At 50.0% G+C, this 57,671-nt stretch carries 44 protein-coding genes, 1 tRNA gene and 3 rRNA genes (1 of these 48 running past the window's edge); 20 read left to right on the top strand and 28 right to left on the bottom strand.

Features of this window, described 5'->3' with window-relative positions; translation table 11 throughout:
- The 4 genes from ilvD to ilvC form a co-directional block, all read right to left on the bottom strand.
- Positions 1 to 1,501: the 5' portion of a dihydroxy-acid dehydratase gene (gene ilvD / locus IE064_RS14595; RefSeq protein ID WP_189618431.1), read on the bottom strand. 356 nt of this gene lie to the left of the window's left edge; 1,501 of the gene's 1,857 nt are visible here — the first part of the coding sequence; the start codon lies at positions 1,499 to 1,501; its stop codon lies off the left edge, out of view.
- A 47-nt stretch (positions 1,502 to 1,548) separates the two neighbouring features.
- Positions 1,549 to 1,806: an acetolactate synthase 2 small subunit gene (ilvM, locus tag IE064_RS14590; RefSeq protein ID WP_133037475.1), complete on the bottom strand. Its 258-nt coding sequence runs from the start codon at positions 1,804 to 1,806 to the stop codon at positions 1,549 to 1,551.
- Complete coding sequence (gene ilvG, locus IE064_RS14585; protein WP_189618429.1) at positions 1,803 to 3,476, bottom strand: acetolactate synthase 2 catalytic subunit; 1,674 nt, start codon at positions 3,474 to 3,476, stop codon at positions 1,803 to 1,805. The genes ilvM and ilvG overlap by 4 nt, the downstream gene beginning before the upstream one ends.
- Before the next feature lie 396 nt (positions 3,477 to 3,872).
- Positions 3,873 to 5,354: a ketol-acid reductoisomerase gene (ilvC, locus tag IE064_RS14580; RefSeq protein ID WP_189618427.1), complete on the bottom strand. Its 1,482-nt coding sequence runs from the start codon at positions 5,352 to 5,354 to the stop codon at positions 3,873 to 3,875.
- A 165-nt stretch (positions 5,355 to 5,519) separates the two neighbouring features.
- Between ilvC and ilvY the strand changes: the two genes are divergently transcribed.
- Positions 5,520 to 6,392, top strand: coding sequence for an HTH-type transcriptional activator IlvY (gene ilvY, locus IE064_RS14575; RefSeq protein WP_189618425.1), 873 nt, complete (start codon positions 5,520 to 5,522; stop codon positions 6,390 to 6,392).
- On the opposite strand, the gene paeA is transcribed toward ilvY, so the two are convergent.
- Both paeA and IE064_RS14565 read right to left on the bottom strand, forming a co-directional pair.
- Positions 6,389 to 7,723 (bottom strand): polyamine export protein PaeA, encoded by a 1,335-nt coding sequence (gene paeA / locus IE064_RS14570; RefSeq protein ID WP_189618424.1) that lies wholly within the window; start codon positions 7,721 to 7,723, stop codon positions 6,389 to 6,391. The two genes, ilvY and paeA, sit on opposite strands and share 4 nt — an antisense overlap.
- Positions 7,724 to 8,021: 298 nt before the next feature.
- On the bottom strand, positions 8,022 to 8,261 hold the full coding sequence (locus IE064_RS14565; protein WP_133037480.1) for a hypothetical protein: 240 nt from the start codon (positions 8,259 to 8,261) through the stop codon (positions 8,022 to 8,024).
- 228 nt (positions 8,262 to 8,489) lie between these two features.
- Between IE064_RS14565 and IE064_RS14560 the strand changes: the two genes are divergently transcribed.
- On the top strand, positions 8,490 to 10,010 hold the full coding sequence (locus tag IE064_RS14560; protein ID WP_189618422.1) for a YifB family Mg chelatase-like AAA ATPase: 1,521 nt from the start codon (positions 8,490 to 8,492) through the stop codon (positions 10,008 to 10,010).
- Positions 10,011 to 10,030: 20 nt separating this feature from the next.
- Here the strand turns inward: IE064_RS14560 and udp are convergent, their stop codons facing one another.
- Positions 10,031 to 10,789: a uridine phosphorylase gene (udp, locus tag IE064_RS14555; protein ID WP_189618421.1), complete on the bottom strand. Its 759-nt coding sequence runs from the start codon at positions 10,787 to 10,789 to the stop codon at positions 10,031 to 10,033.
- A 251-nt stretch (positions 10,790 to 11,040) separates the two neighbouring features.
- Between udp and IE064_RS14550 the strand changes: the two genes are divergently transcribed.
- Positions 11,041 to 11,265 (top strand): HP1242/YdcH family protein, encoded by a 225-nt coding sequence (locus IE064_RS14550; protein WP_133037483.1) that lies wholly within the window; start codon positions 11,041 to 11,043, stop codon positions 11,263 to 11,265.
- Positions 11,266 to 11,324: 59 nt separating this feature from the next.
- On the opposite strand, the gene IE064_RS14545 is transcribed toward IE064_RS14550, so the two are convergent.
- Positions 11,325 to 12,500 carry a type III PLP-dependent enzyme gene (locus tag IE064_RS14545; protein WP_133037484.1) on the bottom strand — a complete coding sequence of 392 codons (1,176 nt, stop codon included), beginning with the start codon at positions 12,498 to 12,500 and terminating at the stop codon, positions 11,325 to 11,327.
- 358 nt (positions 12,501 to 12,858) lie between these two features.
- Here IE064_RS14545 and ygiD point away from each other — a divergent pair, with 358 nt between their 5' ends.
- Positions 12,859 to 13,653 carry a 4,5-DOPA-extradiol-dioxygenase gene (gene ygiD, locus IE064_RS14540; protein ID WP_189618419.1) on the top strand — a complete coding sequence of 265 codons (795 nt, stop codon included), beginning with the start codon at positions 12,859 to 12,861 and terminating at the stop codon, positions 13,651 to 13,653.
- Here the strand turns inward: ygiD and IE064_RS14535 are convergent, their stop codons facing one another.
- A complete protein-coding gene (locus tag IE064_RS14535) occupies positions 13,654 to 14,157 on the bottom strand; it encodes a hypothetical protein (protein WP_229800068.1) in 504 nt (167 codons plus the stop codon).
- Between the two features lie 135 nt (positions 14,158 to 14,292).
- On the opposite strand from IE064_RS14535, the gene IE064_RS14530 reads away from it, so the two are divergent.
- Positions 14,293 to 15,138: a mechanosensitive ion channel family protein gene (locus IE064_RS14530; RefSeq protein WP_133037487.1), complete on the top strand. Its 846-nt coding sequence runs from the start codon at positions 14,293 to 14,295 to the stop codon at positions 15,136 to 15,138.
- Between the two features lie 165 nt (positions 15,139 to 15,303).
- Positions 15,304 to 15,552, top strand: coding sequence for a hypothetical protein (locus tag IE064_RS14525; RefSeq protein WP_133037488.1), 249 nt, complete (start codon positions 15,304 to 15,306; stop codon positions 15,550 to 15,552).
- Positions 15,553 to 15,605: 53 nt separating this feature from the next.
- On the opposite strand, the gene IE064_RS14520 is transcribed toward IE064_RS14525, so the two are convergent.
- Positions 15,606 to 16,061: a GNAT family N-acetyltransferase gene (locus IE064_RS14520; RefSeq protein WP_189618466.1), complete on the bottom strand. Its 456-nt coding sequence runs from the start codon at positions 16,059 to 16,061 to the stop codon at positions 15,606 to 15,608.
- Between the two features lie 656 nt (positions 16,062 to 16,717).
- Between IE064_RS14520 and IE064_RS18245 the strand changes: the two genes are divergently transcribed.
- Positions 16,718 to 16,840, top strand: coding sequence for a hypothetical protein (locus tag IE064_RS18245; RefSeq protein ID WP_268244776.1), 123 nt, complete (start codon positions 16,718 to 16,720; stop codon positions 16,838 to 16,840).
- A 99-nt stretch (positions 16,841 to 16,939) separates the two neighbouring features.
- On the opposite strand, the gene IE064_RS14515 is transcribed toward IE064_RS18245, so the two are convergent.
- A complete protein-coding gene (locus tag IE064_RS14515) occupies positions 16,940 to 18,187 on the bottom strand; it encodes an SO_0444 family Cu/Zn efflux transporter (protein ID WP_133037489.1) in 1,248 nt (415 codons plus the stop codon).
- Positions 18,181 to 18,663, bottom strand: a complete 483-nt coding sequence (gene zntR, locus IE064_RS14510) for a Zn(2+)-responsive transcriptional regulator (protein ID WP_189618417.1) — start codon at positions 18,661 to 18,663, stop codon at positions 18,181 to 18,183. The genes IE064_RS14515 and zntR overlap by 7 nt, the downstream gene beginning before the upstream one ends.
- Positions 18,664 to 18,966: 303 nt before the next feature.
- Here zntR and purH point away from each other — a divergent pair, with 303 nt between their 5' ends.
- Both purH and purD read left to right on the top strand, forming a co-directional pair.
- Entirely contained in the window at positions 18,967 to 20,556 is a 1,590-nt protein-coding gene (purH, locus tag IE064_RS14505; protein ID WP_189618415.1) for a bifunctional phosphoribosylaminoimidazolecarboxamide formyltransferase/IMP cyclohydrolase, read from the top strand.
- 51 nt (positions 20,557 to 20,607) lie between these two features.
- Positions 20,608 to 21,906: a phosphoribosylamine--glycine ligase gene (gene purD, locus IE064_RS14500; RefSeq protein WP_189618413.1), complete on the top strand. Its 1,299-nt coding sequence runs from the start codon at positions 20,608 to 20,610 to the stop codon at positions 21,904 to 21,906.
- Between the two features lie 63 nt (positions 21,907 to 21,969).
- On the opposite strand, the gene IE064_RS14495 is transcribed toward purD, so the two are convergent.
- Together IE064_RS14495 and hemE are read right to left on the bottom strand one after the other, a co-directional pair.
- On the bottom strand, positions 21,970 to 24,633 hold the full coding sequence (locus tag IE064_RS14495) for a putative bifunctional diguanylate cyclase/phosphodiesterase (protein ID WP_229800067.1): 2,664 nt from the start codon (positions 24,631 to 24,633) through the stop codon (positions 21,970 to 21,972).
- A 136-nt stretch (positions 24,634 to 24,769) separates the two neighbouring features.
- Positions 24,770 to 25,834, bottom strand: a complete 1,065-nt coding sequence (gene hemE / locus IE064_RS14490; RefSeq protein WP_189618412.1) for a uroporphyrinogen decarboxylase — start codon at positions 25,832 to 25,834, stop codon at positions 24,770 to 24,772.
- A gap of 467 nt (positions 25,835 to 26,301) precedes the next feature.
- Between hemE and rsd the strand changes: the two genes are divergently transcribed.
- A complete protein-coding gene (gene rsd, locus IE064_RS14485; protein WP_133037494.1) occupies positions 26,302 to 26,784 on the top strand; it encodes a sigma D regulator in 483 nt (160 codons plus the stop codon).
- Between the two features lie 60 nt (positions 26,785 to 26,844).
- Here rsd and acnB read toward each other — a convergent pair whose 3' ends face one another.
- Positions 26,845 to 29,442 carry a bifunctional aconitate hydratase 2/2-methylisocitrate dehydratase gene (gene acnB, locus IE064_RS14480; RefSeq protein ID WP_189618409.1) on the bottom strand — a complete coding sequence of 866 codons (2,598 nt, stop codon included), beginning with the start codon at positions 29,440 to 29,442 and terminating at the stop codon, positions 26,845 to 26,847.
- A 341-nt stretch (positions 29,443 to 29,783) separates the two neighbouring features.
- Between acnB and hxpB the strand changes: the two genes are divergently transcribed.
- On the top strand, positions 29,784 to 30,473 hold the full coding sequence (hxpB, locus tag IE064_RS14475) for a hexitol phosphatase HxpB (protein ID WP_189618407.1): 690 nt from the start codon (positions 29,784 to 29,786) through the stop codon (positions 30,471 to 30,473).
- 84 nt (positions 30,474 to 30,557) lie between these two features.
- Here the strand turns inward: hxpB and IE064_RS14470 are convergent, their stop codons facing one another.
- The 9 genes from IE064_RS14470 to ampD all read right to left on the bottom strand — a co-directional run bounded on the left by IE064_RS14470 (position 30,558) and on the right by ampD (position 48,457).
- Complete coding sequence (locus tag IE064_RS14470) at positions 30,558 to 32,621, bottom strand: M13 family metallopeptidase (protein ID WP_189618405.1); 2,064 nt, start codon at positions 32,619 to 32,621, stop codon at positions 30,558 to 30,560.
- Positions 32,622 to 32,731: 110 nt separating this feature from the next.
- Entirely contained in the window at positions 32,732 to 34,951 is a 2,220-nt protein-coding gene (locus IE064_RS14465) for a patatin-like phospholipase family protein (RefSeq protein ID WP_189618462.1), read from the bottom strand.
- A gap of 79 nt (positions 34,952 to 35,030) precedes the next feature.
- The gene (locus IE064_RS14460) at positions 35,031 to 39,467 is read right to left on the bottom strand and encodes an EAL domain-containing protein (RefSeq protein WP_189618404.1); all 4,437 of its coding nucleotides are present in this window, start codon (positions 39,465 to 39,467) and stop codon (positions 35,031 to 35,033) included.
- Positions 39,468 to 39,637: 170 nt separating this feature from the next.
- Positions 39,638 to 41,068 carry a dihydrolipoyl dehydrogenase gene (lpdA, locus tag IE064_RS14455; protein ID WP_189618402.1) on the bottom strand — a complete coding sequence of 477 codons (1,431 nt, stop codon included), beginning with the start codon at positions 41,066 to 41,068 and terminating at the stop codon, positions 39,638 to 39,640.
- A gap of 154 nt (positions 41,069 to 41,222) precedes the next feature.
- Entirely contained in the window at positions 41,223 to 43,205 is a 1,983-nt protein-coding gene (gene aceF / locus IE064_RS14450; protein WP_189618400.1) for a pyruvate dehydrogenase complex dihydrolipoyllysine-residue acetyltransferase, read from the bottom strand.
- A 12-nt stretch (positions 43,206 to 43,217) separates the two neighbouring features.
- On the bottom strand, positions 43,218 to 45,884 hold the full coding sequence (gene aceE, locus IE064_RS14445) for a pyruvate dehydrogenase (acetyl-transferring), homodimeric type (RefSeq protein WP_133037502.1): 2,667 nt from the start codon (positions 45,882 to 45,884) through the stop codon (positions 43,218 to 43,220).
- Between the two features lie 71 nt (positions 45,885 to 45,955).
- Positions 45,956 to 46,708: a pyruvate dehydrogenase complex transcriptional repressor PdhR gene (gene pdhR, locus IE064_RS14440; RefSeq protein ID WP_133037503.1), complete on the bottom strand. Its 753-nt coding sequence runs from the start codon at positions 46,706 to 46,708 to the stop codon at positions 45,956 to 45,958.
- 242 nt (positions 46,709 to 46,950) lie between these two features.
- Positions 46,951 to 47,802, bottom strand: coding sequence for a beta-lactamase regulator AmpE (gene ampE / locus IE064_RS14435; protein WP_189618398.1), 852 nt, complete (start codon positions 47,800 to 47,802; stop codon positions 46,951 to 46,953).
- Positions 47,803 to 47,914: 112 nt separating this feature from the next.
- Positions 47,915 to 48,457 (bottom strand): 1,6-anhydro-N-acetylmuramyl-L-alanine amidase AmpD, encoded by a 543-nt coding sequence (gene ampD, locus IE064_RS14430; protein WP_133037505.1) that lies wholly within the window; start codon positions 48,455 to 48,457, stop codon positions 47,915 to 47,917.
- 190 nt (positions 48,458 to 48,647) lie between these two features.
- Here ampD and nadC point away from each other — a divergent pair, with 190 nt between their 5' ends.
- The 9 genes from nadC to mutT all read left to right on the top strand — a co-directional run bounded on the left by nadC (position 48,648) and on the right by mutT (position 56,897).
- Positions 48,648 to 49,517 (top strand): carboxylating nicotinate-nucleotide diphosphorylase, encoded by an 870-nt coding sequence (nadC, locus tag IE064_RS14425; protein WP_189618397.1) that lies wholly within the window; start codon positions 48,648 to 48,650, stop codon positions 49,515 to 49,517.
- An 867-nt stretch (positions 49,518 to 50,384) separates the two neighbouring features.
- Positions 50,385 to 50,804 carry a prepilin-type N-terminal cleavage/methylation domain-containing protein gene (locus IE064_RS14420; RefSeq protein WP_283166160.1) on the top strand — a complete coding sequence of 140 codons (420 nt, stop codon included), beginning with the start codon at positions 50,385 to 50,387 and terminating at the stop codon, positions 50,802 to 50,804.
- Positions 50,805 to 50,810: 6 nt separating this feature from the next.
- Positions 50,811 to 52,517: a type IV-A pilus assembly ATPase PilB gene (gene pilB, locus IE064_RS14415; RefSeq protein ID WP_189618396.1), complete on the top strand. Its 1,707-nt coding sequence runs from the start codon at positions 50,811 to 50,813 to the stop codon at positions 52,515 to 52,517.
- Positions 52,518 to 52,577: 60 nt separating this feature from the next.
- On the top strand, positions 52,578 to 53,846 hold the full coding sequence (locus IE064_RS14410) for a type II secretion system F family protein (protein WP_189618395.1): 1,269 nt from the start codon (positions 52,578 to 52,580) through the stop codon (positions 53,844 to 53,846).
- A 106-nt stretch (positions 53,847 to 53,952) separates the two neighbouring features.
- Positions 53,953 to 54,867 (top strand): prepilin peptidase, encoded by a 915-nt coding sequence (locus tag IE064_RS14405; protein ID WP_189618393.1) that lies wholly within the window; start codon positions 53,953 to 53,955, stop codon positions 54,865 to 54,867.
- A complete protein-coding gene (gene coaE / locus IE064_RS14400) occupies positions 54,868 to 55,476 on the top strand; it encodes a dephospho-CoA kinase (protein WP_189618390.1) in 609 nt (202 codons plus the stop codon). It begins immediately after the preceding gene.
- A 4-nt stretch (positions 55,477 to 55,480) separates the two neighbouring features.
- On the top strand, positions 55,481 to 56,215 hold the full coding sequence (gene zapD, locus IE064_RS14395; protein WP_189618388.1) for a cell division protein ZapD: 735 nt from the start codon (positions 55,481 to 55,483) through the stop codon (positions 56,213 to 56,215).
- Between the two features lie 51 nt (positions 56,216 to 56,266).
- Positions 56,267 to 56,488, top strand: a complete 222-nt coding sequence (gene yacG / locus IE064_RS14390; protein ID WP_189618386.1) for a DNA gyrase inhibitor YacG — start codon at positions 56,267 to 56,269, stop codon at positions 56,486 to 56,488.
- Positions 56,489 to 56,495: 7 nt separating this feature from the next.
- Entirely contained in the window at positions 56,496 to 56,897 is a 402-nt protein-coding gene (gene mutT / locus IE064_RS14385; protein ID WP_189618385.1) for an 8-oxo-dGTP diphosphatase MutT, read from the top strand.
- Between the two features lie 111 nt (positions 56,898 to 57,008).
- On the opposite strand, the gene rrf (IE064_RS14380) is transcribed toward mutT, so the two are convergent.
- The 4 genes from rrf (IE064_RS14380) to IE064_RS14365 all read right to left on the bottom strand — a co-directional run.
- A 5S ribosomal RNA gene (gene rrf / locus IE064_RS14380) occupies positions 57,009 to 57,124 on the bottom strand.
- Between the two features lie 31 nt (positions 57,125 to 57,155).
- Positions 57,156 to 57,231: transfer RNA gene (locus IE064_RS14375), tRNA-Thr, on the bottom strand.
- 89 nt (positions 57,232 to 57,320) lie between these two features.
- Positions 57,321 to 57,436: ribosomal RNA gene (gene rrf, locus IE064_RS14370) — 5S ribosomal RNA — on the bottom strand.
- A 125-nt stretch (positions 57,437 to 57,561) separates the two neighbouring features.
- A 23S ribosomal RNA gene (locus IE064_RS14365) occupies positions 57,562 to 57,671 on the bottom strand; the annotation flags it as partial.

Genomic DNA, 57,671 nt, shown 5'->3' with positions numbered 1-57,671 from the left:
GATAGCTAGTGGGGTACAGCATCTCCTGCATGCCGGGGCCACCTTTGGGGCCTTCGTAACGGATCACTACCACATCACCGGCAACCACCGCGCCGCCAAGAATACCATCCACAGCGGCTTCCTGACTTTCAAATACGCGCGCTTTGCCGCTAAACGTCAGATTAGATGCATCTACCCCCGCGGTTTTTACAATACAGCCATTTTGCGCAAGATTACCAAACAGTACCGCTAGTCCGCCTTCCTGACTAAAGGCATGCTCACGATCACGAATACAACCGGATTGCCGGTTAGTATCCAGCTCCGGCCAGCGACAATCCTGACTAAAAGCGATAGTGGTTGGGATACCGGCCGGACCGGCGCGATAGAATTCCTTAACCTGTTCGCTGGCAGTGACCATGACGTCATACTGTGCCAACACTGATGCCAGTTTACCGTCTTCAGCAGCCACATGGTGTACGTCAGTATGTAACAGCCCAGCCCGAGCCAGCTCGCCAAGTATCCCCATTACCCCACCTGCACGGTGCACATCTTCCATATGATACAGGGGTGTGGAAGGGGCAACTTTGCATAAGTGCGGCACTTTGCGACTCAGGCGATCAATATCTGCCACGGTAAAGTCCACCCCAGCTTCCTGCGCCGCTGCCAACAAGTGCAGCACAGTATTAGAAGAGCCGCCCATGGCGATATCTAGAGTCATGGCGTTTTCAAAAGCGTTAAAGGACGCGATGTTGCGCGGCAGCACACTGTCGTCGTTGTCGTAGTAATAACGTTTTGCCAACGCCATCACCCGCCGCCCCGCTTCCAGAAACAGTTCGCGGCGATCAGCATGGGTTGCCACCAGTGAGCCATTGCCAGGCAGTGACAGTCCTAAGGCTTCAGTCAGACAGTTCATCGAGTTAGCCGTAAACATGCCGGAGCAGGAGCCACAAGTCGGGCAAGCACTGCGTTCTATCTGTTCACTGTCGGCGTCCGATACGCGTTTATCTGCGGCCGCGACCATGGCATCGACTAAATCCAGCTTGATGATTTTGTCTGACAATTTGGTTTTGCCGGCCTCCATTGGCCCACCAGAAACAAACACGACCGGAATGTTCAAGCGTAGCGCCGCCATCAGCATCCCGGGAGTGATTTTGTCGCAGTTGGAGATGCACACCAAGGCATCGGCGCAGTGGGCATTCACCATATATTCCACACTGTCGGCAATCAGTTCACGAGACGGCAAGGAATACAACATGCCACCATGCCCCATGGCAATACCATCATCGACCGCAATGGTATTGAATTCTTTAGCGATCCCGCCAGCAGCTTCCACTGCGGAAGCCACCAGCGCCCCCATATCTTTCAGATGCACATGGCCCGGCACAAACTGGGTAAAGGAGTTAGCAATCGCAATAATTGGCTTGCCGAAATCCCCCTCTTTCACGCCGGTAGCGCGCCACAATGCGCGGGCTCCAGCCATATTACGGCCTTCAGTACTGGTGGCGGATCTTAGTTTTGGCATTGCTCAATTCCTTTCTTAAATTCTGCAAAGATTGCGATTGTTCTATATTAGCCGTTGATAGTGCGCGCTATTGGTTGGTAACCTTGCACCACACAAGTCGTAACATCTATCAGCTTATCGAGCTGACGGCTGAGTAATTCGATGGCTTTGTCGCTGTCTACAGCCATATCCAGCAGCAGACGTTGGTCCTCTTGCTGCGACATCCGCATATCACACACACGGAAACCGCGATGCCGCGTTACCCGCAGCACCCGCTCTAACACTTCTGGACGCTGCTCCAGGGTCAATACCAGATGATGGATCATTGCTGTATCTCCACTTCGTCAATCATGTCACTATTGGAGGCACCCGGCGGTACCAGCGGCCAAACATTAAATCGGTCATCTATCTGCACATGCAGCAGAAATGGCCCAGGACTGGTGAGCATGTCGCTCAGAGCATCGGCAACCTCTGATGCTTTACTGATACTGCGCCCCGGAATGTTGAAAGCGGCAGCTAAGGTAAGAAAATCGGGATTATCGGACAGGTCAGTTTCGCTGTAACGCTCTTCAAAAAACAGCTGTTGCCATTGTTTCACCATCCCCAACTTTTGATTATCCAGCAACAGAATTTTCAATGGCAGCCGGCGGCGTTTAATGGTGGTCAGTTCTTGCACATTCATCATAAAAGAACCATCACCGCTGACAGCTACCACGGTCGCCCCCGGCCGTGCTACCTGTGCGCCCACCGCCGCCGGCACGCCGAACCCCATAGTGCCAAAGCCAGCACTGGACAGATGATCTTCCGGGCGACGAAACCACATATGCTGCGCCACCCACATCTGATGTTGTCCAACGTCACAACTAACGACACTGTCTTCCGGCAAGCTATCCGCCAACGCTTTTAACAGCGCTGGCGCATAAATCTGCGTACCAGGCCGGTCATACCGCCAGGCATATTGTTGTTTCAGCTGTGCAACATGCTGCTGCCACGGGCCAATATCCTGCGACAGCGACAATGCTGGCAATACCATACGTAAGTCATCATTGATGGCAACTTCAGGTTGGCGTAATTTCCCTTGCTCTGCTGCATCAATATCCAGATGGATCACCTTGGCGTGAGGGGCAAAGGTATCGAGCTTGCCGGTCACCCGGTCATCAAAACGGGCGCCAGCCACCAGCAGTAAGTCGGCTTGCTGCACAGCATGATTGGCCGCCTGATTACCGTGCATTCCTAACATGCCAAGGTAGCCGGGAGCATTATGTGTCACCGCACCTAGCCCTTTTAACGTGGCGACTGAAGGGATACCCGTTCGTTGAATTAATTCCCGCAGTTGTTCTACCGCTCCGGCCATACCGACACCACCGCCGACGTACAACATCGGCCGTTCAGCCTGCGCCAGCAGGGTATTCGCCGCTGCAATTGCAGCAAGATCCAGCGAAGGTTCATCCGGCACCGCTTGCAACGGAGTTTTATACTCCAATTGAGCTAACTGAATATCTTTCGGAATATCCACCAACACCGGCCCCGGACGACCAGCAGCGGCAATTTCGAAGGCTTGATACAAAGTTGCCACCAGTTCGTCAGAAGATGTCACCATAAAACTATGTTTGGTACAGGACAGACTCATACCCAGCACATCCATCTCCTGAAACGCATCAGTACCGATAACCGGGGTTGCCACTTGTCCGGTAATGGCCACCAGCGGAATAGAATCCATCATGGCATCGGCTAAAGCGGTGATGAGGTTAGTGGCGCCAGGACCAGATGTCGCAAAACAAACGCCGGTTTTACCACTGGAACGGGCATAGCCGACAGCGGCAAAACCGGCACCTTGCTCATGGCGACACAGCAAGTGCTCTACCTGACTACCATATAGCGCGTCGTATATTGGCATAATGGCCCCCCCTGGGTAGCCAAATACCGTGGTGACGCCATGGGCAGCCAGCACCTTAATAACCGCCTGACTACCGCTGATTGTTTGCCCTTGTTCCATCGCTGTTGTTACCTGCTGTTGCTTGAACACGCCCTAAAACGAAAAAACCCCCGGTCCTTACGGAGCGGGGGTTCGACTGCGACCAGTTGGTCTAACTTCGCGCCGAGCGCCACCCCCGCTGTGATCCAATAATAATCACTACGGTAATAATCACGAGGAGGAGCTTAGCGCTGACGTTAATCATCTTTGGTAACAGTTTCCTGTTGCTATTAAATTCGGTCGTTCGTCGCGGTTAACATTTATTTGACAGGCGGCGAACAGTTATTAAGCAATACCACAAAGACTTTGTGAAACACAACAAATAATTTTGAGATTGTCGATTTATTGTGGTTGCCAACGCTACTCCAACTGTCAATGAAAAAGGGTTTCCGTAAACGGAACCCTTTGACCTACGCGTTAAGATTCTAAATTAACCCGTTTCATTTCAGTCATATAGCCACGCAACTCTTCACCAACATACTCCACATCGGTATTGCGGATGGCGGAGTTCACTTCAATTAGGCGCATATTGTCAACAGCATTGTCATCCGCTTTCAAACCGCCACCAACCCACTGCGGATCGAGACTGTTTACGTAACGACGCAGTAATGGCAATGCAGCATGGTTGAACAGGTAGCAACCATATTCAGCGGTATCGGAGATGACCACATTCATCTCGTACAAACGCTTACGTGCAATCGTGTTAGCAATCAATGGCGTTTCATGCAGCGACTCATAGTAGGCAGATTCTTCGATGATGCCAGCGGACACCATGGTATCGAAGGCCAACTCAACCCCTGCTTTAATCATTGCGATCAGGAAGATCCCCTTGTCAAAGTAGGTTTGCTCTTCAATGAATTCGTCACATTCTGGTGCCTGCTCAAAGCCTGTTGAATTGGTTTCTTCACGCCATTTCAGCAAGTTAGCATCGCCATTGGCCCAATCTTCCATCATCACCCGCGAAAATTCACCGCTGATAATGTCATCCATATGTTTCTGGAACAGCGGAGTGAGCATAGTTTTCAGTTCTTCGGAGATCTCATAAGCTTTGATCTTCGCCGGATTTGACAGACGGTCCATCATATTGGTGATACCACCGTGCTTCAGTGCTTCGGTGATCACTTCATAACCTTTCTGGATCAGTTTGGCGGCGTATCCTGGTTCAATGCCATCATCGAGCATTTTCTCATAACCCAGAATAGCTCCAGTCTGCAACATACCACAAAGAATGGTCTGTTCGCCCATCAGGTCAGATTTCACTTCGGCGATGAAAGAAGACTGCAACACTCCGGCACGGTCACCGCCGGTAGCGCTCGCATAGGCCTTCGCAATTTCCAAACCATCGCCATTAGGATCATTTTCAGGATGCACGGCAATCAGGGTGGGAACCCCAAAACCCCGTTTGTACTCTTCGCGGACTTCAGTGCCAGGACACTTAGGCGCCACCATGATGACAGTAATATCTGGACGAACTTTCATGCCTTCTTCCACGATGTTGAAACCGTGAGAATAAGACAACACCGCCCCTTGCTTCATCAACGGCATAATGGCATTCACCACTTTGCTATGTTGTTTATCTGGGGTCAGGTTCAGCACCATATCCGCATCAGGAATAAGTTCTTCAAAGGTACCGACCTTGAACCCATTTTCACTGGCACGCTTGAATGACGCACGTTTTTCAGCAATGGCTTCTGGACGCAGGGCGTAGGCGATCTTCAGGCCTGAATCACGCATGTTGAGCCCTTGGTTGAGCCCCTGTGCGCCACAACCAAGAATGACGATATTCCAGTCCTTAATATATTCACAGCCGTTAACAAATTCACTGCGATCCATAAAACGACACTGACCCAATTGTGCCAACTGCTCACGCAGACTCAGTGTATTGAAATAATTTGCCATCTTGGTCACCTGTATTCACGAATATCCCGACACGTTGCATCCCCCAAGGAAGCAACAATGTTGTTCACTATAGCGCAGGATAATGATTGCTTGAAATGATATATTTGGCATACTACGTTGCATATTTTGCAATATTATGCATAAAAAAACATCAGAGGTTGAGCCTTGGATATTCGGGTTTTAAAAGTCTACCTTGATTTGTGTGACACCTTACATTTTGGTCGCACCGCCGCCAATACACACATCAGCCCATCCGCCCTCAGCCGTATGTTACAGCGGCTAGAACAAGACGTTGGCACTAGATTATTTGAGCGGGATAATCGCAGCGTCAACCTGACACACGCAGGCAAAGCGTTTCGTCGTTTCGCCGAAGAAACACTGGGGCAGTGGCAAACGCTGAAGCGAGAGCTAGACACTGAACAGCATCTGCTGCGAGGAACCCTGCATCTCTATTGTTCGGTCACCGCCGCCTATAGCCACCTGCCAGCATTATTGGATCGTTTCCGACGAGTACAACCGCTGGTGGATATTAGCCTGACCACAGGTGATGCGGCGGATGCCATGAAAAAAGTGCAGAGCCAGCAAACCGATATTGCCATTGCGGCACTGCAAGATGATTTCACCGACAAATTACACTTTGCGCCCATCGGCAAAGTAACACTCGCGGTCATTGCCCCGGCCGTCCACTGTCAGGTTCATGCGTTGGTTAACCAGACACCTATTCCTTGGGACAAGCTGCCTTATATTGTGCCGGACCATGGCCCCGGCCGCTTGCGGATGGAACGTTGGTTTAACGCCATGAATATTCGCGCCAATATCTATGCTCAGGTACGCGGACACGAGGCGATAGTGCCGATGGTGGCATTGGGATGTGGTGTCAGTATTACGCCCAATGTGGTGGTCAATAACAGCCCGATGATGGACCGTATTCAAGTATTGCAGTCACCACAGCCCATTTCTCCATTCGAACTGGGCTGTTGCTGTTTGCACAAACGTATGGAAGACCCATTGATTAATGCGTTTCTGTCCGTTATTTAGTGGGGCAGTTCGAGCTTATCTCTTGGTGGTTGTTCCGCTTCTATTGGGACTAACCGAGTGACTAGAAGTTGATCCACTTTGTAGGAATCAATATCGACCACTTCAAATTTGTAACCGGCAAAATTGACGGAATCGGTGCGTTTGGGGATCTTGCGCAGCATATACATCATGAATCCCGCTACGGTTTCGTAGTTCTGGCTCTGAGGAAATTCCTCAATTTCAAACGCGCGCATAATATCGGTAATCGGTGTAACGCCATCCACCAACCAGGAGTTAGCATCGCGGGCCACGATCTGCTCTTCACTTTCGTGCAGCGACCAAGCGCCCATCACCGCACTTTGCAGATCGTTTGTCGTTACCATCCCCACCACTAAGGCATACTCATTCATCACCACGGCAAAATCGGCCCGCTGCTGCCGGAAATACTCCATGGCCTCAGACAAGCTCAAGGTGTCTGGCACAATCACACATGTACGCACCAACGAGGCATCCAGCAAGTCGATTTTCCTGCCGCTGATCACCCGAACCAGCAACTCTTTGGCATCAACATAACCCTTAATATTATCGAGCTGCCCATCACATACCAGAAATTTACTGTAAGGATGGCTACCGATTTTGGCCTTGATTTCATCCTCAGTATCTTGCAAGAGGAAGTACACCAAGCCTTCGCGCGCGGTCATTGCTGACGTGACACTCACCGACTGCAATTCGAACACATTTTCAATCATTTGTTGTTCGTCTTTATCGAGCACGCCAGCCTCTGCCCCCGCATCCATAATCGCGTAAATGTCATCGGAAGTGATTTCATCATTACGCGCGGTAGGAATGCGCAATCCACGAAAAACAAAATTAGCCAATCCATTGAACAACCACACCAGTGGTCTTAGTAGTTTAATACACACTACCATTGGTCCTACTATAACCACCGCCACTTTCTCTGGCACTGCCATCGCCACGCGTTTTGGCATCAGATCCGCCAATAAAATAAAGAGGCTAGTCACCATTACGAATGACAGTACAAAACTTACTTTACCGAGCCAGGGTTCTGTTAATAAAGACGCCAGCAGCGAGGTAAAGTAAGGGGTAAAAGCAGATTCACCGACAATACCGCCCATAATCGCCACGGCGTTCAACCCTATCTGTACCACTGTAAAAAAGCTGCCAGGGGTGGTTTGCAGTGTCAGCACTTTTTCAGCACGCAGATCCCCTTCTTCGATCATCTGTCGCAGGCGGATTTTACGGGATGCAGCCAAGGCAATTTCTGACATAGAGAAGAAACAGCTAATAGCAATCAGGCACAACACGATAACCGTATTTTCAAATACACTCATAACGCACTCACACCACTGCACCATTCACTGCCAACAGTGCAATCAATTACAGGAAAAAGCTGGAATGCTGCCACAGCAGCGCCGATGATGTATTTGCCATCGCTCGGTTATGGGACACTCCGGGAAGATAACCGCCTATATTATAACCGCTTTTCGGCTATTTGGGCAGACACCTATCACGACAGATCTAAGGTATCTGCGTTTGATGAAGCAGATATGAAACTATTGGTACAAGGAAGAGACACTAAAGCGGCTCGCCACCCACGCTTAAACTCAAACAGTGATGAGCCGCAGCAATCTATTGGTATTTTTGCAAGGATTCAATCCGTTGATAGCCCATCTCATTGAGCTGGTCATTGACACAATCCAGCAGATAGTCGGCAAGTTCAGCTTTGCTGACCTCATCTTCAGTGGCCATTTGTCGGCACACCTGAATCAATTCCTTAATATCTGCTACTGATGCCTGAGGCAACGGCTCATCTTCTGCCATCACCGAAAAACTCACTAACATTGCCGCCAGCAGCGCCAACGCTTTCATTTTCTACTCTCCTTGCATGGTTATGACCGTACCAGTAGTACTGGCACCTTAAAATCGCGCACAATCTAGCACTAACCTAAGTGCTTTGATAACAAATTATTTTTGCCGTTGTCGTGACCGAAATTATCCAATTCATTACATTATATTCACCGGGTGACTGCAGTTGATTTACTGCTAAACTCAAAAGCTGACTGGATATTCTTACGACCAGAGACAAAAGGATTTGCTATGGCCATCGCCAGAGTCGCAACACGCGCTGCAATGGGCGTTAATGCTCCGCAAGTATGGGTTGAAGCCCATCTCTCGAATGGATTACCGGCTTTTAATCTAGTGGGTCTTCCAGAAGCCTCCGTAAAAGAAGCGCGCGAGCGAGTCCGCAGTGCCCTGATCAATGCAGGATTTGAGTTTCCACAACGGCGTATTACCATCAATCTGGCACCGGCAGATCTGCCTAAACAGGGAGGACGCTATGACCTCCCCATCGCCATCGGCATTCTCGCCGCATCGGGGCAACTGCCATTGCCACCATTAGCACAACATGAATTTGTCGGCGAATTGGCGCTCTCAGGAGAAATTAGGGAATGCGCCGGACTGCTGCCGGTGATTGTGGCCGCCCGCAAGCTTGGCATGCAACTGGTAATGCCCCAAGGCAACCGCAGCGAAGCTGAATTGGTGGGCTATGATGGCGTCAAATTAGCACAACATCTTCAGCATGTAGCGGCTTATTTGCATGGGCAAGAAACCTTACCGGGGATCGATGGCACCACGCAATGGCAACAGCCACAACCGCTGATTGAACATGCGTGTCTCAGCGACGTGATTGGGCAATATCAAGCCAAGCAAGCATTAGAGATAGCGGCGGCTGGCGGCCACAACTTACTGATGTTAGGCCCGCCAGGCACAGGTAAAACGATGCTTGCAAGCCGTATCATCTCGTTGCTGCCGCCACTTAATTATGAGGAAGCACTGGAAGTCGCCGCTATCCACTCAGTGGCAGGCATGGCAATAGAGCCTACCCAATTCCACCGCAGGCCATTTCGCACGCCACATCACACCAGTTCAGCTATCTCCTTAGTCGGCGGTGGCAGCGTGCCCCGACCAGGAGAGATTTCGCTAGCACATCTAGGGGTGCTATTTCTTGATGAGGTGGCTGAATTTCCGCGGCGAGTGTTGGACTGCTTACGAGAACCCATGGAAACAGGAGAAGTTGTCATTTCACGTGCTGCCGCCAAACTTACCTTTGCCGCCCGCTTCCAACTGATCGCCGCAATGAATCCCAGTCCCTGTGGCGACGTTGGTAGTGACAGCCGCGCCACTCCCGATCAAATTCGCCGCTATCTGTCACGCCTTTCCGGGCCATTCATCGACCGTTTTGATCTGACCATTGAAGTCCCCAAACTGCCGCCTGGCACATTAACGGCGCAGACGGGGAGCAGCGAAACCAGTGCTAGTATCGCTGCCAGAGTATGGGCTGCCCGCGAACGGCAACTCAGCCGTGCTGGTATGTTGAATAGCCAGTTAGGTAGTAAAGCATTAAAACAGGCTGGTTTTCAGGCCGCAGATTTGGTGTTTCTAGAGCAAAGTGTCACCAAACTTGGCTTATCGGTGCGCAGCTTTCACCGTTTACAACGGGTTGCGCGCACCATCGCCGATTTGCAACACGCCGAGCGTGTAGAGCGGCGCCATATTGCGCAGGCGTTAGGATATCGCGCAATGGATCGGCTACTGGCGGGATTACGGGCACAGTGAACACTGTGCCCTGACATTAGTTAGCTTAAAAGTTTACGGGCAGCATTCACGACGATAGAGATGGCCTGCTGTTCAGTACCTTTCATCACCGCTTCATCGGGAATTTCCTGCTGTGTCCGGTTGACAATAACCCCGGCGACACAAGCCGCACGCCAGCCTTGGCTAGCACACATGGTGAATAAGGTTGCCGACTCCATCTCATAATTGAGCACACCTAGTTCCTGCCAGTGCTTAAGCGAGCCCACAAAGCGCTGGGTGACACGGCCGGACACCGTATCGTATCGCTCCTGTCCGGGATAAAAGGTATCAGAAGAAGCGGTGATGCCCACATGGGGTTCTACGCCCGCATCACGACAGGCGTCCACCATCGCAGCCGTACAGGCAAAGTCAGCGACGGCAGGATACTCCATCGGCGCAAAATGCAGACTAGCACCATCTAGGCGTACCGATGCTTGCGATACAATAATATCGCCAACTTGCACGTGTGGCTGAATCGCCCCGGTAGTTCCAATACGCAAAAAAGTACGGACCCCCAACTGAGCTAACTCTTCGACAGCAATGGACGTTGATGGACCGCCAATACCGGTGGAACAGATGACAATTGGCTTGCCATCAATATTGGCGACATATGAAGTAAACTCACGGTGACTGGCAAGAAACTCAGCATCATCCAGTAATGCCGCGATACGTTTTACCCGCTCGGGATCGCCTGGCACTATCGCCAGTGTTGCCCCACGCAACATAGATTTACTCAATCCTAAATGGAAAACATCGGCCATATCTACCTCTATTTTTGTTAAGCCAATGGTCCCGGAATGTCACTTCCGGAGGAAGCCGCTAAGATTAACCTGAAGCGGACAAATCACGCAACGCCATCTGCCGATGAGTGGTTCATTATCCTGACGTTCTAACTGAAAAACACTGCAATTAGCGCTACTATTAAAGCTTGTCGACATGACAAGACCATGAGGGTTAACTGTTATGTTTTGGCAAATATCTCTTTTCAGTCAAAATGTTAAGGAGTAAGCCTATGTTTACGGAATACGGTGCGCTGGTAACAGAACTCAAGAATTCTAATATTCAATTCCAAAAACTCTTCGAAGAACATGACCAACTTGATAAAGAGATTAGAAAAATTGAGCGCTACCCCTCCAGCGAATTCACTCAGGAAGTGAAAGTGCTGAAAAAACGCAAACTGGAGTTGAAAGAACAGTTGTTTGATATTCTCAAATGCCACCCCGGCTTCCAACACTGACCTCAGAAACAAACAGGGCGCCTTCAGGCGCCCTTGTTGACTAAAGATAACACCCAAAACTACAGATAGTAGGCCTGTAACGGAGGGAAACCGTTAAAACACACGGCGGAATACGTTGTAGTGTAAGCGCCGGTGGTTAACCAGTACATACGGTCACCAATGGCCAAATCCCCCGGTAAGCCATAAGCATACTGCTCATACATAATGTCGGCACTGTCACAGGTAGGCCCAGCAATCACGCAACGTTCCAACGGCCCTTTAGCTTCTGTATAAATAGGAAACTTGATGGCCTCATCCATGGTTTCAATTAACCCGGAAAATTTACCTACATCGGTGAAAACCCAACGCTCCAGCGCAGTATGCGATTTACGACTGATCAATACCACTTCTGAGACCAAAATACCGGCGTTAGAGATCAACGAACGACCTGGTTCCAGAATAATGCGCGGGAAGTTGTCACCAAAGTCCTCTTTGAGAAAGTAAGTGATCTGCTCCGCGTACATCCCCAACGTGTTGGTCTTATCGATGTAATTCGCCGGGAATCCACCGCCCATATTGACCATCTGCAGCTCAATGCCGTGATCTTCCTTCAAGCGTTGAAACAGTACACTCACTTTGCCGATGGCAGCATCCCAAGCGCCAATATCACGCTGCTGGGAGCCAACATGAAATGAGATACCGTAGGGTTGCAGTCCCAAATCACGCGCCAGTACCAGTAATTCATAAGCCATTTCATTCTGGCAGCCAAACTTACGGGATAGCGGCCAGTCTGCAGTTTCAGTCCCTTCCGTCAGGATCCGCACATAGACTCGAGAACCTGGCGCTTCTTCAGCAATCATGCGTAAATCCGGTTCAGAATCTGAAGCGAACATACGCACGCCACGCTGATAAAATTCGCGGACATCCTGACGCTTCTTAATAGTGTTGCCATAACTGATGCGATCCGGTGTCACACCGAGTTCCATCACCATGTTCAGCTCATAGATTGAGGCAATGTCAAAGTTGGCGCCTTTATCACGCAGTAGAGACAGGATCTCCTTCGCCGGATTGGCTTTAACTGCATAAAACACATCGGCGTAGGGGAAACTTTCCACCATGTCGTTGTATTGTTTGGCAATGATATTGGTATCAATCACCACAAATGGCGTCGGCTTGGTGTCCGCAAATGCTTTTATCTTGCTAAAGGTTTCAGTGTCGTAGTAATCAGCAACGTTAATAGCATGGAACTGGCTCATTGGCCCCGGGTCTCCTAGTCAGACTGTCGGCAACATTGCCGGTACAGGTTGAAAAACGTGCGAAGTAGACGATATTTTCTAGTCTGATGCAACGAATTTTTATGCCCTAGAAGCAATTTTTTATTCTTTTTTGTTTTCATCCTGTTAAATGCCATTTAATCCTTTTAAATTCAAAATCTTAAGTTGGTCTTTTAACAGGGGTTTCTCAGGTTTTCTTTGTTCTATTTATTAGGAAAAAACCATCCTTTTTCTGCGATTATTTTCGATAAAAATAAAGTGTAGGCTTTATTACAGTCGATGAGGAACGCAAGTGGTTGTTACAACTGCGATATCCCATGAAAACCATTTTGGAGTCACTATGTTAGAACGTCTGAACAATGCCAGTTCGCGGATGCCTGCAATCTTTGTTGGTCATGGTAGCCCTATGAACGCGATTGAAGAAACCACTTACACCCGCCAGTGGCAACAATGGGGCCAACGGCTACCAGCGCCGAAAGCGATTCTGGTGGTATCTGCCCATTGGTTAACTTATGGCACAGCCATCACTGGTGCCACCATGCCTGAAACCATTCACGATTTTGGCGGTTTTCCTGCCAAACTGTACGCACAACAGTATAAGGTGCCGGGAGATCCAGAACTGGCTCGACAGATTGCCGCAGCAATAGAGCAACAGGTTATCGTAGATGAACAACGCGGCTTGGATCATGGTGCGTGGTCAGTATTGATGCATATGTATCCTGACGCAGACATCCCGGTGCTGCAACTGAGTATCGATCCACGATTGACACCGCAACAACAGTACGCGTTAGGTCGCCAACTACGACCACTGCGAGAACAGGGGATCTTGATTGTGGCTTCAGGCAACGTAGTCCACAATTTGAGGGTCATGCGCTTTGATGGCCCCGCCTATCCGTGGGCTCAGGAATTTACCGAGGCGATCACCCATAAACTGCAGGAGGGTGATGACGCGGCAATCTTAAATTATCAACACTTAGTTTCACCACAAGTGGCACAGATGTGCCACCCAACCGATGACCATCTGCAACCCCTGTTTTATCTGCTCGGGGCCGGTTATGACGATGAATCTCGACAACTGTTCAATAACAGCATCGACTTGCGAGCCATCGCCATGCTCAGCCTGCAGATGGGCTAATCACTTGGTGGCAGGTAAATCGAGTCCGCTGTTTTGCAGTGCCTGTTTTAGCGAATCGGCGCTATCAAAATAGCGGATTTGGGTGATCTTTAGTTGTTCGAGATTGATCAATGCGGCAGTATCCTCGGCCACAGGAAACAATTTGGTAGGATGACCGTCTCGATCTAATGCCACTGGGAAGCTGAAATCTTTCATCTTTGGAATGGCAACCAACCGGGCAATCAGTGACGGCATACCGCTGATATCCGCAATATAGATCAGTCCGTTGTTTCGCATAGCCTCACCGCTGACGCCTTCCAATGCTTCTCTGGCAATCTTGCCACCCGCCATAGAACGGGTAAAAATCAGTAACTTGTTACTACTATCCAGTGCCAATTCAGCATCAAACTGATCTTGTAATGTTAATGGCTGCAGGGTGTCACCAACGGCATACTCTGATGCTAAAGCTGGCGTCAAAGAAAACAGCGCCAGACACATCACCAACAAGATTGCGGGAATTTTCATGTTCGTCCTTTTTTGATTCATTGTATAGTTGGCGGAAACCGCTGACGGTAGCCGCAACGTCAGTTATTCAACGACAGGTCAGCGCTTACAATACCACAACTACGCGCCATGACATGATGATTTAAGGAGCAACCGATGGCCGAAAACACCTTAGGGACAGAGCTGGCTCAGGTACAACAGATCTATGACGTTGTTACTGAATTTATGGTGAATTACAGTTTCCAGATCCTCGGGGCACTGATTATTTTCCTGCTGGGTCTATGGCTCGCTGGGAAAGCCTCCTCGCTGGTGGAGAAGCAACTGCAGAAACACGGTATCGATATCACCCTCAGCACCTTTGTCACCCATCTGGTGCGGCTGCTGGTGATCATCATGATAAGCATCATTGCGCTTGGCAAATTAGGGATTAGTGTCACCCCTATGGTAGCGGCAATTGGTGCCGCATCACTCGGCGCAGGTTTAGCAGTGCAAGGCATGCTGTCTAATTACGCTGCAGGAATTACCATTATCGTGACCCGACCCTTTGTTGTCGGTAATACCATCAGTATTAACAATATCACGGGTCAGGTGAAAGATATTAAGCTTGGAATGACCTACTTGACCAACGAGGAAGGTGAACTGATCAGTATTCCCAATAAGCACATCCTTGGTGAAGTACTGCACAACTCATTTGCTAACAAGTTGGTAGAGTTGCACTTTAATATTGATTATCAAACAGACCCAACCACAGTTATCAATCTCATCAATGATATTTTGGCGCAGCACTCGCAGGTAGATAAAAGTTGCCCACTGCAGGTTGGTATTAACGGCTTCAACAGTACCGGACTGGATATCGGCGTTCGCTACTGGATCCCGACCAACAGTTACTTTCAGGACAAGTATCAAATCAACTTACAACTTTGGCAGGCGTTGACCAATGCCGGGATCAAGATCCCGAATCCCATCAGACAACTATATATGCACAATTCAAATATTGACTAACACCGTATATTGATGTGATCTGTCGCAAACTGTTGCTCAACAAATGGCTAGAAGTGGCAAAAATTTGTCTTATGTCAAAAATTTAACCATTCAAAGTGATTATCTTTTCACCTGTCTGTGCCACGGTAGTAGCGTGGTGAAACTAACGGTCTAAGAATCAAAATCATGATCCTAACTCACGAACAGTATCAAGAACGGCGACGCGAAGCTATTTCACGCGAAACTTTTTGGGATGCCATGACGCCAGAACAAAAAATGGCCTACTACCGACTCCAAGGGTATGGCTATCGCTTACTGTTTGTTAGGCAGATGTACTCAGGGCCTTTAGCCGTTGTGGCACAACACGCGCAATTAGCAACGATAAACTGGCAGGGAGATGTTGACCTGCAACCGGATGTTAAACTGCGTGCTTAGGATGTTTTTCTAAGAAAAGGAGTGCCGGTCACTCCTTTTTTATTGCATGTCATTCATAACGATGGTAACAACATCTCCAAATGCGGAATGTCATCTTCTAGATACACATCAGACACGGCGATAAACCCGAGCGCCACATAAAACTGCCGCAGATAGTCCTGAGCACCAATACGAATAGGGCGACTTGGCCATAATTCATGACAATGCGCGATTGCACGTTGCATTAATTCCCACGCAAATCCATGGCCCCTGGCTTCCTTAGCAACCAACACTCGGCCAATACTGCATTCAGCATAACTACAGCCGGGGGGCAGCAGCCGCGCATAGGCCTGTAACTTACCCGCGTCATCGAATCCCAACAGATGTTTGGCGCTGGCAACCGTATCCTTGCCATCCAATTCTGGATAGGGACAGTGCTGCTCTACAACAAACACATCCACCCGTAACCTGAGCAACTCATAAAGAGTAGCGCTATCTAACTGTGCAAAAGAGTACAGCGACCATTGCATGGTATAGCGTCCTAAGCTGAAAAAACCGATTACACCACAGATATCGGTCCCCCCAAAGTGAGCGACAAAGAAAATAAGTTGGTTCCGGAAGCCGATGCAGTGACCGATAGTACCTATATAGGTGGCCGGGAAGCGCATCGAACAAACCTGCACCGGCAAACAACCAGCACTGATGCTGACTGTTATTCCGGAACCAAAACGGGTCGCGGCAATCGTTAAAAACCGCGTTAGCCATCAGCACCATGTCACGGCGACTGCGGCTGACTCAGGGATTGATTTATGAATAACGGAGATAGAACGGTGGCTATTCTACATTGGTTACACAAAATTGATTAGACAGTCGATTACTTACTCACTGTTACGCCAATGCAACAATCATTGAAATATTCAGCAAAACCGTCAATTTTTAAGTCTTTTCACTTATCAAGAAAATACTGTTTATTAGAAATTATTCTATTGCGGTAACGCGCCAGTTTCTGGGAGGCGGCGTAGAATGAAACTTATCGACAGAAGGCTGTCGATGCAACTGGTTTCATTAGTGCCGTAAAGCAAGCGGTACCACCAGCTGTCAGGTGAGTCTTGAAATCGTCGGGAAATGGCATCTCGGCCAGTAATATTCCCCCGGTTTCTCCTAAAGTAGATACGGAAGGAAAACCATGAGTAAAGAACACAACAGCAGCAAAGAACAGAAGAAAAAGCCCCAGATGAGTATGAAGGAAAAAAGGGCAGCCAAAGAAGCAAAACGGCAGGCCAGAAATAATCCGATAGATAACAGCTGATACCTCTGTCAATGAAACTAATAATTTTGCAGCCGCTAATCGGCGACAGGATCACGAAAGGCACTCAATGAGTGCCTTTCTTTTTAACCAGATAAGCATTTACGAGCAACAATCACGCCGTAACCAACGGCGAGGCACCTTGTCGTATACCGCTTTAGCCATTAGCACCGCCAGCAATAACGCTGAATAATTCACTAACGTCTGAGGTAACACTTCGTGTTCCGCGCCAATCTGCGGCATGACTTCAAAGCCAAAGGTCGCCACCAGATAGTTCACAATAATGCCACTGACCAATGCCACCCCAAGCACTCCACCAAGATAGCCATACAGCGCCCTGCGCCCGAGTTCTCTGGTGACGATACCTAATGTGGCAATGTTAGTGGCAGGGCCAGCGAGCATGAACACCAGCACCGCCCCAGGAGAAACACCAGCCAACAACAAGCCAGCGGCAATTGGCGTAGACGCAGTGGCACAGATATACATCGGGATAGACACCAACACCATGACTAGCATGGCAAACACACCATCTCCCCAGCGTGCCAGAAAATCTGCTGGCACATAAGTCGTGACCAGCGCGGCAAAAAACAACCCTACCAGCAGCCATAATGCAGTATCCGCCACCAGATCCGTTGCCGCATATTTAATCCCAAGCCAGAGCTTACTGAAGAATGATAAATTTTCAGTCGGTTGCGTCTCTCCACAACAACTGTTACTGGTGCTGCTACAACCACAATTATCCTGCAACAGCGCTTGATAATTCGATTCATGCTCATTGCAACCGCTCTCGCCGTTTGATGTTGATGCACAGCAACAACTCTCCTGTTGAGGTTTGACTGGCGCACAGCAGGAGGAACTTACAGTATTGCTACAGCAACTTGCCGATGAGAGCGGAGAAAACTTGACTGCGGCGGCAGGTTTAAAAGAAGGCACCTTATGCTGAACTGCAGCAACCTCTTCGTCCCGACCAACTAATAATCCGGCAACGATGGCACTGCACACCGCCGCAATGGGCCTCACCACCGCCATGAATGGGCCCAACAACACGTACGAAACAGTCACCGAGTCAACGCCCGTTTCTGGCGTAGACACCAGAAATGACGTGGTGGCGGCTTTAGAAGCACCGCTACGTCGTAAACCAACCGCCGCAGGAATAACGCCACAGGAACACAGTGGTAATGGCGCCCCTAACAACGCCGCTTTAATTGTGCTACCTAGCCCATGCCCCCCCAACTGTTGTTGCATCCAGCTCATTGGCACAAACATTTTCAGTATGCCCGCCAGAAACAAGCCCAATAACAGCCAAGGCGCAGACTCCATAAACAGCGCAATAAAATTATTCATCAACATTTGCAATCACCCTGAACCGGAGCGTGATGATGAGTATGTGTCTCTTTATCCAGCAGTCGTTCACTGCGCGACACATCACAGGACTCCAGCGCTTGTAAAATTGAACAATGTTCTGCACTAGCGGGGCCGCCGCAACAGGTGTCAGAGAGAATCTGTAATGAACGCCGAAAACGTTCAAGCTCTGCAATCCGCTGTTTCACCTGGAGTAGTTTGTCATCGACCATCGTTTTGACATCACTGCAAGCCCAGTTAGCCTTATCCAATTCAATAGAAAGCAGATCGGCAATCTCACTCAAACTAAAACCCACCGCTTTTGCTCTTAGGATAAACTGCAGCCGTGCCGCATCATCTGCGCTATAAACCCGGTAACCTGATACTGTGCGCTTTGACGGCGCTAGCAAACCATGTTTTTCGTAAAATCGCAGCGTATCGGTATTTATGCCACAGGTTTTCGCCAGTTCGCCAATCCGGTACATAACCCCTCCTGTCAGAACCCGCTCAGTATAAACCTTGGAGTTTAATCCAAGGTCAAGCGATTTTAACTGAAAATCACTCTCATTTACCAGTTAAGATTATACAATGTCGTTCGCCAGAGACGCATGTGTTGTTCGGCATAAAAAACAACGCCAAGGGGGGATTTGCGTTAGAATACCGCCTCTGGCGTTCTCCCCTAGCGCTTTGCGTAGGAAGGGCTTTGGCAAAGTTATAATCTTAACAAGATGATTTTTATAATTTTGCTAAAGTTCTTTGCAATATCTTAATGTGGAAACTGTACCCAAATGACTACTGCCAGACCTATTCGTCGCGCGCTGCTCAGCGTCTCAGATAAAACCGGAATCCTCGAATTTGCCCAAGCCTTGCATGCGCAAGGGGTAGAATTACTTTCTACCGGTGGCACCGCTCGCCTACTGGCCGACCATCACGTGCCGGTTATTGAAGTCTCCGATTATACCGGCCATCCAGAAATTATGGATGGCCGCGTGAAAACCCTGCATCCGAAAGTTCATGGCGGTATTCTCGGCCGTCGCGGTGTAGATGAACAGGTGATGCTTGATAACCACATCAGCCCTATCGATTTGGTAGTTGTCAACCTCTACCCTTTTGCTGCCACAGTTGCCAAGGCCGGTTGTACGCTGGAAGATGCCGTGGAAAACATCGATATTGGTGGCCCGACAATGGTGCGCGCTGCGGCTAAAAACCATAAAGATGTCACGATTGTAGTGAATGCTGCCGATTACGGGCGTGTACTGGCAGAGATGGCAGCCAACAACGGTGCTACGACACTGGCAACTCGCTTTGATTTAGCCATTGCTGCGTTTGAGCACACGGCCGCCTACGATGGCATGATTGCCAACTATTTTGGCACTATGGTGCCAGCGCACAGCAAAGATCATTGTGAAGCTGACTCCAAGTTCCCTCGTACCTTCAATACACAACTGGTGAAAAAGCAAGATTTGCGTTACGGCGAAAACAGCCACCAGCGTGCGGCCTTCTACACCGATCTCAACATTGACGAAGCCTCAGTGGCAACCGCCGTACAACTGCAAGGTAAAGCGTTATCGTATAACAATATTGCCGATACTGATGCAGCACTCGAATGCGTTAAAGCGTTTGAAGAACCTGCTTGTGTTATCGTAAAACATGCCAATCCTTGTGGCGTAGCGCTGGGCAATAATCTGCTGGAAGCTTATAACCGCGCGTTTCAAACCGACCCCACTTCTGCCTTTGGCGGCATCATCGCTTTCAATCGTGAATTGGATGGTGACACTGCCTCGGCTATCGTTGAACGTCAGTTCGTGGAAGTGATTATTGCCCCGGCAGTGAGCCTGGCCGCCCGCGATATCGTGGCCAAGAAAGCCAATGTGCGCTTGTTGGAATGTGGTCAATGGCAGCACGCAACCACAGGTTATGATTACAAACGGGTCAATGGTGGTTTGCTGATCCAAGATCGCGATCAGGGCAAAACAACCGAAGCTGACCTGAAAGTGGTCAGCAAACGCCAACCAACAGCGGCGGAGTTGCAAGATCTGTTGTTCTGCTGGAAAGTCGCTAAATTCGTTAAATCCAATGCTATTGTATACGCCAAGGCAGGCATGACTATCGGTGTGGGCGCCGGACAAATGAGCCGGGTTTACAGTGCCAAAATTGCCGGGATTAAAGCCGCTGACGAAGGTTTAGTGGTTGAAGGCTCAGTGATGGCATCGGACGCCTTCTTCCCGTTCCGTGATGGTATTGATGCCGCCGCAGCGGCAGGGATCAGCTGTATCATCCAGCCCGGGGGCTCCATCCGTGATGAAGAAGTGATTGCGGCAGCTGACGAACACGGTATGGCAATGGTATTTACTGGCATGCGCCATTTCCGCCATTGATGACTTGCCAGGGGAGCAAGCTCCCCACTGACAACATTAAGGATGTAATAGATGAAAGTACTTGTGATTGGCAATGGTGGCCGTGAGCATGCACTGGCCTGGAAAGCCGCGCAGTCTGCAGAAGTAGCAAAAGTATTTGTAGCACCAGGAAATGCCGGTACCGCCCTGGAACCTAAGCTGGAAAACGTTGCCATAGCGGCTACCGATGTTGCGCAATTGCTGGCTTTCGCCAAAGCCGAACAAATAGCACTGACCATAGTTGGCCCGGAAGCACCGCTGGTCATCGGTGTGGTTGATGCATTTCGTGCGGCAGGTCTGACTATCTTTGGCCCAACCCAAGCCGCCGCACAACTGGAAGGATCTAAGGCTTTCACTAAGGATTTTCTGGCTCGGCACCATATTCCTACCGCCGCTTATCAGAACTTTACTGACATTGCTCCGGCAAAAATCTTTGCCGCTGAGCTGGCAGCCCAGACAGGATTTCCTGTTGTTATCAAAGCTGATGGTCTGGCCGCCGGGAAAGGCGTCATCATCGCGCAGGATCAGGCTGAAGCCGATGCTGCCATTGATGATATGCTGGCGGGGAATAAATTCGGGGAAGCGGGCTCCCGAGTGGTCATCGAAGAGTTTCTTAAAGGTGAAGAAGCCAGTTTTATCGTGATGGTGGATGGCGAACATATCCTGCCTATGGCGACCAGTCAGGATCATAAAGCCCGCGATAATGCCGATCATGGCCCCAATACTGGTGGCATGGGGGCTTATTCGCCAGCGCCAGTGGTTACGCCAGAGATCCACGACTGGGTCATGGCGAATGTCATCCGCCCGACTGTTGATGGCATGGCCGCGGAAGGTAACGTATATACTGGTTTCCTGTACGCCGGGCTAATGATTGCTGCCGATGACACCGCCAAAGTGCTGGAATACAACTGCCGTTTCGGCGATCCAGAAACCCAGCCCATTATGATGCGGTTGCAATCTGATCTGGTGTCTTTGTGCTTAGCGGCCTGTCGTGGTGAGTTAGATCAGGTAACGGCTGAGTACGATGCCCGTGCGGCAGTTGGCGTGGTTTTGGCTGCTGGTGGCTATCCAGACAACTATCGCAAAGGTGATGTGATTGAGGGATTGAGCCTCGGCAATGCGACTGCGAAAGTGTTCCACGCCGGGACAAAAATGCAAGACGGCCATGTGGTAACCAACGGTGGTCGGGTGCTATGTGCTACCGCGCTGGGAGACACAGTCACCACAGCGCAGAAAGCCGCTTATGCGCTGGTGGAAGAAATTCACTGGGATGATGTGTATTTCCGTACCGATATCGGTTATCGGGCTATTGCCCGCGAAAAACAGCAGTAATCGCAACAGCCCCCGATAACACTGTCACCGCAAAAACCGAAGCGCTCGCTTCGGTTTTTTCCGCTAGACACTGGTGGCGGCCTCGATGTCTGTTGCAGTTGTGTTAGCCTTCACCAACCGCAATCCTGTGCCTAGCAAGCTAAACTGTTGTAAGGGTTTAGGATAGCCGATGGCATAGCCCTGCGCATAATCAATGCCTATCTCATTGAGTTTATCGATAATCGCCTGAGATTCGACAAACTCCGCAACCGTCTCAATCCCCATGGTACGACACACATCATGGATCGATTTCACAATGGCATAATCGCGGTCATTCCCCGCTAGTTGACGTACAAAACAACCATCAATTTTCACATAATCCACCGGCAACTCACGCAGATAACCGTATGAAGCAAAGCCACTGCCAAAATCATCTAGCGCCAGCGAAAATCCCAATTTACGCATGGCCTTGAGCATTTCCATCGCCCGTTGCCGATTCTGGATGGCGCTGGTTTCAGTGATTTCGAAACAGATACAGTGGCTGGGAATTGCGTACAACTCCTGCTGCTCGGCGATGTATTCCAGCATCCCGTCGGCCCCCAGACTGTTAGCGGACAGGTTGATAGACATGGAAATTTCTTGGCTCAACGACCGATGCATCGCCAGCCAATCAAAAGCCATACGGATCACTTCTCGATCTACTTCAGGCATCAGCTTGAAACGCTCGGCCGCGGCAATAAATTGTGCGGGTGGTAAAATTCGACCGTTATCCCCTTTAATACGCAACAAAATCTCCAGCCGTTGCCGCTGGCTACGGCCATTCAGATTACGAATGGGTTGGAAGTACAGCAATAACTCATGCGCTTCAATAGCGCGGGTGATACGTAACGCCCACTGGGGAGCGTTGCGCTCGTAAGCTAATTCCTGATTATGACAATCAAAGATGTGGATCTGGTTGCACCCCTTACGTTTGGCGGCAATGCAGGCGATATCAGCATCTTTAAGCAATTCATCCACACAGCGGGAGTCATTCTGGCAAAACGCCACACCAATGCTCACACCAACCCGATAATGGATCCCTTGATGATGCACGGTCTGTAAGTGTACCTGCTGTGTTATCCGCTTCAGCAGCCGAGTAACATCAACAGGCGTGCGGTCGCGAATGACCAAGCCAAATTCATCCCCTCCCAGACGCGCCAGCAGTTCCTGACCTGTCACTTCAGCCGCAATGGTTTTTGCCACCAGCCCCAGCATCCTATCGCCCGCATCATGGCCGCAGTTATCGTTAATCAGCTTAAACTGCTCCAAATCCAGATAACACACGGCTAACGAGCGCGCATGTGCCACAAACTGTGGGAGTTGTTCTTCGAAAGCGCCGCGATTCAGTAAACCGGTAGTGGTGTCATAAGCGGCTTTGCGCTGTAACTGTTGTTTCAGTTGTTCCTCTTCAGTGATGTCACGTAACACAATGACAGAACCGATAATTTCACCATCTGCATCGCATAGATTACTCAAGGCGCGGTCGAGGATTTGCGGCTTTGACAATACCAACTTCATCTTGCGGTGCTCGGCCTGTCGGCTTCCGGTCGACATAAACTGTTTGATTTCAGCATCCAAACTATTGGCACTGTCGAACAGTTCTCCGAGTGTCGCCTTTAATGCCTGTCGTCGGCCGATACCGAGTAATTTTTCAGCCTGGGGGTTGAGATAAATGATGCGAGCGTGACGATCGGTAAGCAACACCGCTTCAGCAATAGATTCCAAGGTGATACGAGAGCGCTCTTTGTGACGACTGTTACGCAGCAATAACTCATTGATCCGATCCGCTAACACTGCAAATTCGGCACCGCCCTCACCACTTAACCGCTTGGGACTACGCGCACTCGGGTCTATCTGCTCCAGTTCCGCCATCAGCCGTGAAAATGGCGCTAGCAATTTAAAGCGCAACCACCCATAGCCTAGTAACACCAGCAAAGCCGCTCCCAGCAGGATGATCAAAACTGGCAGGTTATGCCATTGCATCAATGATGTCGGTTGTGACGGCATGCGGACTTCCAGCATGACCAAGTCACGGCCTAACGAAGGTAAAGATAATTGCTGACTAAAGGTGGTCGGATGCGATTGTGGCAGAGCACTAAAGGGTTGTAGTTGTCTTAGCTCGACAATGTTCTCACCTTCTAAAGCCTGCAGATAATTTGGATTCAACCAATGTGTGGCCAACAACAACTGTCCATCCGACAGATGCAAATACCCCAGCATTACGGGTTGCTGGTCAATAAACAAAATACCGCCACCTTGCGATTCCAGCCAGGTGGGATGCTGTAACTGACTTGACAGTTGTCTTGCCGTCGGAAACTGGCCGCCCAGTACCTGTTGCAACTGCTGGCGGAAGATAAACAAATTGATACCATGCCCGCCCAGCAACGGTTCCCAGGCACGCTTCACCTCTGACTGTTCCGTCATGGGTGCGTACAACATCAACAATTGCTGCAGCCGCAACAGATCTGCGTTGATACGTTGCTGGATGCGAGTGACATCCTGCAGCAACATCTGCTGCTGATGTAACTGCATACCATGCTGAAACCATAGATGCAGACAATAGGTTGCTGCTAGCAACGCTGGGATGCAGAATGCACCAATAAAAAGCCGAATCCGATTGCCGATATACATGGTGCTAAATAACCAGTGGCAAGGCCGTGAGCTAAGCTGATGCAAGCAACACTGGCCGACAAAAAACCAGCGCATCATGCCTGATTGAGGAAGGATTTTTTTTGATTTAGCGCATTGGAATCAACAGCGTTTTTGCAGAAATCGAAAAAGTGTGAACTCTAATATAATTAAACAATAAAGGCCCGCGAACGGGCCTTTAATTTATAACGTCCAATTATTTATGGTACTTGCGTGACATCTCGTGTACCGCATTCACAAACGCCTCAGCATGGGCGGGATCTGCATGCTGTGAAATGCCGTGGCCTAAGTTGAATACATGGCCTGAACCTTCACCAAATCCGGCGAGAATACTGGCAACTTCTTCTTCAATCCGTGGGATAGGCGCATATAGCATGGAAGGATCCATATTGCCCTGTAATGCCACCTTATCACCCACGCGACGGCGTGCTTCGGCAATATCGATGGTCCAGTCCAGCCCCAGCGCATCACAACCACTCTCCGCCATGGCTTCCAGCCACAAACCGCCGCCTTTGGTAAACAACGTCACCGGTACTCGGCGACCGTCTGCCTCGCGGGTCAAACCATCCACAATCTTCTGCATATAACGCAGTGAAAATTCACGATACGCTGTATGGGATAAGGCACCACCCCAAGAATCAAATATCATCACCGCCTGTGCACCATTGGCGATCTGCGCATTTAAGTACAGGGTAACCGCATCGGCCAACTTATCGAGCAACAAGTGCAATGCTGCAGGCTCAGCGTACATCATCCGTTTGATCTGCTCAAAAGTCTTGCTGGAACCGCCTTCAACCATATAGGTTGCCAAGGTCCAGGGAGAGCCTGAGAATCCGATTAACGGTACTTCACCTTTGAGTTCACGGCGGATGGTGCTGACAGCTTTCATCACATACCCTAATTCCTGCTCAGGGTCTGGAACCGCCAATGCCTTGATGGCTGCCATCGAGTCAGCTTTACGTTCGAAACGTGGGCCTTCACCAGCTTCGAAATATAACCCGAGTCCCATTGCATCCGGTACGGTGAGAATATCGGAAAACAGAATTGCAGCGTCCAATTTGAAACGACGCAATGGTTGCAGCGTCACTTCGCACGCCAGATCAGCATCACGGCACAATGCCATAAAATCGCCAGCCTGAGCACGGGTAGCGCGATATTCAGGCAAGTAACGTCCCGCCTGACGCATCATCCATACCGGAGTCACATCAACAGGCTGTTTCAATAAGGCACGCAAATAACGATCGTTCTTCAATTCTGCCATTTGGCTGTTCCTACAGGTTAATTTGGGATTCGCTGGGGCGGTAGTTTAGCATTTGCCACAATAATGTAACCTCCCCAACCGAATTTCTGTGACCCCAAACATGGATATTTCCAGAAAGAAAAGATGTGTCTGATGAGCATAATCTGCCGCAGATCACGGACTCGCGACAAACCAATGGCAAAAAGAAAAGTAGACCTTTTGTTGGTCTGAAAACAGTTGCACCAGCCCCCCCCCTTTGGTATAAAAAGCCTGCGCTAGCAAGAACAATCAAGAAGCTCGCCACATCGGGCCCGTCAACATTTTCCTCGCCCAGCTGTAGTCTCTACTGCTGGGCTTTTTATTACCCAAAAATCGGTAGCAAGTGCTTGATGAATAGACTTTAGTCGCTTGTCGGATCTGTTTAGGTTGCCAAGCATGACCCGAATCGCCTAAATTTACATTATTCTAGGCGGGGAAGGAGTGTCATTATGCTGACAAAGCTCGAACTGGCAGAACAAAAATGGGGCGGTTCCAGCCGATTGATTGATCGCTGGCTGTACAACCGACGAGAATTGCTGAGCCAGTACTTTAAACTCGCGGGCATTCCTCCCAGCAAACACGATAACAGCCTGCCTAGCGTGTCGCAGGTGCATCTGTTTTGTGAACACCTAGTAGATTACATTTCTGAATGTCACTTCCGTGTTATCAACCAAATCATGCATTCTTTTCCTGAAGGGCAAAAGCTCACGGATCAACTGATGCCTAAGCTGTTGGAAACCACTGACGCTATGCTGGACTTTATTGATAAGTATGCCGAAGTGGAAAATGACGACATGTTGTACGAGCTGGATGATGATCTGGCGGAGCTGGTCAATACACTGGAAACCCGCTTGCAGTTGGAAGACAGACTGTTACAAGTACTATACGCCTACTGGTTGCAGCGTCACGAGCCTGTGCAACCAGCGGTATAGTTATCAGTACAAAAAAGCCAGCGTTAACGCTGGCTTTTGGTTTGATACTTCGTTTTGAACTTATACCGCTGCTTGGAAAATCACGTTCCCCGCTTTTTCAGTATAAGAGCCGATCTTATCAAAGTTTAGATAACGATAAGTATCGGCGGCTGTTGCATCAATCTCTTTGGCATATTCCTGATACTCCTCGGCAGTCGGCAGACGACCGAGCAGTGCAGCAACAGCGGCGAGTTCCGCAGAGGCTAGGAACACATTGGCACCAGTCCCTAAACGGTTCGGGAAGTTACGAGTAGATGTCGAAACAACCGTTGCCCCATCAGCGACGCGAGCCTGGTTACCCATACACAAGGAACAGCCGGGGATTTCAATACGAGCACCTGCACGACCGAAAATGCCGTAGTAACCTTCTTCCGTCAGTTGATCTTTGTCCATCTTGGTGGGTGGCGCAATCCACAACCGCGTTGGCAGTGTCTTGGCAAACTTATCCAAAACTTTACCAGTGGCACGGAAGTGACCGATATTGGTCATACAGGAGCCGACAAACACTTCATCAATCTTGGTGTTGGCAACCTCTGACAACAGACGCGCGTCATCGGGATCGTTAGGGGCACACAGAATCGGCTCTTTGATCTCGTTGAGGTCAATGTCGATAACTGCAGCATATTCAGCATCCGCATCGGCAGACATCAGGCTCGGATTTGCCAACCACTCTTCCATACCTTTGATACGGCGTTCCAGCGTACGACGATCGCCATAACCTTCAGCAATCATCCATTTCAGCATGACGATGTTGGAGTTGAGGTATTCGATGATCGGCTCTTTATCAAGCTTGATAGTACAGCCCGCAGCGCTGCGCTCCGCAGAGGCGTCTGACAGTTCGAATGCCTGCTCTACTTTCAGATGTTGCAGACCTTCAATTTCTAGAATTCGGCCAGAGAAAATATTTTTCTTACCTTTCTTCTCTACGGTCAGCAAGCCCATTTCAATCGCTTTATGGGGGATAGCATGTACCAGATCCCGCAGCGTGATCCCTGGCTGCATTTTACCGGAAAAGCGTACCAGCACTGATTCTGGCATATCCAGCGGCATTACCCCAGTCGCCGCCGCAAAGGCCACCAGACCAGAGCCAGCGGGGAATGAGATACCAATCGGGAAACGGGTATGGGAGTCACCACCGGTACCAACAGTGTCAGGCAACAGCATACGGTTCAACCAAGAGTGGATGACTCCGTCACCGGGACGCAGTGATACGCCGCCACGATTCATAATGAAGTCAGGCAGGGTGTGATGGGTATTCACATCCACAGGTTTTGGATAAGCCGCAGTGTGGCAGAAAGACTGCATCACTAAGTCGGCACTAAAGCCCAGACATGCTAAGTCTTTCAGTTCATCGCGGGTCATCGGACCGGTAGTGTCCTGAGAACCGACGGAGGTCATCTTGGGTTCGCAATATTGGCCGGGACGGATACCGGCAACGCCACAGGCTTTACCCACCATCTTCTGCGCCAGGGTGAAACCTTTAGCAGAATCAGCCACCACTGCCGGACGTACAAATACCTCGGAAGCAGCTAATCCCAGAGTTTCCCGGGCTTTATCTGTCAGACCGCGACCAATGATCAGCGGAATACGACCACCTGCACGAACTTCATCCAGCAACACCTCGGTTTTCAGCTCAAAAGTTGAGATCACTTCATCACTGCCGTGACGCTTCACTACACCTTCGTATGGGTATACATCGATAATGTCACCCATCTCCATATTGCTAACATCCAGCTCAACCGGCAATGCACCCGCATCTTCCATGGTGTTGAAGAAAATAGGGGCAATCTTACCACCAAAGCAGAACCCACCAGCACGTTTGTTAGGCACAAATGGGATGTCATCGCCCATCAGCCACAACACTGAGTTAGTGGCCGACTTACGAGAGGAGCCAGTACCAACAACGTCACCCACATAAACCAGAGGGAAACCTTTGGTCTTGAGCTCTGCCACTTTGCTGATAGGGCCAACGGCACCGGGCTGGTCCGGTACAATGCCATCACGGGCATTTTTCAACATCGCCAGCGCATGCAGTGGAATATCCGGCCGTGACCAGGCGTCAGGGGCGGGTGACAAGTCATCGGTATTGGTTTCGCCAGGGACTTTAAATACGGTGAGGGTGATTTTGTCGGCCAGTTTCGGCCGACTGAGGAACCATTCGGCGTCAGCCCAAGATTCCACTACCTGTTTGGCATAGCTGTTACCCGCCTGCATTTTTTCCACCACATCGTGGAAAGCATCAAACATCAACAAGGTGTGCGACAGAGCTTTAGCGGCCAATGGCGCGAGTTTGTTGTTATCGAGAAACCGCACCAGCGGTTCGATATTGTAACCGCCCTGCATAGTGCCCAGCAGCTCTACCGCGTGTTCAGCACTTAGGATAGGAGAAGTGACCGAGCCACTGGCAACGGCGTCCAGAAAGCCAGCTTTCACATAAGCGGCTTCATCTACACCAGGGGGAATACGATTTTCTAGCAGATCCAGGATAAATTGTTCTTCACCAGCAGGTGGATTTTTTACCAGTTCAACCAGTTCGGCTACCTGGTGGGCATCCAGCGGTTTGGGGACAACACCCTCGGCAGCACGCTCTGCAACGTGTTTACGATATGCTTCTAGCACGGCAACGTTCCTCTTTGTTTGGCGCTCTAACGACTGCCCGCTCAGGCGTGGGCAGTCCCACAGATTCGACCCTTATTTTCCGCGCAGAAGTATACTACAGCTTTGCAAAAGTATGAATCAGATCACACAAGAACCACATCATTCGTGGGGGTAAATTTATGGGCGCAGAATAAACTAAGGTGCGGCATCCAAGAATGATATTAGACAATAGTTTGAAAATTAATCATTTACGTCCAATATAGTGAATTACTGTCACGTCATTCAGTAACAGTAGTGTTTTCGACTCTTCATTGTCTGTCATACACTGCTACCAACAACCAATAGTTCATAGGGAATCCCTCATGGAAATGTCTCCACTACAGGCGGTCATTTTTGATATGGATGGCGTATTAGTCGACTCCGAGCCTGTGTGGCAACAGGCTGAATTTGACGTACTCAGTGGCAAAGGGTTTGCCATCTCCCGTGAAGAAATTGCGCAAACTACCGGTCTGCGCATCGACGAGGTGGCAGAATACTGGTATCGACGCTTCCCAGCCGATGATTTTGATACCGCGGCGATGGCCGACTATATTATCGAACAAGTCATCCACTACATCCGGCGCGATGCGACCGCGATGGCCGGTGTACATGAAGCCCTAAACGCATGCCACCAATATCACCTGAAGGTGGGCCTGGCCACCTCTTCCTCAACCGATATTATTGATGCGGTGCTGGACACATTACAGATCCGCGAATGTTTCGATGTTATCCAAAGCGCTGAGCAGTTACCCTACGGTAAACCTCATCCTGAAGTGTATCTGCGCTGCGCCGCAGCGCTGGGGGTTGCGCCGAGTTGCTGTCTGGCAGTGGAGGATTCCTTTAACGGCCTGATTGCCGCCCGTGCAGCCAGGATGCAAACGCTGATCGTCCCAGCAGTGTCGCAGCGTCAGGATCCGCGTTGGGCAGCAGCCCACCACCAAGCGACAGATCTGTTGGCACTACCTGCCTTGCTGCAACGCCTGTGTCACCAGAGCAAAAGCACTCCAGGCTAACTGATAACACCCTACTGAAGTAGGTGGACCAGCAAAAAGCCAGACACAAGGTCTGGCTTTGGTACTTATTATCACTGAGTTCCGTTACCAGATTTTCACGCGTTTATCTTCTGGTAAAAACTCTTTATCAGTTGGCTTCAGATCAAATGCCTTGTAAAAACCTTCCACGTTACGTGGGGTTCCCATCGCCCGGTAATGGCTGGGTGAGTGTGGGTCAGTCAACAAACGGCGCACCAGCTCTTCGTCGCGATATTTACGGCGCCACACCTGAGACCAGCCGATAAAGAAACGCTGATCGCCGGTCAGACCATCCATCACGGGTGCTTCTTTGCCATTCAAGCTCAGATGATAGGAGCGTAAGGCCACGGTCAAACCGCCGAGGTCTCCGATGTTTTCCCCTAAGGTCAGCTCACCGTTGACATGTTTTCCAGGCAGTGGCTCAAAAGCGTTGTATTGCGCTGCCAGCGCCTGACCACGTTTCTGAAACTCTTCACGGTCTTTATCGGTCCACCAGTTACGCAGGTTCCCATTGCCATCGTATTTGGCGCCTTGGTCGTCAAAACCATGGCTGATCTCATGGCCAATAACAGCGCCAATCCCGCCGTAGTTGACCGCATCATCGGCATCCATATTGAAAAATGGCGGTTGCAGAATAGCTGCGGGGAACACAATCTCGTTACCCACTGGGCTGTAGTAAGCGTTTACCGTCTGCGGTGTCATATGCCATTCGGTGCGGTCCACGGGCTTACCGATTTTGTCCAGCATTTGCTGGGTCTCAAAACGGGCGGCACGTTGGTAGTTGCCTACCAGTTCATCGGCTTTGATCTCCAGCTTGCTATAGTCTTTCCATTTATCTGGATAACCAATTTTGTAGGTGAACTTAGACAGTTTTTCTTGGGCGGCTTTTTTCGTTGCGGGTGTCATCCACTCCAGTTCGTTGATGCTGACTTCAAATCCTTTGATCAGGTTGTGGATCATGCTTTCCATACGGACTTTCGCTTCAGGTTTGAAATTGCGGGCAACATACTCTTTACCCACTAGTTCGCCTATCACGTTATCAGCACCGTCAACGGCCTGTTTCCAACGCGGTTCTTGCTGTTCAATCCCCATCAGCGTCTTGCTGTGAAAGGCAAAGTGCAAATCGGCAAATTTTTTACTCAACAGTTCGGCGTAACTATCAACCAAGTGGAACGCCAGATAATCTTTCCATGCCGATACTGGGAATTTTTCAAACTCGGTCCCAAATTTCTCAAAGTAAGACGGCTGACGCACAATGATGTCATTGGTCTTACCCGCCAAACCACTGCCCAGCACAAACGCCGCAAAATCAAACTTACCCGTCAGTTTCTGGATCTGCGCCACGGTCATCTTGTTGTAGGCTTTGTTGGCATCGCGTGATTCAACCCGGGTCCACTGGTTTTTGGCAATTGCCAGTTCGATATTGGCAACGTTCGCGGCGGCGTTGTCGGCATGGGCATAGCCAGCAGCATGCAGCAAATCACGTACATACTTGCGCATAGCGTCACGGTTAGCACTGAACTTTGCGTCATCTTTCAGGTAGTAATCTCGATCCGGTAGCGTCAGTCCCGCCTGATAAAGATAAACCGCATACTGGCTAGAATTTTTAGCATCGTTGTTCACGTAAAATCCAAACGGAATACTGCTGCCAGAAGTGAGCAACTTGCCCATCACCCCGGCCACATCCGCATAACTGGAAATCGCAGCGACATCGGCTAATTGGCCTTTCAATGGTGCGATACCCAGTTGCTCCACCTTGGCGGTATTCATGTAAGCGGTGTAGAAGTCACCGATTTTCTGCTCGGCACTGCCTTTGGTTTTATCCGGTTTAGCCGCGGCTTCTTCAACAATCTGTTTTAACGCGGCCTGACTTTTCTCATAGAGGACACTGAAAGCACCATAGTTGGATTTGTCAGCCGGGATCTTAGTGCGCTGCAGCCACTTACCGTTGACACTGTAATAGAGGTCATCTTGAAAGCGTACTTGTGGATCAAAGTTTTCCGTTTCAATGCCAGAAACTTTCTTCACTTCAACCTGTGTCTGCGCCACCGGTTGCGTTGGTTCACTGGCACAGGATGCCAATCCCAAGCTTAAGGCAATCCCCACTGCCAAAGTGCTTATTTTATTCATTGTGTTCCCGTTCTCCGGTAAAAAAGTATAACAAGGATAGCAGCCTGACACCTTAGCATCGCCACTATCCGGTCTGTAGCCGATTTTTGTAAGGATCTATGAAACGGGCATCAGAAGTTTTTGCCGATGAATAGATACATGGCCTGCTCCCCATCGTCACTGACACCGATGCCCAAAGCAGCAGGTCCGAGTGGCGTATAGGTGCCCAAATAGAGGCTGCCCGCATACACTAGATCATTCAGCGCCACATGCTCACCAACGCCCCAGACATTGCCCGCTTCGATACTGGCTCCCAGATAGAGGGGATAGTCTTTCATCCCCAAAGCATCACGCCCCAAGTCGTATTGGTAGATAAAGGCGCCAAACAGCTTCTGCGCACCGGCTAACGAGTCTTTGTGATAACCAGAAAGATTAAGGAAACCACCGAGATCAGACACATAAATAGTAAAGTTGTCATCGCCTGCTTTATCAACAGACGCGTAGGAGGCTTTGCCAACAAAAGAATGGCTGCGCACGCTGACAACCCCTTTCCAGTCAGCCTGGATCTGCAAGGAACGCTCCGGTCCAGAAACCAAAGCACCGTTGTATTTTTCATCACGCAAGAAAACATTCAAGGTCACGCGGTTCCCCGAAGTAGGGAAACTGATGTTGTCCAGTGAGTCATAACCCAACTTGAAATAGCCACCGTATGTGGTGAAATCGATGTCACCCAGCATTACCGGACTAGACAGCCGACCGGACTCCGCCGTTAAGCCCAACTCCAAAATACCCTGAGGTAGATAGTTGTAACCAATCCCCAAATCTGCCCGATGGCTGCTGCGATCCAACTGGTAATACAGCACGTCAGAATTGAACACATCCCAGGTTTTTTCTTCATATTGATAGCGGGCACGGCTATAGGATTTCTGGTTAGCATCTAACGGCTGATAAAACTCTGTTGCCAGCAATTTCTCAAAGCCAAGCTTGAGCTCGTTACGCCATTCACCGCCATTTTCAGTCAAATCTGTCAGCGTCAGTGCCAAATCCAGAGTCACCGCCGAATTGGTTGAGAAATCGTCTTCCCAGTTAAAGCCCAACTGAACGTAATTCGGTCCCCAAGACTTAGCTTTAGTGGTGACGGTCAGGACCCGTCCTTCGTCGGTATCTTCAAATTCCGCACTCACTCGCTCAAATTTGTCCAATGAGTACAGCCGGTTGATAGCATCATCTAACTGCTGCTTATCAACTACATCACCCACTTTAATTCCCAGTACTTCCGTCAGCATTGAGTGACTGACTTTGGCATCATTGTGATACACAATCTGGGTCACTGGCCGTTGCACATTATCCAGCCATTTCCCGGAGATGGCTTTCTTATGTTGTACATAAGCCTGATATTCCGCCGCGGACATTTCCAGATGTTGCAGTTGTGGCAGCAACCGGCTCGCCGCGACTTCACCGGCCTTCAGCGCCTTTGGCATATCGGAAAAATCGGTAGTACTCAACAAATCAATATTCGGCCGGATCAGGACATCACGGTCAGTGAGTAACTGCTTTTGCCGCTCGGTGCTTGCTTGCGTCAGCATAGTGGATAACTGGTTTAGCACAGCTACGGCACCATTGAGCTGATCCTTTTTTACCAGTTCAGAGCCAATATCGACGGCAATGACAATATCGGCGCCCATGGATTTCACCACGTCCACCGGCATGTTGTTGGCAATACCACCGTCAACCAGAATTTTGCCATCAATCACCGCCGGTTGTAGCGCGCCTGGCACCGTGGCCGATGCTTGCATCGCCTGCACCAAACTGCCGCGACTGAGGATGACTGCGCGACTGGTTTCTAGATCGGTAGCGACCGCTCTGAACGGTATCGCTAAGTCGTTAAAACTGCTGTATTCCGGCACTAATCCGGTGGTGTTCCGATACAGACGAGACATACTTTGCCCGAGCAAGACGCCACTTGGGGCCTGCATTTCGCCATCGCGGATGCCGAGGTTAAGCGGAATATTGTACTGATCGCGGTTTTGTTTCTCGCGGTAAGCCAGTTGCTCACGGGGGATCAGATCAGAGTAACCGCTGGACCAGTTTTGCTTCATCATCAAAGCTTCGATCTCGTTGGCACTGTAGCCTAATGCGTACATGCCACCGACATAGGCGCCGATGCTGGTTCCCGCAACGTAATCTATGGGAATATGGTGCGCTTCGAGGACTTTCAGTACCCCGACGTGAGCGGCACCTTTGGCACCGCCGCCACTCAATACTAGGCCGATTTTAGGACGATCAGCGGCGACAGCGCTAAAAATACAACTCAAAATGCAAAAGGCGATTAGGCGAAAAAGTGATGACATGTCGGCAAGAGTACTGTTCAGCAAATGACCGGCATATCTTAACAGAGATACCTTGCAAAAAAATCCACAAAGCGAGGACTTATCTTGGGTTCAATTGCAGAAATTGTTGCTCCAGCATCACCAGTGGTACCGGTCTGGCAAAGTAATAGCCCTGAATAACATAACAGCCACGACTAAATACTTGCTCCAACTGCGCCTTGGATTCGACGCCTTCGGCGACCACGCTGAGTTTCAAATTTCGAGCCAGCTCGATAATACTGCTGACAATTGCTTGGTCGGCGGTGTTAGAGGCGATATCCGTCAGAAAGGAGCGGTCAATTTTCAAGGCATTTACCTGGAAATTTCGCAGATAGGCCAAAGAGGAATATCCAGTACCGAAGTCATCAATGGCTACCTCAATGTGGTGTTGCCGTAGTTGCTGTAAATGCTGCTGCGCAATTTGCAGCTCCTTCATCAGCACCCCTTCGGTAATTTCCAGCGTCAAGCGCTGTGGCGGCATTCCGGTCTGCCGCAGCGTCTGCAACACAAAATCGACAAAGTCTGGTTGCCGGAAATGTACGGCGCTGACATTGATGGAGATACTGAAATTCTGGTGTTTCAACTGCTGGCACAAACGCGCGCCATCCGTACACGCCCGCTGCATTACCCAGCGATCAATATCAATAATCAAACCGCAACTTTCTGCCACCTTGATGAAGATATCAGGCGGGATAAAACCATCCTGTGGATGGCACCAACGTAATAACGCTTCGGCACCAATACACTTATCGCCTTGCAAAACATCAAACTGCCCCTGATACCAGAGTTCAAATTCGTTGTTTTCAATGGCACGGCGTAAATCACCTTCCAAACGCATGTGATATAGCGCTTCGGCGTTACGCTCTCGGGAATAATACTGGAAATTACCACGGCCTTGATCTTTGGCGTGATACATCGCCTGATCAGCGTTTTTGATGAGATTTTCGGGTTGCTCGGTATCATCTGGCCAGATACTGATGCCAATACTGGTGGAGACAAAAAACTCTCGGCCATACAGCCTGAAAGGTCTGGCAATCTGTGATAACAATGCCTCACACAGGCGATTAATCAGGTCAACGTCGCCGGTATTGACCAAGATCACGAATTCATCACCACCGAAACGGCAAAGAATTTGCCCGTCATCCAACACAGATTGCAGACGGTTGGAGGCTTCCACCAGCAAGGCATCGCCCATACTGTGCCCATAGTAGTCATTCACTTGCTTAAAGCGGTCGAGATCGAGAAACAACAGCGCTAATTTGCTGTTGTCCTTGCTGGCACGGGCAATGGCTTGCTCTAGGCGATTGGCAAATAGGCTGCGATTGGGTAATCCGGTTAGCACATCATAGTTGGCCAGTTTACGCAGCTCGGCCTCTGACTGCTTTCTATCTGTAATATCAGAGAAAACAATAACATAATGTCTAATTTGCTGAAAACTATCCGTCATTGACGAGACATTCAGCCAAACTGGGAAACTATTGCGATTGCGGCTCTTCAACTCGCGCTCGCCAGTCCAGGAGCTACTTTGCTGCAGTAGCGGCGCAACGGTGGCGGGCAGCGAGTCACCAGAGGACATCACCTCGCCAATTTTCTTCCCCGCCATCTCCTGACGGCTGATCCCTACCAGCTTTTCTGCGGCATGGTTTGCCACCTCGATGAACTCATTAGCATCAAGGATCAGCACCCCTTCAGAGGTATTTTCAAACGCTCTTGCCAGCAGGCTGACTTCACTCTCCAGACGTTTTGCCGTTGACACTTCGCTATAAATACCAGCCACTTTCAGCACTGCACCGGTATCCGGTTCCCAACTTATCGGCCGTCCTCTGACTTTAATCCAGCCCCAGCGGCCATTTTGCCGCAGGTAACGATATTCCGCATCAAAGCTATCGGCCTTGCCCTCGAGCAATTGCTGCCACTGCTGTTCCACCCGCGGGCGATCGTCCGGGTGTATAGGAAAACCACCAAAACGGATAGTGAGCTGCTCACTATCCATACCAAGCACATTGCCGTGATTATCGAGGTAAAAGCTGTTATCTTGCCGATGCCACTCCCACAGGTCAGAATCACTGCCACGCAACGACTGCCGCAACCGCTCATCACTCTCTTTAAGTGCTTGGTTTACTTGACGAAAACGTGATACTTGTCGGTGGCGATAGATAATAACGCCACTCAACGCTGCCAGTAATGACAGCAGCCACAACGCCTTGAACCAACGGGTTTCCCACCAATGGATCTGCACCTCAAACGGGAACACGACCGGTGTATCATTCCAAACGCCGTTAATCCGCCCGAGAACTTCCAGCTTGTAGTCACCACCGTCCAAACCAGCCAAATTGATTTGCGACTGGTTTTCCAGCAGCACGTAGTTGCCAAGTTGGTGATGGCCCGGTTCACTTAATCGGTACTTGATACTGGTGGCGGCCTCGCCGAGGAAGTTACTGTTGGATAATTGAAAACTGATAAGCTTGGCCCCCGGTGCAATCTGCATGCTTGGATGTGGCACTATGCTCACCTGGGTGCGGTTATCGTAATAAACCGATACTGACTCCATGACCACGCCGACATCCGCTATGCGGTTTTTCATACTGGGCACATCAAGCAACATCACCCCTTCCGGGGTACCGACATACAGACCGCGAGAAGCGTCATAATAGAACGCTCCCTCGTTGAGTTCCTGCGCTATCAAACCATCCGTAGCGCCTATCACCAGCAGTTCTCCACTTTGTTTTTGCTGTCGGATAATTTTTTTCGGGCAACCCACTATGCGGAAATCCTGGGTATCGGTAACGAAATACACCCCATCACAGTCCACTTGCCAAGCCTGATCAAGGCTGCGAATTTCTGACGTGTTGAGGTTGAATTCCAACATTCCCTTGCTGCGGGTGCCAATCCAGAAATGCTCATCATCTATCTGCAGGATCTGATTCACCATAGTGGTTTTCAGGACGTCATTATCGTGCCCCTCCACCTGTTGAAAGCCACCGTCTGCATTGAAATAACCCAGGAATTTATTACCGCCGACCCACAAACGGTGTTGCTTATCGCGGTAGAGGCCAAATACGATGAGGCGCTTCTGCGTAGTGGCAATATCTGGCAGAGGCACCGGTTCCACATTCTCCCCCTGCACCCAGTGATATAGTCCATGATTAGTGGCAAACCACCACTGCGCGCCTTCATGGAGCACATTAAAAATAGTCTTGTGGTTCAAGGCGCCATCGGGTTGCTCAGACGTAAACAAACGATGACCTCGTTTGGCTTCTTTATCAAACACAAACAAACCGTTGGTAGTGGACAGCAACCACTGTTCAGGGCTAATAGCATCAATGTGGTAGATGCTGTCGCTGGGTTCGAGCCCTTCAAGCACAAATCTGTCAGCGGCCTTAGTCTGTAGATTGATACGGAATATCCCACCGTTACTGCCAAGCCATAAATACTGTTTATCGGCCGCAACAGACCAAACGGTATCTATGTCCACTGCCGCATTATTAGTGATGCTATCCAGCAAAAAGGCCGGCTTTTCGGCAAGGATTGCTAGAGGGTTACCCGTCCCGGACACCCACAACAATCCGTGGCTATCAATCAGTATTTTGTTGGGGCTGTCGATCCCCGCCCGTTGTTTTAGCTGATCTTTGTAGGAAACGATACGCTGTTCCTGCGGGTAATATTTCAACAAGCCACCACGGATCACCACCCACAGATTGCCATTGCTGTCTTCAGACACCATACGACACAAAAATGGGATCTGTGGTACTACCGATAGGTGCAGCGAATCCAGATTGAGTCGGTATAAGCCGTCCTGTCCGGAAATCCACACGCGCTGATGACTGTCCTGATACAAACTGTAATAGCTGCCAGAATTGGCGTTCCACAACTCGTCTTGTATGACTTGCCCTTGTTGGTCATAGAGTGCTAAATGGTGAACACTGCCCAACAATAAGCGGCCATCCTTTAGCAACAACAGACGATTCCAGCTACCATCATCACTGTCAGGTAACATGAATAACGCTTGCAAGTGGGACGCGTCACGGGACAACCGCCAGAGCTTGCCCTCAGCCGAAAGCAACAACAGATTGCCATCAGGCAGTACAGCAGTGGCCGTCAGCGAGCCACTGTCAAACTCAGGAAATAACTGTGGGCTACCAAAGCGATGGAAAGCGTTTTCGCTGATGTCATAAAGGTAGGCATTATGCTCAGTCACTGCTAGCAGATGCTGGTGATCCAGCTTAGTCACCGAGACAAAGAATTCTTCATCCAGACGGGATTGAGTCTCCTCGTTGTCCACCCGTCGAACCACATTGTTACTAACGCGGTACAGTCCTTCCTCAGTTGCCAACCAGACAAAACCATAGTCATCGGTGGCCATATCATGGATAGCCGAGTTCCCCAGACCGTCTCTGGCAGTGAACACTCGTTGTACCAACTCACTGGCGGTGGCGAAGGCGCTCAACAGCAACCAACTACACAGGCACACCACTATTGTTAAAGCTTGTTTGTTCATTCCAGACAGCTGCGGAAGTACTGATAAAGATCAAGCGAGGATTGCAACAATACCATATAAATACATTTTATTTACAAATGCAGCGGATACTTTTTTGCTAAATGCCGATAGATAAGAGCCCGGCTTTTTGCCGGGCTCTTAATTTCAAACAGCAGCAACCGCTATACTCATTACTTCTTCTTTGTCGCCTTAGGATTTGGCAAATCAGTGATAGAACCTTCGTACATTTCTGCCGCCAATCCTACCGATTCATGCAATGTTGGGTGCGCATGGATAGTCAGCGCGATATCTTCCGCGTCACAGCCCATCTCCACCGCCAAACCGATTTCGCCCAGCAGTTCACCCGCATTAACCCCCACCAGCGCGCCACCAATGATACGGTGAGTTTCTTTATCGAAAATCAACTTAGTCATACCGTCGCTGGCTTCGGAGGCAATCGCACGGCCACTGGCGGCCCAAGGGAATACTGCCGTTTCGTAGGCAATCCCTTGCTCTTTCGCCTGTTTTTCAGTCAAACCAACCCAAGCCACTTCTGGATCGGTGTAGGCGATAGATGGGATCACTTTCGGGTCAAAGAAGTGTTTCAGACCAGAGATAACTTCTGCTGCCACGTGCCCTTCATGCACCCCTTTGTGCGCCAACATCGGCTGACCAACGATGTCACCCACAGCGAAGATATGTGGCACATTGGTACGCATCTGCTTGTCAACGTTGATAAAACCACGTTCATCGATCTTCACGCCCGCTTTGTCAGCATCGATCAGCTTACCGTTAGGGGTACGGCCAATCGCCACCAGCACCGCGTCATAACGCACTGGCTCTGCTGGCGCAGATTTACCTTCCATGGTGACGTAAATGCCATCTTTCTTGGCTTCAACGGCTGTCACCTTGGTTTCCAGCATCAGCTTGAACTTCTTACTGATCTGCTTGGTGAAGTTCTTCACAATGTCTTTGTCAGCAGCAGGAATGACCTGATCAAACATTTCCACCACTTCAATATCACTGCCCAGCGCCGAGTACACGGTACCCATTTCCAGACCGATAATCCCACCGCCCATCACCAGCAATTTACCGGGCACTTCTTTCAACGCCAGCGCGTCAGTAGAGTCCCAAATGCGCGGATCTTCATGGGGAATAAAAGGCAATTGGATCGGACGGCTACCGGCAGCAATAATGGCATTATCAAAATTCACGGTAGTCTTACTGCCATCTTCTGCGGTCACTTCGAGGCTGTTAGGGCCGGTAAATTTACCGAACCCATTTACGACCTTTACTTTACGCATTTTCGACATACCGCCCAGACCGCCTGTTAGCTGGCCAATTACTTTGTCTTTGAATGCACGCAGCTTATCAAGGTCGAGCTGTGGTTCACCAAAAGTGACACCGTTAACCGCCATGTGTTTGGCTTCTTCGATCACTTTTGCCACATGCAGCAAGGCTTTAGAAGGGATACAACCCACATTCAGGCACACACCGCCAAGAGTGCTGTAACGTTCAACAATCACTGTTTCCAGACCCAGATCCGCTGCACGGAAAGCGGCTGAATAGCCTGCGGGGCCGGCACCTAATACCACAACCTGTGTTTTGATTTCGTTACTCATTTTTTCCTCTGATTTGTTTCAGTCCGTCGGGACGGCCAGCCCAACCTTGGAGCCTTCAGCCACTACAGCGTCTTGAAAGTGGCTGCATTTTAACCTTTACATGACCGTGATCACAATAAAACATAAGGCTGACCCGAACGGTCAGCCTCAGTGATTACATAATTAAGGTCCGAATGTCAGACAGATAGCTAGACAGCGTCACGCTAAATCGAGCGGCCAATGCACCATCAATCACCCGGTGGTCATAGGACAGTGACAGCGGGCACATCAGTCGTGGCACAAATTCCTTACCGTTCCATTTGGGCTTGAACTCAGACTTAGACACGCCGAGGATTGCCACATCCGGGTAATTAACGATTGGCGTAAATGCCGTACCGCCAATGCCGCCTAAACTGGAGATAGTGAAACAGCTGCCCTGCATATCCGCCGCTTTTAACTTGCCATCACGGGCTTTGGCAGAGATCTCCGCCAGTTCCTGACTCAATTCCACAATGCCTTTTTTGTCCACATCACGGAATACAGGCACCACCAGACCATTAGGCGTATCAACCGCTACCCCTATGTGGTAATACTGTTTCTGGATCAGTGATTCACCATCCGGACTCAGGCTAGAGTTAAAAGTCGGGAAATCCTGCAAGGTTTTTGCCACGGCCTTCATCATAAATACCAGCGGTGTGAACTTGATATTCTGCTTTTTCTTGGCAGCCAGTTCATTTTGCTGTTTACGGAAGTTTTCCAGTTCAGTGATATCCGCTTCGTCAAATTGCGTCACATGCGGAATCGTCACCCAGTTACGATGCAGATTAGGGCCGGAGATTTTTTGAATGCGCGTCAGTGGCACTTCCACCACGTCACCAAACTTGCTGAAATCCACTTTAGGTGCATCAATCACTTGCAAGCCGTTACCGCCCACGGCTGTGGCAGCAGAGGCTTTTGGCCGTGACAATTCATAACGCACGTAGGCTTGTACATCTTCTTTCTGGATCCGGCCTTTGCGACCAGAGCCTTTCACCTGCGATAAGTCAACACCGAACTCCCGGGCCAGACGGCGCACGGACGGCGACGCAAACACCACACCGGTAGTTGGCTGCACACCAGCACTGGGGTGATAAGGCACGGGCGGACGATTCGGCTGCGCGGCGGCAGCGGGTTCGGCAACGGGAGCGTCGGCCTGCGGTGCTGGCGCCGATACTGCGACAGCCGCGCCTTTCACTTCCACCTTGGCAATCACACTGCCTTCAGAGACTTTATCACCGACTTTCACGATAAGTTCAGTGACTTTACCAGCAACCGGTGCCGGCACTTCCATCGTGGCTTTATCGCTTTCGAGGGTAATCAAGCCCTGGTCCACGCTAATTTCATCACCAACAGCGACCAACAGTTCAATCACATCGACATCGGTAGAGCCGCCGATATCCGGCACTTTAATCTCCTGCACCGATGCCACGGCCGGTGTGGCTGCGGCAGGGGCTGATGGCGTGGCTGCAACAGTTGTTGCTGCAGGTTGGGCTGCAGCAGCACCAGCAACTTCCAACAACAGGATCAATGAGCCTTCAGAAACCTTATCACCCACCTTGATTTTGAGCGACTTCACCACCCCAGCCTGGGGAGCGGGTACATCCATAGTGGCTTTGTCAGTTTCCAGTGTGATCAGGCCAGCATCGGCGTCAATATGGTCGCCTTCTTGCACCAGCACTTCAATCACATCCACATCTTTGGCATCACCAATATCAGGCACAGTCACTTCAATCACCTGACTGCCGCTAGCAGCGGCATTGGCAACTGGCGCCGCCGTTGTGGCAGGTTTGGCTGTTGACTCATCGGTTTTAGGCGCTTCGGTTTTAGGTGCTGGCGCTTTTGGAGCTTCAGTTTTGGCTGCCTGTGGTGCGGCGGCTTCCCCTTCTGCGGCCAACAACGCAATCAGCGTACCTTCAGACACCTTGTCACCGACCGCCACTTTCAGTTCTTTCAGAACCCCGGCAAATGGTGCCGGGATATCCATAGTGGCCTTATCACTTTCGACCGTAATGATGGCATCTTCAGCCGCGAGGCTATCGCCTACACTGGCGCAGATCTCAATCACCTGCACCTCATCACCGCCGATATCGGGTACCAGTACTTCTTTTAAATCTGCCATTCTGTATCCCTCTTACGCGAACAGTGGATTGATCTTGTCGGCGTCAATACCGTACTCGGCAATGGCTTTCGTCAGCACATCGACTGGTAATTCACCGCGATCTACCAAGGATTTCAGTGCGGCAATCACAATGTAAGTAGCATCGACTTCAAAGTGATGACGCAGGTTGGCGCGGCTATCGCTGCGACCAAAACCATCGGTACCCAGCACCTTGTAATCTGTTGGCACGTAGGCGCGTAACTGTTCGCCATAAAGTTTCATGTAATCGCTGGCGGCAATTGCCGGAGCATCTTTGCCAAGCACGGTAGCAACGTATGGCACTTTCGGTGTTTCAGTTGGATGCAGCATATTCCAGCGTTCGCAATCCTGACCATCACGCGCCAGTTCGTTAAAGCTGGTCACACTGAACACATCCGCACTGACGCCATAATCTTTCGCCAGTGCCTGGGCAGCTTTACGCACCTGTTCCAGAATAGTGCCGCAGCCCATCAGCTGTACTTTGCCTTTGCCAGAGCCGGCGACGCTTTCCAGTTTATAGATACCTTTGACAATCCCATCTTCTACGCCAGCAGGCATTTCTGGCTGTACGTAGTTTTCGTTCATGGTGGTCAAGTAGTAGAAGATATCTTCCTGATTTTCACCGTACATGCGGCGGATACCATCCTGCACGATAACCGCAATTTCATAACCGTATGTCGGGTCATAGCTGATACAGCTTGGAATGGTGTTCGCCAGTATATGGCTGTGACCATCCTGATGCTGCAGGCCTTCACCATTCAACGTGGTGCGGCCAGAAGTCCCGCCCACCAAGAAACCACGGGCCCGCAAATCACCAGCCGCCCATGCCAGATCGCCAATACGCTGGAAACCAAACATGGAGTAGTAAATATAGAACGGGATCATTGGGGTGTCGTTTACGGAGTAGCTAGTTGCCGCAGATACCCAAGATGCCATGGCACCGAGTTCGTTGATCCCTTCCTGCAATACTTGACCGGATTTGTCTTCACGGTAATAGGCCACCTGATCTTTATCCTGTGGCACGTATTTCTGCCCTTCATGAGCATAAATACCGACTTGGCGGAACAGACCTTCCATACCGAAGGTACGGGCTTCGTCGGGAATGATCGGCACAATGCTCTTGCCAATGCCTTTATCTTTCAGCAGTGCTGTCAACACCCGCACAAACGCCATAGTGGTGGAGATTTCACGGCCGTTGGAACCGCCAAGAACGGCGTCAAAAATCTTCAGGGACGGAATATCCAGCTCTTCACTAAATTTCTGGCGACGAGATGGCAGATAGCCACCCAAAGCCTCACGACGAGCCTTAAGATATTTCACTTCTTCAGAATCTGGCCCTGGATGATAGAAAGGTACTTCATCCAGTTTGTCATCGGGGATGGGGATATTGAAACGGTCGCGGAAGTAACGGATAGACTCTACGTCCATCTTCTTCACGTTATGCGCAATGTTTTTACCTTCTCCGGCATCACCTAGCCCGTAACCTTTAACGGTTTTAGCAAGGATCACCGTTGGGCGGCCTTTGGTGTTTTTGGCATGCTGCAATGCCGCGTAGATTTTCACCGGATCGTGACCGCCACGGTTCAAACGCCAGATGTCATCGTCTGACATATTGGCCACCATTTCGGCCGTTTCTGGATATTTGCCGAAGAAATGCTCACGAGTCCAGGCGCCACCTTTGGCTTTACAGTTCTGGTATTCACCATCGACGGTTTCTTCCATCAACTGCAGCAGTTTGCCGCTGGTATCACGGGCTAACAACGGATCCCAGTAGCGCCCCCAGATCACCTTGACCACTTCCCAGCCTGCGCCGCGGAACTCACCTTCCAGTTCTTGGATAATCTTGCCGTTACCACGCACAGGACCGTCCAGACGCTGCAGGTTACAGTTGATAATAAACACCAGATTGTCCAGTTCCTCGCGGGCAGCCAGGCCGATAGCCCCCAAGGCTTCCGGCTCGTCCACTTCCCCATCGCCAAGGAAGCAATATACGGTTTGTTCGGAACAATCTTTAATGCCGCGATCGGTTAAGTACTTAAGGAACCGCGCCTGATAAATTGCCTGGATCGGCCCCAAGCCCATCGAAACGGTTGGGAACTGCCAGTAGTTAGGCATCAGTTTCGGGTGCGGGTAAGAAGACAAACCTTTGCCATCCACTTCCTGACGGAAGTTCGCCAGTTGTTCTTCGGTCAGACGGCCTTCAAGGAAGGAGCGTGAGTAGATCCCCGGTGCAATGTGTCCCTGGAAATACACCAAGTCGCCGCCATCCTTATCATTCGGGGCGCGGAAGAAATGGTTAAAGCACACATCATAGATAGTGGCACTGGACGCAAAGCTGGAAATATGACCACCAAGCTCCAGATCCTTTTTTGAACCATGAATCACCATCGCCAGCGCGTTCCAGCGAACGATGGCACGGATACGACGTTCCAGTCCCTGATCGCCTGGCATTTGCGGTTCTTGGCCTGCGGGAATGGTGTTTACATAGGCGGTAGTGGCAGAGTACGGCAAATATGTGCCGTTACGCCGCGCCTTCTCGATCAGCTTCTCCAGCAGGAAATGTGCCCGCTCCGGACCTTCCTGCTCCAACACGGCTTGCAGGGCATCCAGCCACTCCTGAGTCTCTAATGGATCCAAGTCTTGTAGCATATTTTCAGACATGACACTGTCCTTATCTATACATGATAAAAAAAGTAATGATTACGGTGTCCACGGCGCCCAAAACGCCTAGACTACACACCGCTTTTCATACGGCGTAGGCTGCGCTGCAACCGACTGTCTTCTTCCCTTACCGACAGCATGACTTCCTCTATATAGCTCAAGTGGTCGTTGGATGCTTCACGTGCGGCTTCAGGATCGCGACGAACGATAGCGGCAAGCAAGGCCCGCCGGTGCTCGTTAGCCTTATGGGTGGCTTCTTCGCGTCGGCTCAGAAGCTCAAGGTTTTCGGCCACATTTTTATGCAGCACAGAAGTTAAACTCAGTACCAGATGCAGCATCGCCATGTTATGCGAGGCTTCCGCTACGGTCCGGTAAAAATCGACGATGGCACTCGCCTGCTCGATTATCCCGGTTGATTTTTCTACTCGCATGATACAGTCTTGCAAGTTCTGCATGTCGGTATCAGTGCCACGCAACGCGGCAAAGTAGGCCATCATGCCCTCAGTGGCATGACGGAACTCCAGCAAGTCATACTGGCTTTCACGGTCATTCTGCATTAGCTCCACAATGGGATCGGCCATGCTCTGCCACAACTGTTGTTTGACATAAGTGCCACCGCCTTGACGGCGTAACAACAAGCCTTTGGCTTCAAGCTTCTGAATAGCTTCTCTGAGGGATGGACGAGATACTTCGAACTGCAACGCCAGTTCACGTTCTGGAGGGAGTTTTTGACCAGGCTTCAAGCTGCCTTCAAGAATCATCTGCTCCAGTTGATTCATGATAACGTCAGATATTTTTGGCTGACTGATTTTGCTATAAGCCATGATGGCGCTCAGCTCCATTTTGTAAATTGGTCTTACCAATTCGTCCGGGTGAGCGCACTTTAACAAATCACATTTTCAATGTCCAGACAGTGATCTGTGTCAACTAAACCCACAATATGTGAGCATACCCTAAATAACAAGGGTTTGGGCTCCGACCACTAGCCAAAAGTCTAATAGCCGCGGCCTAAGATTTTTTGTCTTTCACACCCAATTGAGCGGTTGTCCAACACTGAGAATGCTGGTCACCTGACCAAACCAAAAATCGTCAGCAACGACAATATCGTCAACAACAACACAAAATTACGTTTACTCAATGTCAGCAGCGCAATGGTGGAACGCACACATACGGGCGCCTCACTTGCTTCTGGCATCTCCTCCGCAGCCACTGCAACGTCAGTGATAATTTTGCGTGGCCGACTGCGCCAATCCAGCGCCAATTCACGCCAGCGCCCGAAACTGGCCGAGAACTGACCGCTAAACACATAGCCTAACGCGACCAGTCTTACCGGCAGCCAATCCAGTACATAGAGCAGGCCAGGTAGCAACGGCCACTGCAGCCCCTGCCGTTTTCGCTCTTCTGCGAAGAATCGTACGGTACAGTAAAACACCACACCAACTGGTCCAAACACTATCAGGAACAGGGCCACCGCGGCGTAATAACGGTAGTTGATCCAAGCAGCCATCTGCCCTACCCGAGCGCCTAATTCCTTTTCACTGACCGCATCTAGGCAATCGGTGCAATCCAGCTCACGGGCATACAGAAAACAGGCCTCTACGTCACCACGACAGGCGGCCTGCATATAGCGTTTAAACACCGCCCGCTGGCGCTGATGCGAAAAACAAACCGTGGCCAAAATTACCCAGATGATCAGTGTCGGCAACCCCAAAAACTGGTCACGGATCACCCACAACACTACCGCTAACGACACCGCTGGAAACAACAGCGCCAACAGCATGCCACCAGAGGATTGCAGCAGATTGCTAGTAAAAAAATGCCGCTGATACCAGCGCAGGCCATTGTCCAGTTGCAGCACGTCAGGCAACAACTTAAGCCGCTCAATGATAATTGCGACCAACAGGGAAAACAGTGCCATGTGTCTCTCCAGATCCGTTTGCGAAGCACTCACGGCCTATCAGCAATCTGCTGTCAGGCGAATATGGGGCATATCGAGCGCGTGAATACAGCCAAAAAACTGCTGACACCTGCTAGAGTGCCGTTAAATATCGTTGCCAGTCAAACCCTTCCCCCGGATCTGTCTTGCGCCCGGGAGCAATATCACTGTGGCCCACAATGCGCTCTTTGACAATCTTAGGATAACAAGCCATCAAACTGCGACTAAGCTGCTGCAGTTGTTGATATTGCGCATCGGCAAAGCCCGAGGTATCTGTGCCTTCCAGTTCAATGCCGACAGCAAAATCATTACACCCCGTCCGCCCCTCAAAGCTGGAAACACCCGCATGCCAAGCACGGTCATCGCACGAGACAAACTGCACCAGCTCACCATCACGGCGGATCAAAAAATGCGCCGACACCGCCAGCCCTTGTAAATCAGCAAAACTGGCATCAGCATCACAGTCCAGCTTGCCCAAAAATAACTGCTCAATATAAGGCAGCCCAAAACACCCCGCTGGCAAGCTGATATTGTGGATAACCAACAAACTCACTTCCCGCTGCGGCCGAGCATTATAGTGCGGTGATGGACTTTTTCTGGCGGGTCGATACCAGCCCTCAAACCAATCTTTATCCAAAGAGAATGTCCTGTATCTGTCCCATATCAATAAGTTAGCTTATATTCTGTTGCCAGCAGTATATACCAGCGCGCCGACGGCAGCGAGTCAGGCGTAAGGCGCTGTCAGTTAACGCGACTAGCTGAAATCCGTGACCTTAATATGCTACGCTTGTCGCCATTATCGGTTAGTCATTTGCAGGATATTTCCCATGTTGGAAAACGATATTCGCGTCAGTGTCAAAGCAGCACTTGATGAAGACCTCGGCCATCTCAGCCCCAGCGAAGGTGACATCACTGCCCAGTTAATTCCCGCACAACAATATGGCGAAGCGGTGCTTATCACCCGCGAGGAAGGGGTGTTCTGCGGCAAAGCCTGGGCCGAGCAAGTGTTCAAACAGTTAGGCGGTGAAGTGGTATTGCACTGGCATGTGGACGATGGCGACTTGCTGCTGCCCAATCAAAAACTTTGCGACTTGTCAGGCCCCGCCAGAACCTTGCTGACTGGCGAGCGCACTGCCATGAATTTTATCCAGACGCTCTCTGGTGTCGCTTCACTGACCAAAATCTACAGCGACAAACTGGCGGGCAGCCACTGCCAGTTGCTAGATACCCGTAAAACCCTGCCAGGGCTGCGCACTGCGCAAAAGTATGCCGTCACCTGTGGTGGCGGCAAAAATCACCGCATCGGCCTGTTTGATGCCTTTTTAATTAAAGAAAACCACATCATGGCCTGTGGTGGCATTGCCAAAGCCATCCACAACGCCAGGGCATTACACCCAGATAAACCCGTAGAGGTTGAGGTGGAAAACCTTGAGGAACTGCAACAGGCGCTGCAGGCCCAAGCGGATATTGTCATGCTGGATAATTTCAATGTCAGTGACATGCTGACCGCGGTGGCGCTGAACCGGCAGCATATGGCACAGCACGGTAAAGCCGCCAAGCTTGAAGTCTCTGGCAACGTCACCCTGGAAACTCTCGCCACCATCGCCAGCACTGGCGTGGACTATATCTCTGTCGGTGCCCTGACTAAGCATGTCCGCGCCCTGGATCTCTCCATGCGCTTTAAAGCACAGGTGTAGTCAGCCTTACAGCATCAAATTTAACATTTTATAAACATATTTTTTTGACACCTGAACAACCCTTGACACTCTTGAGGTAACTGCCAAATTAACGGCAGTTACCACGCTGTAACATGGCTCACAAGCAACAGAAAATTCATTAAAAACCCCTAAAATATCTGATTTAGCCATTTTCATTCGTTTCACAATGTACTAACTTTTAGCTGTGGCGAAACAGCCGTTATGGCCTACAGCCCAAGCAAGAAGATCCTTCCGGTAAATTGCAGGCGGTTTTTAGTGTTAAGGCATTTTAACATTAATAAAACAACTTCCCGGAGTTCTTCAAAAAGGTGGGGCTGTAACTTAGCCCTTATTTAACGGCGCAGAATTAGTCGCCAACGTGACACTCAACAACACATTTTTGCTGTTGCAGGCAGTCACAGTGTTTAGCCAAAACGGTTACTTGCCAAAAGGTTACCTGTTAGCACGCTAGCAAAGCTCAGTAATCAATGTTCATCAATCTGAGTTTACTGGTAAATTAGCAGCAGGTAGTCCAGTATAGCGAGCGCCTAGTAGTGAAAGGGGTTGTGCGGCAATAATGCCCCCCTTTGACTAAACTAATTAAAGGTCTCGTCATTGACGGTAACAACGGTACGCGAGTATCGGCATGAGGTTAAGCAACGGGGATGGGGTACGGTGTTTCGAGGGAAAGGGCCAGAGTTAACAGCTCTAAACCTTAAATTGTTGGGCGTGTTGCCTAGTGTGAGCGGTCAGCCTGAGCGGTTAGCCATAGTGCCACTCACAACGGCTGATTTAAGCGGCCACAATGCCAACGGAGCCCGTAAGACACCCACTGTGATGTCGCATCGGTATTTAACGGAGAGAGCTATGAAAGGTATGAAACGCAACACTAAAGGCTTCACCCTGATCGAGTTGATGATCGTGGTGGCCATTATCGGGATTCTGGCCGCGATCGCGCTGCCTGCTTATCGCGATTATGTGACTACTTCTGAAGGCAGCGCTGCAATGAAAGGGATATCTTCTTTCGCACAAAAAATTCAGACATGTATCCAAACAGGCATTGGATGTGATCCAGCTGATAATCAACTCGCTGCTGAATTGGCCAAGAATAAGCAGATTACTCCCGCTGTCACCCCCTTACAAGATACTGCATCAACAGTTAATTGGGTGACCACTAAGTGTTCCCTTGAGGCTGCTTTCGATGCTAATGGTGGGGTGACATATACCATGACAGGCTCGGATGAAGCTTCAACAGTGTTGTGTAAGAAAGGCGCAGGTTTGCAATAACTAATAATGCCCACTACTGGTCTCCATTTAGGATTATCGACGCTGTTTATCCGTAAGGGTCTGCTGGATGAAAGTAGACTCGCGGAGGCCATCGCCCAATCCCGCAAGCATAAACAGTCGCTGGTCACCACCTTGGTGACCAGTAAACTGTTATCGGCCCGCACTATTGCCGAGCTGTGTTATGAGGAATACGGCACGCCGCTGCTGGATTTAGCCGAATTTGATATTGCCAGCATTCCAGAAGAGTTTTTAAACCGTAAACTGATTGATAAACATCGTTGTTTGCCGCTGTTTAAACGCGGTAACCGTTTGTATATTGCCACCTCAGACCCCACCAATATTGCCGCCCTAGAAGAGTTCCAGTTCAGCGCTGGCTTACATGCCGAAGCGATTCTGGTGGAAGAGGACAAACTTGCCAAATCCCTCGACAAGGTGCTGGAAGAAGACATCAGCGCGCTGGATCTTAGCGGCATAGATCAGGAAGCACTGGCAGGGATTGAGGTCACCGATAACAGCCGTCAGCAGGATGAAGATACGGACGCGGCTGATGACGCGCCAATTGTTATCTATCTTAATAAGATTCTTACCGATGCCATCCGCAAAGGCGCATCGGACTTACATTTTGAGCCATACGAAAAGCGCTATCGCATCCGTTTTCGTATCGATGGTATCTTACACGAGGTTTCTGAACCGCCGATTAATCTGGCCGCTAGGATCTCTGCCCGCTTAAAGGTGATGTCGAAACTGGATATTGCCGAGCGGCGGGTGCCGCAAGATGGCCGCATCAAGATGAAGCTATCGCGCAACAAGAGCATCGATTTTCGTGTTAGCACCCTGCCCACCCTCTGGGGCGAAAAGATTGTAATGCGTATCCTCGATTCCTCCTCTGCCCAGTTGGGGATTGAGAAACTCGGCTATGAAGAGGATCAAAAACAAGCCTATCTGGAGATGCTGTCGCGGCCACAAGGGATGATTCTGGTCACTGGCCCCACCGGCTCCGGTAAAACCGTATCGCTTTATACCGGGCTCAATATTCTTAATACTGAAGAGCGCAATATCTCCACTGCCGAAGACCCGGTAGAAATTAACCTGGAAGGGGTCAACCAGGTTCATATCAACATTAAAGCCGGGCTGACTTTTGCCTCGGCACTGCGCTCTTTTTTGCGTCAGGACCCAGATGTGGTCATGGTGGGGGAAATCCGTGACCTGGAAACCGCCGAAATCGCCATTAAAGCGGCGCAGACCGGGCACTTGGTGTTATCTACACTGCATACCAATTCAGCCGCTGAAACCCTTACCCGCTTACTCAATATGGGGGTTCCCGGCTATAACATCGCCAGCTCCGTGAATCTGATTATTGCGCAGCGGCTGGCGCGGCGTTTATGTGTCGAGTGTCGCCAAGCAGAAGATATCCCGGAGCATGAGCTGTTAAAGCTAGGTTTCAGCCAGGAACAGATAGCCAAAGGCTTTACCGTGTATAAGCCCTGTGGCTGCGAGCACTGCTCCGGCGGCTACAAGGGCCGAGTGGGTATCTACGAAGTGATGAAGATGTCCGACGAAATTGCCCGTATTATTATGGAAGGCGGCAACTCGTTGCAGATTGCCAGAATGGCAAAAGAGCAAGGTATGCGTGATTTACGCCAGTCCGGCTTATTAAAAGTGCTAGAAGGCATCACCAGTATTGCCGAAGTTAACCGCGTAACCAGTTACTAACGGGTTAGCGCTGAACTAGAATAAAAACAACACATCCACAGGCGCCAAGGAAACTTTTTTATGGCTACAGCAACCGCTACCCGGAAGTCCGCCAAAAAGCAGCAAACAAATAAAGCGCCCACCATCTATACCTTTCAGTGGAAAGGAGTCAACCGCGAAGGCAAGAAAACCAGCGGCGAACTGCGTGGTGCCACTGCCATTGAGATCAGAAATCAATTAAAAAACCAGGGGATTATTGCTAAATCCGTCAGTAAAAAATCCGCCGGTTTGTTTAGCAAAGAAAACGTTAAGATAAAACCGATGGATATCGCGGTGGTCACCCGCCAGATAGCCACCATGTTAGCCGCTGGCGTGCCCTTGGTTACCACCATTGATCTGGTGGGCCGTGGCCATGAAAAACCCAAGATGCGCACCTTGCTTGGTACCATCTTGGCAGATGTGCAGTCCGGTATTCCGCTATCGGAGGCGTTGCGACCACACCGGGTTTATTTTGACGACCTGTATGTCGACTTGGTGGCAGCGGGGGAACATTCCGGTTCGCTGGATGTGGTGTTTGACCGTATCGCCACTTATAGAGAAAAATCGGAAGCGCTGAAATCCAAAATCAAGAAAGCGATGTTTTACCCGGCGGCGGTGATTGTCGTGGCCATAGCGGTTACCGCATTACTTTTGTTATTTGTAGTACCTCAATTTGAAGAGATTTTTAAAAGTTTCGGGGCAGAACTCCCGGCATTCACACAAATCATTATTCATATTTCTAGGGGCTTACAGAGTTCCTGGTACTTCTTTTTAGTCGGAATCGTCGGGAGTATCTGGCTGTTTGTCAGAGCCCATCGTAACTCGCAAAAGTTCCGCGACAAAATTGATGAAACGATGCTGAAAATCCCCTTGATTGGTCAGATTCTGCATAAAGGGGCTATGGCACGTTTTGCCCGCACACTGGCCACCACCTTTGCCGCCGGGGTGCCCTTGATTGAAGGCTTGGAATCGGCCTCAGGGGCCTCTGGCAATGCGGTGTACCGCAAAGCGCTGTTGAATGTTCGTAGCGAGGTGATGGCGGGGATGCAGATGAATGTGGCCATGCGCACCACCAAGTTATTCCCTGATATGTTGATCCAGATGGTGATGATCGGTGAAGAGTCTGGTTCATTAGATGAAATGCTCAACAAGATTGCCAATATCTATGAGATGCAGGTGGATGATGCGGTAGATGGCTTATCCAGCCTGATAGAGCCCATTATGATGGTAGTGATTGGCGGGCTGGTGGGTAGTCTTATCGTTGGCATGTACCTGCCAATCTTCCAGTTAGGCAAAGTGGTTGGCGGCTAATAAATGCGCCTGGGGCGGCGTTGTGTTACATGCAAACTTGTCGCCCCTTAATAACTCGTTATACTGGCTTTTCAGATTTTTCATCAAATTACAGTAACCTAGCATCATGTCAGAGTTTATCACCATCATGAGCCAGCATCCCTGGCTGTTTACTGGCTTAGCCTTTGTGTTTGCCGCCGTGATTGGCAGTTTTATCAATGTGGTGATCTACCGTCTGCCAGTAATGCTAAAACGGGAATGGCAGCAAGAATGTGAAAGCTACCTTGAAGAATATCAACCAGCAGCATTTAAGTTACTGACAGATAAAAAGCTGCTGCAGCCCATTGATAAGCTGCCCGCCAAATTCAACTTAATCGTGCCCGGCTCTGCCTGCCCTAAATGCCATGCCGCCATCAAACCTTGGCATAACCTGCCTATCATTGGCTGGCTGTGGCTACGCGGCAAATGTGCTGAGTGCCAGCAACCGATATCCGGCCGTTATCCGCTGTTTGAATTGCTGGCGGCGATACTGGTCGCCAGCCTCGCCTGGCACTTTGGTCCCACTTGGCAATTCGCCTTATCGGCACTACTGACCTTTGCGCTGATAGCCCTTGCTGGCATCGACATTGACGAAATGCTGCTGCCGGATCAGCTCACCTTACCCTTCCTGTGGCTGGGTTTGGCAGTTAATAGCGTGGGCCTGTTTGTGCCGTTAACCGATGCGGTAATTGGGGCGATTGCCGGTTATCTCAGCCTCTGGTCAGTGTTCTGGCTATTTAAGTTATTGACGGGCAAGGAAGGCATGGGCTACGGTGACTTTAAATTGTTGGCGTTGTTTGGTGCCTGGCTTGGCTGGCAAATGCTGCCATTGATTATTCTGCTGTCATCGTTAGTCGGCGCAGTTATCGGCCTGTCGCTGATGTTGTTTAAAGGTATGCAGCGCAACAACCCCATCCCATTTGGACCCTATATTGTGATTGCCGGTTGGGTCGCACTGCTGTGGGGGCCAACTATTGTTTCCTGGTACCTGCGGAGCCTGTAAATGTCCGATTATATTGTAGGTCTCACCGGTGGCATCGGTAGCGGCAAAACCACTGTTGCCAACCTGTTTGCCGAATTAGGCGTGGCCATCATTGATGCGGACGTTATTGCACGGGAGGTGGTGGCACCAGGTTCTGCAGGGCTACAACAGATAGTTGAGCACTTCGGCACTGAGATGTTAAATGCCGATGGCACCCTTAACCGCGCTAAATTGCGGGAAACCGTATTTTCTGCCGCCGAAGAGCGGCGCTGGCTCAATCAATTGCTGCACCCGATGATCCGCCAACGCATGCTAGCGCAGGCGCAGGCAGCAACATCACCTTATGCCATTATGGTAGTGCCACTATTGTTCGAAAATGGACTCGAATGTCTTGTAAATCACACTTTAGTGATAGATATTGGTAAAGATACACAAATCTGGCGAACTATTGACCGTGATCATGTATCGAAAACGCAAGTTATTAACATCATTGACAGCCAAATCAGCCGCGAACAACGGTTGGCCAAGGCCGATGATGTGATTAACAACGAAGGAGATGTTGAATCGCTGAAGTCTCAGATTCTGGCTCTGCATAATAACTATTTAAAGCAATCAGAAAAAGCCCAGTAATCCCATGAATGAACTTGTATTTGAACAACCGTTAAATGAGAAAGTACGCAATTATTTGCGTCTGGAGCATCTTGCTCGCCAACTTGACACTCATCTGCATGAAGACCATCAGCATCGCTGTTTCTTCCCGCTTTTTTCGCTCTGCGAACTGTCAGAACGGTGTGATTTTCGCAATGAATTGCTGAAGGATGTGGACAAACTATTAGTACAATTTGATGGTTCCACCGCCCAGCAGCAGATGAGTAGTCATCAGCAGACTTTCTTTTTAGAACAGTTGGCGATTGCCAAAGATGAGTTACAAAAGCCAGATCGTCCTGGGGTACAACTTAAGCAAAATCGCTTTATTGCCGCAGTGCGTCAGAAACTCAACCTTACCGCAGCGTGTTGTAATTTCGACCTGCCTCAGTTGCATTTCTGGCTGGCAAAACCGTGGGCGGAGCGCCAGCAAGAATACCAGCAATGGGTGGAGCATTTTCACTGCTTATTACATCCCATCAGTATACTGCTACAGCTCACACGTATGAGCAGCGACTACCAGCAAGCGGTTGCCCACGCGGGTTTTTATCATGACAGTAGCCCCAATAATTTATCGTTAGTCAGGGTTAAACTTAATGCTGACGATGGCTGTTACCCAACGATCAGTGGTCATAGAAACCGCTTTGCGATCCATTTTGTACAGTTCGAACAACAGAAGCATTCACAGCAGACAGTAAAATTCCTGCTGGCGACCTGCAGCTGAAATCATTACCATGGCGCAGTAGATTTTCCGCAACCTCAAGGCGCGTGACTTATGCCAACTGTTGTAAAATGCCCAACCTGTCAGAAACCGGTGGAATGGACCACAGCATCGACTTTCAGACCGTTCTGCAGCGAGCGCTGTAAACTTATTGACTTAGGCGAATGGGCGTCTGAAAAATATGCCATTCCGGTAAAATCGGAAATCGACCCGCAATTACTTGATGAACTCGGCTATGATGAAGACGAGTTTTTCAAAGATCCAACCAATAATTAGTGTAGTTATGACAGCTAATAAACGTGTTCATGTCGCTGTAGGCGTCATTATTCGTGACCAGCAAATTCTGTTGGCTAAACGTCACGGCCATCTGCATCAAGGCGGGAAATGGGAATTTCCCGGTGGCAAAGTTGAAGCGGGCGAAGACACAGCTACCGCCCTTAATCGGGAACTGCAGGAAGAAGTGGGATTAACCGTGACACAATGCGCCCCCTTTATGCAGCTTTCCTACGATTACCCCGATAAACAAGTATTTCTGGATATCATGACAGTAACCGGATTTAGCGGTGAGGCGGCCGGTATTGAAGGTCAACAAATTGCTTGGGTAGATATTGCAGCACTGCCCCAATATCAGTTTCCCGATGCCAATATGCCCATACTGACCAAAATCCTTAAAGAGTTGCGCTGAATAAATAGCCAAGGGCTAATCGCCATTCGTGCACTCCGACTTAACTCAGTGAGACATACGACTAAAAACAAAAAGCCCCAGCATCAGCTAGGGCTCTTTGTTTTATTTGGTGCCTGGCGATGACCTACTCTCACATGGGGAGACCCCACACTACCATCGGCGCGATTGTGTTTCACTTCTGAGTTCGGGATGGGATCAGGTGGTACCACAATGCTATTGTCACCAGGCGAAACCTGTTACTGTCATTGACAGCTAATCTGGTGCTGATACCCAGAATCGAACTGGGGACCTCATCCTTACCAAGGATGCGCTCTACCGACTGAGCCATATCAGCAAGAAACCAGCGGTTTAATCGTCTTACACTTATCTGCGACTAAACATGTTTAACTATTGCTTTTGCGAAGACGCAAAAGCTAAATAGGCGCTTGGCGATGACCTACTCTCACATGGGGAGACCCCACACTACCATCGGCGCGATTGTGTTTCACTTCTGAGTTCGGGATGGAGTCAGGTGGTACCACAATGCTATTGTCACCAAGCAAATTCGTTAATTTGGAAAGCTGCTTTCATGAGTAGTGGTTCTCTTACTTCAACCAAGTCTTGCCATTCATTCAAGGTATTCACGACCTCCTGGGAGGTAGTGCCAGAAACCCATCTGGGTTGTATGGTTAAGCCTCTCGAGTCATTAGTACAGGTTAGCTCAACGCCTCACAACGCTTACACACCCTGCCTATCTACGTCCTGGTCTCGAACGGCTCTTTAGTGGACTCTAGT

The organism is Shewanella fodinae (assembly GCF_014651955.1).
Classification (GTDB): Bacteria; Pseudomonadota; Gammaproteobacteria; order Enterobacterales; family Shewanellaceae; genus Shewanella; species Shewanella fodinae.
Note: the sequence above shows the minus strand (reverse complement) of the source record. Positions and strands in the feature narration are given on the sequence as shown.

What these genes read in the sequence shown, in the direction of transcription:
- ilvM (WP_133037475.1), bottom strand. Translation starts at nt 1,806, where the DNA reads ATGATCCATCATCTGGTATTGACCCTGGAGCAGCGTCCAGAAGTGTTA.
- ilvG (WP_189618429.1), bottom strand. Translation starts at nt 3,476, where the DNA reads ATGGAACAAGGGCAAACAATCAGCGGTAGTCAGGCGGTTATTAAGGTG.
- ilvC (WP_189618427.1), bottom strand. Translation starts at nt 5,354, where the DNA reads ATGGCAAATTATTTCAATACACTGAGTCTGCGTGAGCAGTTGGCACAA.
- paeA (WP_189618424.1), bottom strand. Translation starts at nt 7,723, where the DNA reads ATGAGTGTATTTGAAAATACGGTTATCGTGTTGTGCCTGATTGCTATT.
- IE064_RS14565 (WP_133037480.1), bottom strand. Translation starts at nt 8,261, where the DNA reads ATGAAAGCGTTGGCGCTGCTGGCGGCAATGTTAGTGAGTTTTTCGGTG.
- IE064_RS14560 (WP_189618422.1), top strand. Translation starts at nt 8,490, where the DNA reads ATGGCCATCGCCAGAGTCGCAACACGCGCTGCAATGGGCGTTAATGCT.
- udp (WP_189618421.1), bottom strand. Translation starts at nt 10,789, where the DNA reads ATGGCCGATGTTTTCCATTTAGGATTGAGTAAATCTATGTTGCGTGGG.
- IE064_RS14550 (WP_133037483.1), top strand. Translation starts at nt 11,041, where the DNA reads ATGTTTACGGAATACGGTGCGCTGGTAACAGAACTCAAGAATTCTAAT.
- IE064_RS14545 (WP_133037484.1), bottom strand. Translation starts at nt 12,500, where the DNA reads ATGAGCCAGTTCCATGCTATTAACGTTGCTGATTACTACGACACTGAA.
- ygiD (WP_189618419.1), top strand. Translation starts at nt 12,859, where the DNA reads ATGTTAGAACGTCTGAACAATGCCAGTTCGCGGATGCCTGCAATCTTT.
- IE064_RS14535 (WP_229800068.1), bottom strand. Translation starts at nt 14,157, where the DNA reads ATGAAAATTCCCGCAATCTTGTTGGTGATGTGTCTGGCGCTGTTTTCT.
- IE064_RS14530 (WP_133037487.1), top strand. Translation starts at nt 14,293, where the DNA reads ATGGCCGAAAACACCTTAGGGACAGAGCTGGCTCAGGTACAACAGATC.
- IE064_RS14525 (WP_133037488.1), top strand. Translation starts at nt 15,304, where the DNA reads ATGATCCTAACTCACGAACAGTATCAAGAACGGCGACGCGAAGCTATT.
- IE064_RS14520 (WP_189618466.1), bottom strand. Translation starts at nt 16,061, where the DNA reads ATGCAATGGTCGCTGTACTCTTTTGCACAGTTAGATAGCGCTACTCTT.
- IE064_RS18245 (WP_268244776.1), top strand. Translation starts at nt 16,718, where the DNA reads ATGAGTAAAGAACACAACAGCAGCAAAGAACAGAAGAAAAAGCCCCAG.
- IE064_RS14515 (WP_133037489.1), bottom strand. Translation starts at nt 18,187, where the DNA reads ATGTTGATGAATAATTTTATTGCGCTGTTTATGGAGTCTGCGCCTTGG.
- zntR (WP_189618417.1), bottom strand. Translation starts at nt 18,663, where the DNA reads ATGTACCGGATTGGCGAACTGGCGAAAACCTGTGGCATAAATACCGAT.
- purH (WP_189618415.1), top strand. Translation starts at nt 18,967, where the DNA reads ATGACTACTGCCAGACCTATTCGTCGCGCGCTGCTCAGCGTCTCAGAT.
- purD (WP_189618413.1), top strand. Translation starts at nt 20,608, where the DNA reads ATGAAAGTACTTGTGATTGGCAATGGTGGCCGTGAGCATGCACTGGCC.
- IE064_RS14495 (WP_229800067.1), bottom strand. Translation starts at nt 24,633, where the DNA reads ATGATGCGCTGGTTTTTTGTCGGCCAGTGTTGCTTGCATCAGCTTAGC.
- hemE (WP_189618412.1), bottom strand. Translation starts at nt 25,834, where the DNA reads ATGGCAGAATTGAAGAACGATCGTTATTTGCGTGCCTTATTGAAACAG.
- rsd (WP_133037494.1), top strand. Translation starts at nt 26,302, where the DNA reads ATGCTGACAAAGCTCGAACTGGCAGAACAAAAATGGGGCGGTTCCAGC.
- hxpB (WP_189618407.1), top strand. Translation starts at nt 29,784, where the DNA reads ATGGAAATGTCTCCACTACAGGCGGTCATTTTTGATATGGATGGCGTA.
- IE064_RS14470 (WP_189618405.1), bottom strand. Translation starts at nt 32,621, where the DNA reads ATGAATAAAATAAGCACTTTGGCAGTGGGGATTGCCTTAAGCTTGGGA.
- IE064_RS14465 (WP_189618462.1), bottom strand. Translation starts at nt 34,951, where the DNA reads ATGTCATCACTTTTTCGCCTAATCGCCTTTTGCATTTTGAGTTGTATT.
- IE064_RS14460 (WP_189618404.1), bottom strand. Translation starts at nt 39,467, where the DNA reads ATGAACAAACAAGCTTTAACAATAGTGGTGTGCCTGTGTAGTTGGTTG.
- lpdA (WP_189618402.1), bottom strand. Translation starts at nt 41,068, where the DNA reads ATGAGTAACGAAATCAAAACACAGGTTGTGGTATTAGGTGCCGGCCCC.
- aceF (WP_189618400.1), bottom strand. Translation starts at nt 43,205, where the DNA reads ATGGCAGATTTAAAAGAAGTACTGGTACCCGATATCGGCGGTGATGAG.
- aceE (WP_133037502.1), bottom strand. Translation starts at nt 45,884, where the DNA reads ATGTCTGAAAATATGCTACAAGACTTGGATCCATTAGAGACTCAGGAG.
- pdhR (WP_133037503.1), bottom strand. Translation starts at nt 46,708, where the DNA reads ATGGCTTATAGCAAAATCAGTCAGCCAAAAATATCTGACGTTATCATG.
- ampE (WP_189618398.1), bottom strand. Translation starts at nt 47,802, where the DNA reads ATGGCACTGTTTTCCCTGTTGGTCGCAATTATCATTGAGCGGCTTAAG.
- nadC (WP_189618397.1), top strand. Translation starts at nt 48,648, where the DNA reads ATGTTGGAAAACGATATTCGCGTCAGTGTCAAAGCAGCACTTGATGAA.
- IE064_RS14420 (WP_283166160.1), top strand. Translation starts at nt 50,385, where the DNA reads ATGAAAGGTATGAAACGCAACACTAAAGGCTTCACCCTGATCGAGTTG.
- pilB (WP_189618396.1), top strand. Translation starts at nt 50,811, where the DNA reads ATGCCCACTACTGGTCTCCATTTAGGATTATCGACGCTGTTTATCCGT.
- IE064_RS14410 (WP_189618395.1), top strand. Translation starts at nt 52,578, where the DNA reads ATGGCTACAGCAACCGCTACCCGGAAGTCCGCCAAAAAGCAGCAAACA.
- IE064_RS14405 (WP_189618393.1), top strand. Translation starts at nt 53,953, where the DNA reads ATGTCAGAGTTTATCACCATCATGAGCCAGCATCCCTGGCTGTTTACT.
- coaE (WP_189618390.1), top strand. Translation starts at nt 54,868, where the DNA reads ATGTCCGATTATATTGTAGGTCTCACCGGTGGCATCGGTAGCGGCAAA.
- zapD (WP_189618388.1), top strand. Translation starts at nt 55,481, where the DNA reads ATGAATGAACTTGTATTTGAACAACCGTTAAATGAGAAAGTACGCAAT.
- yacG (WP_189618386.1), top strand. Translation starts at nt 56,267, where the DNA reads ATGCCAACTGTTGTAAAATGCCCAACCTGTCAGAAACCGGTGGAATGG.
- mutT (WP_189618385.1), top strand. Translation starts at nt 56,496, where the DNA reads ATGACAGCTAATAAACGTGTTCATGTCGCTGTAGGCGTCATTATTCGT.